The 55784-nt window shown below is 74.3% G+C and carries 50 protein-coding genes, 4 tRNA genes and 1 pseudogene (1 of these 55 running past the window's edge); 24 read left to right on the forward strand and 31 right to left on the reverse strand.

The features are described from left to right. On the reverse strand, window positions 1-2585 hold a 2585-nt coding region (locus tag ACFVVL_RS32270; protein ID WP_387681545.1), incomplete at its 3' end, for a PAS domain-containing protein. Between the two features lie 179 nt (window positions 2586-2764). On the opposite strand from ACFVVL_RS32270, the gene ACFVVL_RS32275 reads away from it, so the two are divergent. From ACFVVL_RS32275 to ACFVVL_RS32300, 6 genes are all read left to right on the forward strand, one after another. Continuing rightward, window positions 2765-2858 (forward strand) — tRNA-Ser (locus tag ACFVVL_RS32275). A gap of 204 nt (window positions 2859-3062) precedes the next feature. Continuing rightward, a tRNA-Arg gene (locus ACFVVL_RS32280) sits at window positions 3063-3138 on the forward strand. 31 nt (window positions 3139-3169) lie between these two features. Next, window positions 3170-3245: transfer RNA gene (locus ACFVVL_RS32285), tRNA-Arg, on the forward strand. A gap of 452 nt (window positions 3246-3697) precedes the next feature. After that, window positions 3698-6262 (forward strand): Ig-like domain-containing protein, encoded by a 2565-nt coding sequence (locus ACFVVL_RS32290; RefSeq protein WP_387681548.1) that lies wholly within the window; start codon window positions 3698-3700, stop codon window positions 6260-6262. Window positions 6263-6449: 187 nt separating this feature from the next. Further along, window positions 6450-7742 carry an SPFH domain-containing protein gene (locus ACFVVL_RS32295; protein WP_380297015.1) on the forward strand — a complete coding sequence of 431 codons (1293 nt, stop codon included), beginning with the start codon at window positions 6450-6452 and terminating at the stop codon, window positions 7740-7742. Further along, entirely contained in the window at window positions 7739-8728 is a 990-nt protein-coding gene (locus ACFVVL_RS32300) for a C40 family peptidase (RefSeq protein ID WP_387681552.1), read from the forward strand. Before ACFVVL_RS32295 ends, ACFVVL_RS32300 begins: the two co-directional genes overlap by 4 nt. Window positions 8729-8795: 67 nt before the next feature. Here ACFVVL_RS32300 and ACFVVL_RS32305 read toward each other — a convergent pair whose 3' ends face one another. Continuing rightward, window positions 8796-9758, reverse strand: coding sequence for an aldo/keto reductase (locus ACFVVL_RS32305; RefSeq protein ID WP_387681555.1), 963 nt, complete (start codon window positions 9756-9758; stop codon window positions 8796-8798). Between the two features lie 127 nt (window positions 9759-9885). Between ACFVVL_RS32305 and ACFVVL_RS32310 the strand changes: the two genes are divergently transcribed. Continuing rightward, window positions 9886-10086 carry a hypothetical protein gene (locus ACFVVL_RS32310; RefSeq protein ID WP_380297020.1) on the forward strand — a complete coding sequence of 67 codons (201 nt, stop codon included), beginning with the start codon at window positions 9886-9888 and terminating at the stop codon, window positions 10084-10086. A gap of 57 nt (window positions 10087-10143) precedes the next feature. On the opposite strand, the gene ACFVVL_RS32315 is transcribed toward ACFVVL_RS32310, so the two are convergent. The 8 genes and pseudogenes from ACFVVL_RS32315 to ACFVVL_RS32350 all read right to left on the reverse strand — a co-directional run bounded on the left by ACFVVL_RS32315 (window position 10144) and on the right by ACFVVL_RS32350 (window position 20555). Then, window positions 10144-11247, reverse strand: coding sequence for an endo alpha-1,4 polygalactosaminidase (locus ACFVVL_RS32315; protein WP_387681559.1), 1104 nt, complete (start codon window positions 11245-11247; stop codon window positions 10144-10146). Window positions 11248-11332: 85 nt separating this feature from the next. Beyond that, entirely contained in the window at window positions 11333-12037 is a 705-nt protein-coding gene (locus ACFVVL_RS32320) for a spherulation-specific family 4 protein (protein ID WP_380297024.1), read from the reverse strand. Further along, window positions 12034-12939 carry an NAD-dependent epimerase/dehydratase family protein gene (locus ACFVVL_RS32325; protein WP_387681563.1) on the reverse strand — a complete coding sequence of 302 codons (906 nt, stop codon included), beginning with the start codon at window positions 12937-12939 and terminating at the stop codon, window positions 12034-12036. The genes ACFVVL_RS32320 and ACFVVL_RS32325 overlap by 4 nt, the downstream gene beginning before the upstream one ends. A 176-nt stretch (window positions 12940-13115) precedes the next feature. After that, window positions 13116-13817: pseudogene (locus ACFVVL_RS32330) on the reverse strand (sugar phosphate nucleotidyltransferase); the annotation flags it as partial. Window positions 13818-13888: 71 nt separating this feature from the next. Next, the gene (locus tag ACFVVL_RS32335) at window positions 13889-14881 is read right to left on the reverse strand and encodes an SDR family NAD(P)-dependent oxidoreductase (RefSeq protein ID WP_387681566.1); all 993 of its coding nucleotides are present in this window, start codon (window positions 14879-14881) and stop codon (window positions 13889-13891) included. Window positions 14882-15049: 168 nt separating this feature from the next. After that, on the reverse strand, window positions 15050-16564 hold the full coding sequence (locus tag ACFVVL_RS32340; RefSeq protein WP_387681569.1) for a hypothetical protein: 1515 nt from the start codon (window positions 16562-16564) through the stop codon (window positions 15050-15052). Beyond that, on the reverse strand, window positions 16561-18069 hold the full coding sequence (gene pelF, locus ACFVVL_RS32345) for a GT4 family glycosyltransferase PelF (RefSeq protein ID WP_380297032.1): 1509 nt from the start codon (window positions 18067-18069) through the stop codon (window positions 16561-16563). Before pelF ends, ACFVVL_RS32340 begins: the two co-directional genes overlap by 4 nt. Before the next feature lie 101 nt (window positions 18070-18170). After that, complete coding sequence (locus ACFVVL_RS32350) at window positions 18171-20555, reverse strand: hypothetical protein (RefSeq protein WP_387681572.1); 2385 nt, start codon at window positions 20553-20555, stop codon at window positions 18171-18173. Between the two features lie 411 nt (window positions 20556-20966). Here ACFVVL_RS32350 and ACFVVL_RS32355 point away from each other — a divergent pair, with 411 nt between their 5' ends. Next, window positions 20967-21803 (forward strand): tyrosine-protein phosphatase, encoded by an 837-nt coding sequence (locus ACFVVL_RS32355; RefSeq protein ID WP_380291056.1) that lies wholly within the window; start codon window positions 20967-20969, stop codon window positions 21801-21803. Window positions 21804-21853: 50 nt separating this feature from the next. Here ACFVVL_RS32355 and ACFVVL_RS32360 read toward each other — a convergent pair whose 3' ends face one another. From ACFVVL_RS32360 to ACFVVL_RS32395, 8 genes are all read right to left on the reverse strand, one after another. After that, entirely contained in the window at window positions 21854-22708 is an 855-nt protein-coding gene (locus ACFVVL_RS32360; RefSeq protein ID WP_380291058.1) for an RNA polymerase sigma factor SigF, read from the reverse strand. A 176-nt stretch (window positions 22709-22884) separates the two neighbouring features. After that, window positions 22885-23754 (reverse strand): RNA polymerase sigma factor SigF, encoded by an 870-nt coding sequence (locus tag ACFVVL_RS32365; protein WP_380291060.1) that lies wholly within the window; start codon window positions 23752-23754, stop codon window positions 22885-22887. Window positions 23755-24077: 323 nt separating this feature from the next. After that, entirely contained in the window at window positions 24078-24371 is a 294-nt protein-coding gene (locus ACFVVL_RS32370; protein ID WP_053645680.1) for a Dabb family protein, read from the reverse strand. 61 nt (window positions 24372-24432) lie between these two features. Next, the gene (locus tag ACFVVL_RS32375; RefSeq protein WP_320437731.1) at window positions 24433-24573 is read right to left on the reverse strand and encodes a hypothetical protein; all 141 of its coding nucleotides are present in this window, start codon (window positions 24571-24573) and stop codon (window positions 24433-24435) included. 484 nt (window positions 24574-25057) lie between these two features. Then, window positions 25058-25147 (reverse strand) — tRNA-Ser (locus tag ACFVVL_RS32380). Window positions 25148-25237: 90 nt separating this feature from the next. Then, window positions 25238-25747, reverse strand: coding sequence for a tRNA adenosine(34) deaminase TadA (tadA, locus tag ACFVVL_RS32385; protein WP_387681577.1), 510 nt, complete (start codon window positions 25745-25747; stop codon window positions 25238-25240). A 57-nt stretch (window positions 25748-25804) separates the two neighbouring features. Then, on the reverse strand, window positions 25805-26305 hold the full coding sequence (locus tag ACFVVL_RS32390; protein ID WP_387681580.1) for a hypothetical protein: 501 nt from the start codon (window positions 26303-26305) through the stop codon (window positions 25805-25807). A gap of 290 nt (window positions 26306-26595) precedes the next feature. Further along, window positions 26596-26832 (reverse strand): hypothetical protein, encoded by a 237-nt coding sequence (locus ACFVVL_RS32395; RefSeq protein ID WP_387681583.1) that lies wholly within the window; start codon window positions 26830-26832, stop codon window positions 26596-26598. A gap of 175 nt (window positions 26833-27007) precedes the next feature. Between ACFVVL_RS32395 and upp the strand changes: the two genes are divergently transcribed. After that, on the forward strand, window positions 27008-27643 hold the full coding sequence (gene upp / locus ACFVVL_RS32400) for a uracil phosphoribosyltransferase (protein ID WP_355360658.1): 636 nt from the start codon (window positions 27008-27010) through the stop codon (window positions 27641-27643). Between the two features lie 118 nt (window positions 27644-27761). Here upp and ACFVVL_RS32405 read toward each other — a convergent pair whose 3' ends face one another. Together ACFVVL_RS32405 and ACFVVL_RS32410 are read right to left on the reverse strand one after the other, a co-directional pair. Further along, window positions 27762-28433 carry a LytR C-terminal domain-containing protein gene (locus tag ACFVVL_RS32405; RefSeq protein ID WP_380291068.1) on the reverse strand — a complete coding sequence of 224 codons (672 nt, stop codon included), beginning with the start codon at window positions 28431-28433 and terminating at the stop codon, window positions 27762-27764. A 276-nt stretch (window positions 28434-28709) separates the two neighbouring features. Further along, window positions 28710-29006, reverse strand: coding sequence for a type II toxin-antitoxin system VapB family antitoxin (locus ACFVVL_RS32410; RefSeq protein ID WP_030061387.1), 297 nt, complete (start codon window positions 29004-29006; stop codon window positions 28710-28712). A gap of 140 nt (window positions 29007-29146) precedes the next feature. Here ACFVVL_RS32410 and ACFVVL_RS32415 point away from each other — a divergent pair, with 140 nt between their 5' ends. Then, window positions 29147-30751, forward strand: coding sequence for a helicase HerA-like domain-containing protein (locus ACFVVL_RS32415; RefSeq protein ID WP_387681587.1), 1605 nt, complete (start codon window positions 29147-29149; stop codon window positions 30749-30751). 21 nt (window positions 30752-30772) lie between these two features. Here the strand turns inward: ACFVVL_RS32415 and ACFVVL_RS32420 are convergent, their stop codons facing one another. Together ACFVVL_RS32420 and ACFVVL_RS32425 are read right to left on the reverse strand one after the other, a co-directional pair. Next, on the reverse strand, window positions 30773-31771 hold the full coding sequence (locus tag ACFVVL_RS32420) for a hypothetical protein (protein WP_387681590.1): 999 nt from the start codon (window positions 31769-31771) through the stop codon (window positions 30773-30775). A 197-nt stretch (window positions 31772-31968) separates the two neighbouring features. Beyond that, on the reverse strand, window positions 31969-32652 hold the full coding sequence (locus ACFVVL_RS32425; protein ID WP_380291074.1) for a rhomboid family intramembrane serine protease: 684 nt from the start codon (window positions 32650-32652) through the stop codon (window positions 31969-31971). Window positions 32653-32778: 126 nt separating this feature from the next. On the opposite strand from ACFVVL_RS32425, the gene ACFVVL_RS32430 reads away from it, so the two are divergent. Next, window positions 32779-33297 carry a YbhB/YbcL family Raf kinase inhibitor-like protein gene (locus tag ACFVVL_RS32430; RefSeq protein ID WP_380291076.1) on the forward strand — a complete coding sequence of 173 codons (519 nt, stop codon included), beginning with the start codon at window positions 32779-32781 and terminating at the stop codon, window positions 33295-33297. A 97-nt stretch (window positions 33298-33394) separates the two neighbouring features. Here ACFVVL_RS32430 and ACFVVL_RS32435 read toward each other — a convergent pair whose 3' ends face one another. Further along, the gene (locus tag ACFVVL_RS32435; protein WP_380291078.1) at window positions 33395-34375 is read right to left on the reverse strand and encodes a helix-turn-helix transcriptional regulator; all 981 of its coding nucleotides are present in this window, start codon (window positions 34373-34375) and stop codon (window positions 33395-33397) included. A gap of 159 nt (window positions 34376-34534) precedes the next feature. Between ACFVVL_RS32435 and ACFVVL_RS32440 the strand changes: the two genes are divergently transcribed. Further along, the gene (locus ACFVVL_RS32440; protein WP_387681632.1) at window positions 34535-35956 is read left to right on the forward strand and encodes an MFS transporter; all 1422 of its coding nucleotides are present in this window, start codon (window positions 34535-34537) and stop codon (window positions 35954-35956) included. A gap of 133 nt (window positions 35957-36089) precedes the next feature. Here the strand turns inward: ACFVVL_RS32440 and ACFVVL_RS32445 are convergent, their stop codons facing one another. The 3 genes from ACFVVL_RS32445 to cyaB form a co-directional block, all read right to left on the reverse strand. After that, on the reverse strand, window positions 36090-36362 hold the full coding sequence (locus ACFVVL_RS32445; RefSeq protein ID WP_380291080.1) for a DUF2087 domain-containing protein: 273 nt from the start codon (window positions 36360-36362) through the stop codon (window positions 36090-36092). Between the two features lie 65 nt (window positions 36363-36427). After that, a complete protein-coding gene (locus ACFVVL_RS32450; protein ID WP_387681595.1) occupies window positions 36428-37048 on the reverse strand; it encodes an HhH-GPD-type base excision DNA repair protein in 621 nt (206 codons plus the stop codon). Between the two features lie 146 nt (window positions 37049-37194). Next, window positions 37195-37749 carry a class IV adenylate cyclase gene (gene cyaB / locus ACFVVL_RS32455; protein ID WP_380291084.1) on the reverse strand — a complete coding sequence of 185 codons (555 nt, stop codon included), beginning with the start codon at window positions 37747-37749 and terminating at the stop codon, window positions 37195-37197. A 266-nt stretch (window positions 37750-38015) separates the two neighbouring features. Here cyaB and ACFVVL_RS32460 point away from each other — a divergent pair, with 266 nt between their 5' ends. The 3 genes from ACFVVL_RS32460 (at window position 38016) to ACFVVL_RS32470 (ending at window position 41988) form a co-directional block, all read left to right on the forward strand. Then, complete coding sequence (locus tag ACFVVL_RS32460; RefSeq protein ID WP_387681598.1) at window positions 38016-40535, forward strand: germacradienol/geosmin synthase; 2520 nt, start codon at window positions 38016-38018, stop codon at window positions 40533-40535. Between the two features lie 143 nt (window positions 40536-40678). After that, on the forward strand, window positions 40679-41482 hold the full coding sequence (locus ACFVVL_RS32465; RefSeq protein ID WP_387681601.1) for a VOC family protein: 804 nt from the start codon (window positions 40679-40681) through the stop codon (window positions 41480-41482). Further along, entirely contained in the window at window positions 41479-41988 is a 510-nt protein-coding gene (locus tag ACFVVL_RS32470) for a DinB family protein (protein WP_380291090.1), read from the forward strand. The genes ACFVVL_RS32465 and ACFVVL_RS32470 overlap by 4 nt, the downstream gene beginning before the upstream one ends. 72 nt (window positions 41989-42060) lie before the next feature. Here the strand turns inward: ACFVVL_RS32470 and ACFVVL_RS32475 are convergent, their stop codons facing one another. After that, entirely contained in the window at window positions 42061-42768 is a 708-nt protein-coding gene (locus tag ACFVVL_RS32475; protein ID WP_380291092.1) for an ArsR/SmtB family transcription factor, read from the reverse strand. A 959-nt stretch (window positions 42769-43727) separates the two neighbouring features. On the opposite strand from ACFVVL_RS32475, the gene ACFVVL_RS32480 reads away from it, so the two are divergent. Both ACFVVL_RS32480 and ACFVVL_RS32485 read left to right on the forward strand, forming a co-directional pair. Next, window positions 43728-44165, forward strand: a complete 438-nt coding sequence (locus tag ACFVVL_RS32480; protein ID WP_380291146.1) for a hypothetical protein — start codon at window positions 43728-43730, stop codon at window positions 44163-44165. Next, window positions 44162-45034, forward strand: a complete 873-nt coding sequence (locus ACFVVL_RS32485) for an isocitrate lyase/phosphoenolpyruvate mutase family protein (protein WP_387681605.1) — start codon at window positions 44162-44164, stop codon at window positions 45032-45034. The genes ACFVVL_RS32480 and ACFVVL_RS32485 overlap by 4 nt, the downstream gene beginning before the upstream one ends. Window positions 45035-45084: 50 nt before the next feature. Here the strand turns inward: ACFVVL_RS32485 and ACFVVL_RS32490 are convergent, their stop codons facing one another. Beyond that, window positions 45085-45570, reverse strand: coding sequence for an Lrp/AsnC family transcriptional regulator (locus ACFVVL_RS32490; RefSeq protein WP_380291096.1), 486 nt, complete (start codon window positions 45568-45570; stop codon window positions 45085-45087). A gap of 212 nt (window positions 45571-45782) precedes the next feature. On the opposite strand from ACFVVL_RS32490, the gene ACFVVL_RS32495 reads away from it, so the two are divergent. The 3 genes from ACFVVL_RS32495 to ACFVVL_RS32505 all read left to right on the forward strand — a co-directional run bounded on the left by ACFVVL_RS32495 (window position 45783) and on the right by ACFVVL_RS32505 (window position 48425). Continuing rightward, window positions 45783-47363 (forward strand): histidine decarboxylase, encoded by a 1581-nt coding sequence (locus ACFVVL_RS32495; protein ID WP_387681608.1) that lies wholly within the window; start codon window positions 45783-45785, stop codon window positions 47361-47363. A gap of 249 nt (window positions 47364-47612) precedes the next feature. Continuing rightward, the gene (locus ACFVVL_RS32500; protein ID WP_380291100.1) at window positions 47613-47981 is read left to right on the forward strand and encodes an RNHCP domain-containing protein; all 369 of its coding nucleotides are present in this window, start codon (window positions 47613-47615) and stop codon (window positions 47979-47981) included. Between the two features lie 27 nt (window positions 47982-48008). Next, on the forward strand, window positions 48009-48425 hold the full coding sequence (locus ACFVVL_RS32505; RefSeq protein ID WP_380291102.1) for an RNHCP domain-containing protein: 417 nt from the start codon (window positions 48009-48011) through the stop codon (window positions 48423-48425). On the opposite strand, the gene ACFVVL_RS32510 is transcribed toward ACFVVL_RS32505, so the two are convergent. Then, window positions 48415-49125 (reverse strand): response regulator, encoded by a 711-nt coding sequence (locus tag ACFVVL_RS32510; protein ID WP_387681612.1) that lies wholly within the window; start codon window positions 49123-49125, stop codon window positions 48415-48417. The genes ACFVVL_RS32505 and ACFVVL_RS32510 overlap by 11 nt on opposite strands. After that, the gene (locus ACFVVL_RS32515; protein WP_387681615.1) at window positions 49122-50465 is read right to left on the reverse strand and encodes a sensor histidine kinase; all 1344 of its coding nucleotides are present in this window, start codon (window positions 50463-50465) and stop codon (window positions 49122-49124) included. The genes ACFVVL_RS32510 and ACFVVL_RS32515 overlap by 4 nt, the downstream gene beginning before the upstream one ends. A 264-nt stretch (window positions 50466-50729) precedes the next feature. Between ACFVVL_RS32515 and ACFVVL_RS32520 the strand changes: the two genes are divergently transcribed. Continuing rightward, window positions 50730-52919, forward strand: a complete 2190-nt coding sequence (locus ACFVVL_RS32520; protein ID WP_387681618.1) for an MMPL family transporter — start codon at window positions 50730-50732, stop codon at window positions 52917-52919. Between the two features lie 83 nt (window positions 52920-53002). Here the strand turns inward: ACFVVL_RS32520 and ACFVVL_RS32525 are convergent, their stop codons facing one another. Next, window positions 53003-54208 carry a hypothetical protein gene (locus ACFVVL_RS32525; RefSeq protein WP_387681621.1) on the reverse strand — a complete coding sequence of 402 codons (1206 nt, stop codon included), beginning with the start codon at window positions 54206-54208 and terminating at the stop codon, window positions 53003-53005. A gap of 283 nt (window positions 54209-54491) precedes the next feature. Here ACFVVL_RS32525 and ACFVVL_RS32530 point away from each other — a divergent pair, with 283 nt between their 5' ends. The 3 genes in view from ACFVVL_RS32530 to ACFVVL_RS32540 are tightly spaced (at most 46 nt apart) and all read left to right on the forward strand, a layout consistent with a single transcriptional unit that may run on beyond the window. Beyond that, window positions 54492-54926, forward strand: a complete 435-nt coding sequence (locus tag ACFVVL_RS32530) for a VOC family protein (RefSeq protein ID WP_380291112.1) — start codon at window positions 54492-54494, stop codon at window positions 54924-54926. After that, on the forward strand, window positions 54913-55389 hold the full coding sequence (locus ACFVVL_RS32535; protein ID WP_380291114.1) for a helix-turn-helix transcriptional regulator: 477 nt from the start codon (window positions 54913-54915) through the stop codon (window positions 55387-55389). Before ACFVVL_RS32530 ends, ACFVVL_RS32535 begins: the two co-directional genes overlap by 14 nt. Before the next feature lie 46 nt (window positions 55390-55435). Next, window positions 55436-55784, forward strand: partial view of a VOC family protein gene (locus tag ACFVVL_RS32540; protein ID WP_380291116.1) — the 5' portion only. It continues 65 nt past the right edge of the window; the window shows 349 of its 414 coding nt (coding positions 1-349); the start codon lies at window positions 55436-55438; the stop codon falls past the right edge of the window.

The following is a 55784-nucleotide window of genomic DNA, read 5'->3' on the forward strand; positions in this document are numbered from 1 at the left end:
CCGCCCTCGGGCGCGGACGGGCCGCCGGTCTCGCCGCCCGGGCCGGGCGGGACGGCCAGCCGGCGCCGCCGGCCGGTCGGCGTGGGTGCGGCGGACTCGGGCGGAGCGGGCGCCGGACCGGCCGGCAGCGCGTGCTCCAGCCCCGGGTAGACGGGGGTCTCGGGGACGCCGGGCAGGGCGAACCCGCCGGAGGAGTCCTCGGCACCGGGCAGCGCGCGACGGCGCCGCGACGGCCGGTGCTCGGCGTCGCCGCCGTCCTGGCCGGCCGGTCCCTCCGGGGCGGAGTCGCCGCTGCCGGGGCCGAGCGCGATCGGGCCGCGCGCGCCGCCGGCGGACCGGGCCTCGCCGGTGCCGGCGGCCCCGCCGTTCCGCTCGCCACGGCGCTCGTCCGGGCGCCCGCCGTCGACCGGCACGGCGTAGGCGGTGCCGGAGCGGCCGTCGTCCTTGCCCCAGGGGTCGTTCTGCGGGCCGCTCGGGCCGCCCAGGCCCTGGCGCCCGTACGCGGGGTCGTTGCCGGTGCCGTTCCACTGCTCGGGGACGGCCCGTTCGATCCGGGCGGGGGCGTTGGGCCACTGGTCGGCGGGGACGTCCGGGGCGGTGCCGCCCGCGGGGGCGGGCGCCGCGGTGTCGCGGCCCGGCTGCTCGGGGGCGGCGGGCGGCAGCTCGACGGCCGGCCGGCCACGGCGTCCGCGCCGCTGTTCGGCGGCTGGGGCCTCGCCCGGCGCACCGCCGGCCGCCGGCGGGTCGGCCGGGGCCTCGGGGCCGCGGGCGTCGGCGGAACCCTGGGGCGCGCCCTCGGGGGAGTCCTCCGCCGCGGGGCCGGCGGGTCCGCCCGGGGCGGAGCCCTCGGCGGCCGGCTCCCCGTCCTCGGCGGCGCTCGGCAGCTGCGGGATGCCCGGCAGGTCGGGCAGGACGGCGCTGTCGCTCTCCTTCGGCCGGTCCGACCGGCCCTCGGCTGCGGCGCGCTCGGCGGCGGCCTTGGCGGCGACCGGGTCCAGCGGCAGTTCGACGACGTAGGTGGTGCCGGCCCGGCCCGGCAGCTCGTGCGGCTGGAGCACCCCGCCGTGGCGCTCGACCACCGCCCGGGCTATCGGCAGGTGGACGGGGCTGCCGCCGCGTCCGGGGCCGCGGATCTCCACCCGGGCGACCTCGCCGCGCTGGGCGGCGGCGAGCACCACGGCCGGCACGTCGCCGCCGGCCGGCGGCAGGGCGGGCGTGCCGGGGGCGGCGAGTCCGGGGGAGGGCAGCTCGGGGGCGGCGTCGTCCAGCGCGAGGCCGATGCCGCTGACGTCGGCGACCAGGTGGGCCAGCGCCTGGGCGAGCCGCTGCTCGTCGGCGATCACCTCGACGGCGGCGGCGTGCACGGAGAACCGCACCCGGCCGGCGCCGACCAGCTCGCCCGCGTGCTCGACGGCCCGGCGGACCACCTTGTCCAGGGCGACGGGCACCCGCTCGGCGGCCTTCCGCCCGTCCTTGCCGTCCGTGCCCTTGCCGTCCGCACCCTTGGCGTCGGTGCCGGCCCCGGCGCTCTCGCCGGCCTCGCACCGCTGGTGGGCCAGCACGCCCTCGATCAGCTTGCCGTACCGGCGGCACTCGTCGGCCAGCCGGCGCAGGGTCCAGTTGGCCTCCGGCCACAGCTGCCCGGCCGGGTCGGCGGCGAGCGCGTCGATCCGCCGGTGAAGCGCGGTCAGCGCGCCGCCCAGCTCGCTCTCCAGGACGGCGGTGAGGTGCTCGTTGCGGGCGACCAGCGCCAGCTCGCGGCTGCGGTCGGTGAAGGTCATCACGGCGCCGACCAGCTGGTCGCCGTCCCGGACGGGAGCGGTGGTGAGGTCGACGGTGACCGGCCGGCCGTCCTTGCGCCACAGCACGGTGCCGCGCACCCGGTGCTTGCGCCCGGAGGTCAGGGTGTCCAGCAGCGCGGACTCCTCCAGCGTCAGCGGGGTGCCGTCGGCCCGGGAGTGCTGGATCAGCGGGTGGAGCTCCCGGCCGCCCAGCTCGCTGGCCCGGTACTCCAGGATGTGCGCGGCGGCCGGGTTGACCAGCACGCAGCGGCCTTCGAGGTCGACGCCGAGCACGCCCTCGGCGGCGGCCCGCAGGATCATCTCGGTCTGCTTGTGCTGGCGGCGCAGCTCCGCCTCGACGCCGAGCCGGCCGGTCAGGTCGCGGACCAGCAGCAGGAGCAGGTCGGAGGAGCGGGAGCCCTCGCGGTAGGGGTCGTAGGGCGCGGGGGGCGCGTAGCCCGAGCCGGCGGCGGACCCGTCGTCGTCGAAGTCGTTGCCGGAGACCTCGACCGGGAAGGTGGTGCCGTCGGTGCGCCGGGCGGTCATCCGCACCGGGCGGTCGAGGGCGTCGTCCTCACGGGCGGCGGGCCGCATCGAACCGGGGATCCGACTGGGGTCGAACTCCGGGAGCAGGTCGAGGACGCCCATGCCGACCAGCGAGGTGCCGGGTGCCTGCAGCGCCTGGACGGCCGCGTTGTTGGCATCGACGACGGTGCCGTTGCTGTTCACCAGCAGCAGCGCGTCGGGCAGGGCGTCGAGTATGGCGGCGAGGCGAGCAGCGCCTCGGATCGGCCTGCTGCTCACGTCGACAGGTCTCCTCGGCTCAGGGCAGCTCTCTCCGGAGAGGGCAGTATCTCATTCTTCTTTGCGGCGGGGACGACCCGCCTAGTAACGTGGTCGGCGGTTGGTGCCGGGCCCCCGGGTTGTGGCATCATCACAGGCACAGGGAACGAGTCCGCGCACGCGGGCTTGCTCCGTGTGGAGGAGGCTTCGCCTAGTCCGGTCTATGGCGCCGCACTGCTAATGCGGTTTCGGGGTTATTCCTGATCGAGGGTTCAAATCCCTCAGCCTCCGCCAGCCGGGAGCCCCGCCGACGATCTCGTCGGCGGGGCTCTTCGCATGTCCGGGGAGGTCCGGGGGGTGCGGAGGCGCCCGGGGCGGGCCCGGGCGGCGGCCGGCCAGGGGGCGTCCGGGGTGCCCGGATCAATCGATTTCGTCCCGCGCCGCAGGTCATGTAATGTTGTCCCCGCACCGCCCCGGTGGAAACGTTCACCAGGGCGAGCGCTCATAGCTCAACGGATAGAGCACTTGACTACGGATCAAGAGGTTGCAGGTTCGAATCCTGCTGAGCGCACCAAACCCCGCAAGACCGGGTCCGCCCGGCACTTGCGCTCATAGCTCAACGGATAGAGCACTTGACTACGGATCAAGAGGTTGCAGGTTCGAATCCTGCTGAGCGCACCATCGAGGAACCCCCGGCCATCGGCCGGGGGTTCCTGCGTTTCCGGACCGCCGCCCGCCGCCCGCCGCCCGGGCCCCGGGGCCCGGTCCGGCCCGGCCCGGTCGATCCGGGGGACGGGTCCGGGCGTCGCCCGTGCAGGGCGCCGGGGTGGCGATCGGGCCGGTGGTTCGAACAGAGCTCACCGGTGAATGGTCGGATCCCGGACGTCGGTGCGCCGTCGGGTCGCCGGGATTCCTCGCGATACCCCGCGATACCCCGCCTAATGGATGAAATGCAGTCCTTTCGGGTACATCCCGTCCTGCCGGTCGGAGGGCCGCCAATCGGGTGTCACGCGGCCGATGGTGCAAGTGTCGCGGTATGACCGGCCCAGGATCGTGATTCCGTTTTGTCTGATCTTGTGTTCTGCCTGCCCGGCCGTCCAGGCCGCCCGGCAGCCGATGCGAAGGAGAGCCGGATGAAGCGACCGTTCCCGGCTGCGGCCCGGACCGCCGCCGTCCTGGCGGCCGGGCTGCTGATCGGCTGGAACCCGCCGCCCTCGGCCGCCCGGCAGCTTCCCGGGGAGGCCGTCATCGGCGGTTCCGGGGTACCGGCCGGCCGCTCCGGAACCGGCCGTTCTGTCGTTCCGTCCTCGGACGCCCCGCGGTCCGGGGGTTTCGCGGCGGATTTCCGGAGTGCCGGGGAAAGCCCGCGGTCGGGCGGTTCCCGGCGGGCCGTCGGAACGCTCCGGACGGAATTCCCCCGGGCGCTGCGCAATCCCACTCCGGAGACCGCCGCAATCGCCGCCGTCGGCGTCTCCGCAATCGCCGCCGGGAACGACCCGGCCGCCCCGGCCGAAGGTGCCGGCAGCGCACCGAAGGGCTACGGCACCGCCTCCCACCGGCTCTCCGACCTCTTCCTGGGCGGTGATGCCACCGCCGGTGCCCCGGGCGGCGGCCCGGTCCCCGGCTATCCCGAGGAGGCGGCGGTCGGCCACGACTACCGGCTCACCGTGCCCGTCGCGGTCGGCGGCGCGCCCGCCACCGTGGCCGGCTGGATCGACTTCGACCGCAACGGCCGCTTCGACCCGGCCGAGCGGGTGCAGGCCGAGGTCGCCGCCGGCGGGCGCAGCGCCACCCTGGAATGGACCGTCCCCGCCGGGGCCTCCTCCGGCGAGACCTGGGCCCGGCTGCGGATCGGCCGCGACCCCGCCCAGGTGGTGTCGGCCGAGGGCCACGCCGATTCCGGGCAGGTCCTGGACCGGCGGATCCGGCTGACCGTCGGGGCCGCCCGCCCGGAGATCTCCCGGCCGGCCGACGGCGCCACCCTCACCGAGACCCGCCCCCTGGTCTCCGGCGGCCGGGCGACGGCCGGCGCCACCGTCGAGGTCCGTGAGGGCGACACCGTGCTCTGCCGCTCCCGGGCGGCCCGGGGCGGCGACTGGTCCTGCCGCCCGGACGCGGCGCTGGCCGAGGGCCCGCACACCCTCACCCCCGTGCCGGCCGGCGACGGCGGGGCGGCGCGCGCCGGTGAACCGGTGCGGATCACCGTGCGGACCGCGGCGCCGGGCACACCCGTGCTGACCCTGCCCGCCTCCACCAACGACCCGGGCATCCGGCTGACCGGCACCGGCGAGCCGGGCGGCATCGTCGTCGTCACCGACCTGCCGCCCGGCGGGCAGCAGACCGACCTGTGCAGCACCTCCGTCCGGGCCGACGGCAGCTGGTCCTGCCTGCCGGTGGAGAGCCTGGGGGAGGGGCGGCACCGGATCACCCCGGCCGCCGCCGACCTCGCGGGGAACCGGACCGCCGGACAGCCGGCCGAGCTGGTGGTCGACACCGCGCCGCCGGACCGTCCGGTGCTCACCGCGCCGGCCGCCGGGGAGACCGTGCGCACCGCCCGGCCCCGGCTGGCGGGCAGGGCCGAACCCGGCGCGCGGGTGCTCGTCACGGCGGGGCCGCGCGGCGGCCGGGAGAGCGCGCGGATCGTCGCCTGCGGCACGACGGCGGCCGTCGACGGCAGCTGGACGTGCACGGCCAACCGGGATCTGACGGGCGGGGAGCAGTGGCTGGTCGTCTCGGTGACCGACCCGGCGGGGAACGGGACGGCGGCGGAGCCGGTGGCCGTCCGGGTCGAGGTGCCGGTGGGCACGGCGGTTCCGGCGCCGGTGCCGACGCCGGTGCCGACGCGCGACCCTGTGCCCTCCGCGTCCGCCGCCGCGACGCCGTCGTCGCCGGTCACGCCCTCCTCCGGGGCGGCGACGGCCGCGGCGACGCCCGCGGCCACGGCCACGCGGGTGCCGACGGCGGCCGCCACGACGGCCCCGGCCGCGGCCACGGCGACGGCCCCGGTGGTCGGCGCTCCGGCGGCGCCGAGGCCCTCGGCCCCCGCCCCGGTTCGCCCGGCCCCGTCCGTTCCCGTCCCGCCCGTCCCGTCCGTTCCGGCGGCCCCGTCCCCGTCCGTGCTGGTGCCGGCCCCCGCCCCGGCCGGGCTGCTGCCGGTCGCCGTGCCCAAGGCCGCTCCGGTGGTGACCGGGCCGACGACGGCACGTCCGACCCCGACCCCGACCCCGACCCCGACCCCGACCCCGACCTCGAACCCGGCCTCGCCCCCGGCGCCGACCCGGAGCGCGTCCCCGCCCCCCTCGGCCTCGACGCCCCCGAGTCCGGGACCGCGCCCCACCCCGACCCCGGCCCCGACCGCCACGTCCTCCGCCACCCCGGCCCCCGTCACCCCGCCCCCGGCCGGGCCGGCCGTCGCCCCTGACCGGGCCCAGGCCGACCGGGCACCGGCCGCGCCGCCGCCGGGCGGCCCGCGCCAGGCGGCCCGCACCGCAGCCGCCGCGGCCCCCGCAGGCACCGCCGAGACCGTCCGGTCCGCCGACCGGGCCGACGCGGAGGAGCCGTCCTCGCCGGCGGCCGCCGGCCGGCACCGGTCGGACGGCTGGCGCGGCGTCCTCGCCGGGGTCCTGCTCCTGCTCACCGGCGTCGGACTGATCACCCGCCGGGTGGTCACCCGGGGATCCGGCCCCCGGCGGCGCTGAACCGCCCCCACCTGTCCGCTCATGTGCCTGCGCGTCAGGCAGGGCTTCGGATGATTCGTCAGTAAATGTCGACACGCACTGGTTCAAATGTCGCATTTGATGACGTATGAACTTAGCCTGGGCTCTGGCACTGCCCGTCAGATCCGGGCCGCCCGTTGCGCGACACACTGAACCTGAGGATCCGTGCATGGACGTCACCCGCGATTCTTCGCAGCGACCCGACCACCTGCCCAAGGCGTTCCCCCCGGCGCTGCCGGAACGTTCCGCCACGGGCTCCAGCCCGCTGGCCAGGGCGACGAGGACGCCCGGGCCCGCCCGGCCGGCCGACGCCGGCCCGGCCACCACCCCCATCGCGGTGGTCCCGGGTCCCGCCGTCGGCACGCCCGCCGACCTTCGCGATCCGCTGGAGACGACCGACCCGCCGGCGCCGGTAACCGCGATGCTCCCGGTGGCGGAGGAGCCGGAGAGCACCCCGGCCGGGGTGGCCACCGCCGCCACCTCGCGCCGGCCCCCGCGCGCCGACCAGGCGTTGCGCGAGCGGCCCGCCGCCTCCCTGCCCGGCTGGGTCGCCCTGCTCGGGCTGCTGATCGGCACGGCCGCCGTCCTGCTGGTGCTGGTGCGCGACGGCGTCGTCCCGTACTGGGACGCCCTGCCCGACCTGCGCACCGACGCCGCCCGGGCCAGCGGCGAGGCCGAGGTGACCGCCCGTTCGGTGGCCGCCGTGGCCGTCGCCGGGCTGCTCGTCGTCGTCTCGCTCGCGGGCCTGCTGGCCAACGCGGGCGGCGAGACCAGGGTGCTCACCCGCTGGGGCCGCTACCGGGGCACCGTCCGCCGCACCGGCCTGGTCTGGGTCAATCCGCTGCTGCGCCGCCGCCGGGTGGACGTCCGGCTGCGGCACTGGCGCAGCGAGCCGGTCAAGGTGGTCGACCGCACCGGGACGCCGATCGTCGTCCGGCTGCTGATCGTCTGGCGGGTCAAGGACACCGCCCGCGCCATGCTGGCGATCGAGGACCACGAGAGCTACCTGCGCGAGCAGGTCCAGGCGGTGCTCACCCGGACCGCCTCCACGCTGCCGTGCGACAGCAACGCGGCGCCTGGACCCGCGCTGCGCGACGGCCAGTGGTTCGCCGACGAGCTGACCCGGGCGCTGGCCGCCGAGGTCGCGCCGGCCGGCCTGGAGGTCTACTCGGCGCAGCCGCTGGCCCTGGACTACGCGCCGGAGGTGGCCGAGTCGATGCGCCGCCGCCGGCTGGCCGACCTGGACGCGGGCCTGCGCACGGTGCTGGTGGACGACGCGGTGGAGGCGGCGGCGCTCGCCGTGCGCCGGCTGGAGCGCGCGACCGCGCACGAGCTGGACGAGGCCGCCCGGAGCGCGCTGATGGAACAGTTGCTGGTCGCCTTCGTCGCCCCGGCCGGAGTGGCCGCCTCGGTACCGTCCCCGGCCAACCGGGCCGGGCGGAAGGAAGGACGACCGGCATGAGGATAGCCACCGGCACGGACGCCGCCGCCGCGGCGTGCGCGGACGCGGACGACGCGGCGCTGATCGGTTTCGAGGAGAGCCTCGGCAGCATCCCGGCGATCACCGGGTGTGCCTGCCCGAACTGCGTGGCCCGGCCGCGCACCGCCCGCGCGGCGGAGCCGTCCGGCGGCGGCCGAATACACCGGGCGGTGCGAAATACCTGCCTGGCCACCACCGTGCTGGCCGGCGCCGGGGTGGTCGGACTGACCGCCGGCGCCGGGGCCGCGCACGCCGCGCCGGGCAAGCAGGGCTGGGACGGCTCCAAGTACTGGTTCAAGAACGCCCAGGGCGAGTGGCGCTACACCAGCCACTACGGCGTCTACACCAAGGCGGTGGGCGGCGGCTCCGGTTCCTCCACCGGGCAGTCGGCCGTCTCCAACGGCTCGGTCTCCAACGGCTCGGCCTCCGACGGGATGAAGCAGGGCTGGGACGGCTCGAAGTACTGGTTCAAGAACAGCGCCGGCGAGTGGCGGTACACCAGCCACTACGACGTCTACCTGAGCCGCACCGGCCAGTCCGGCGGCGGCGGGGCGTCCTCGTCGGCCGGCTCCGCCCGCCCCGCCCCGGACCCGGCACCGTCCACCGGCCGTCTGGAGTCGGCGATCGAGTACGCGCTCGCGCAGCAGGGCAAGCCGTACGTCTGGGGCGGCAACGGCCCCTCCGGCTACGACTGCTCGGGGCTGGTGCAGCAGGCCTACCGGCGGGCGGGCATCGAGCTGCCCCGGGTGGCCGACGACCAGTACGCGGCGACCACCCCGATCACCGCGGGTCAGCTGCGCCGCGGCGACCTGCTCTTCTGGTCGGACAGCGGCCGCGCCTCGGGCATCCACCACGTGGGGATCTACCTGGGCGGCAACAAGTTCGTCGAGGCCCCCCGGCCGGGCAAGACGGTCCGGGTCTCCACGATCAGCAGCGGCTTCTACCCGACCCACTTCGGCCGGCCCTAGCCGCAGGACGCGCGAGGGGCGTGCCGTCCGGGGTGCGGGCGGCACGCCCCTTCCGGGCGGCCGGGGGTCAGGCGGAGGCCTGGTCCAGCAGGGCGGTCTGCGTCGGGGTGAGCTCCAGTGCGGCGGCGGCCAGCAGCGGCGGGAGCTGGGCGACGGTGCGGGCGCTGGCGATCGGGGCGACGACCGTCGGCCGGGCGGTGAGCCAGGCCAGGGCGACGGTGGCGGGCTCGACGCCGTGCTCGGCGGCCACGGTGTCGAGCGCCTCCAGCACCTTGGGGCCGCGCGGGTCGTCCAGGTAGCGGCCGGCGCCCTCGGCGCGGGCGCTGGCCACCTCGGTGCCCAGGCGGTACTTGCCGGTGAGGAAGCCGGAGGCCAGCGCGTAGTACGGCACGGTGGCGAGGCCGTGTTCGGCGACCACGTCGGCCAGCGGGCCCTCGAAGGTGCCGCGCGAGACCAGGTTGTAGTGCGGCTGGACGGCGCTGTACGCCGTCAGGCCCTCGCGTGCGGCGAAGGCGAGCGCCTCGGCGAGCCGGTCGGCGCCGATGTTGGAGGCGGCGACGGCGCGCACCTTGCCCTCGCGCACCAGCGCGTCCAGGGCGGTGACGAACTCCTCCACCGGGGTGTCGTCGTCCTGGTGGGTGTAGTAGAGGTCGATGTGGTCGACGCCGAGGCGGCGCAGCGAGCCCTCGGCGGAGGCCTTGATGGTGGCCGCGCCCAGCCCGCGGGCCTCGGGGTGCAGGCCGACCTTGGTGGCGACGACGACGGAGTCGCGGTTGCCGCGGCTGCGCAGCCACTTCCCGATGATGGTCTCGGACTCGCCGCCGGTATTGCCCGGCACCCAGCAGGAGTAGACGTCGGCGGTGTCGACGAAGTTGCCGCCGGCGGCGGCGTAGGCGTCGAGGACGGCGAAGGACTCGGCCTCGTCGGCGGTCCAGCCGAAGACGTTGCCGCCGAGGGAGAGCGGGAACACCGAGAGCTCGGAGTCGCCGAGCTGCACGTAACGGGGGGCGTCGCTGGGGGATTCGGTCATGGTCCGAGTCAACCCGATGGGCCGGGCCGGCATTCCGTGAACGAGGCGGACTTCACATGCCCGTCGCACATCCGTAGCGCGGAGACCGGGTGTCGGGGTGGTCCGCGGATTCGTTAGAGTCCCTGCCATGGCTGACAACGAGTACGACCCCGCCGGCAGCACCCAGATGTTCCGGGCCTTCGTCGAGGAGACCCCGGCACCGCAGGCGCCGGGCTCCGTCAACACCTACGGCAACAGCGGCGGCGGCAGCCGCACGGGCGTGATCGCGCTGATCGCCGTCGTCGCGCTCGCCGTGCTGGGCGCCGTCGTATGGCTGGCCGTCAAGTAGTCCGGCCGGGGGAATGCCTGGCGGCCCGGCAGCCGTCGGGGGCCGGGCCCTGCCTCCTCAGCAGGGCTTCCGCCAGGCGTCCAGTTCGAGCTTCTTCTGCATCGAGCTGAAGCCCAGGGCTTTGGTGCGGGTGCAGAACTTCTCGGTGCCCAGCTTGTACTCGACGTGGAACACCGCCTTGCCCGCCTGGATGAAGGGGGAGAGGCGGCCGCACTCGTCGTACTGCGCGCACTCCTCGTTCACGGCGAAGTCGAAGTCGCCCAGCAGCGCCGGGACCTGCTCCAGGTCGTTCTTCAGGCCGATCGCCAGACCGCGTTCGTGGGCGAGCGCGGCGAGCATGCGGTTGTAGCGGAGCTGGTCGTCCGGGGTCAGCGGGAAGCCGCTGTTCTGGTTGTAGGCCTCGATGGTGTCGGGTTCGACGGCGTCGAAGCCCTTCTGCTTGCACATGTCGAAGCGGGCCGCCATCAGCGGCTTCAGCTGGTCGATCCGGCGGATGTCGAACCACTTCTCGCCCTTCCAGCCGTTGCCCGAGCCCTGGAGGGCCTGGGCGAAGGCGGCGGAGTCGGGGCGGAAGTCCTCCCAGGAACCGGCGTTGATGTAGCAGATCACCTTGCGGCCCTTGGCGTGCAGGGCGGCGACCACGGAGGCGTCGGTCTCGAAGCCGTCGATGTCGTAGACGGGGACGTCGACGGACTGGTCGACGCCGCCGCCGAGTTGCCACTGCCAGGCGAGTCCGGGGGTGGGCTGCCAGCGGGCGCCGGTGGCGCCTGGTGTACCGGGGGTGCCGGGAGTGCCCGGAGTGCCGGGCGTACCGGGGGCGTCGGGCGTTCCCGGGGTGGCCGGGACGGCCGGAGCGGTGGGGGTGGCGGGGGCCGTGGTCGACGGCCGGCCGGGCGCGGTCGGCGAGCCCGGGGCCGTCGGAGAGGCCGGGGCGTCCGGGGTGACCGGCGTGCCCGGCGTGCCGGGGGCGTCAGGGGTGCCGGGGGTGGCCGGCGTGCCCGGGACGGGGGCGGCGGTGGCCGCCGGGGGCGGGGCCGCGGTGGCGTCGGCCGAGGTGTCGTCCTCGTCCTCCGAGCCGGAGCTGCTGCACGCCGTGGCCAGCAGCGCGGTGGCGGTGGCCAGGGCGAGGGCGGCCCACACGGGCCGGGTACGGCGGGTCATGGGGCACGGACTCCGGATCGGATCGGATCGGACGGGTACGCGGAAGGTCGTTCGCAGGGCGTTCGGCAGGCGGTCGGACGGGAGGTCAGACGGGCCCGGCCAGCGGCCGGTTGCCGGTCAGCCGGTGCGGCAGGGTGCTCCAGGGGTTCTCCCCGGCGCCCGGCACCGCGCAGCCGACCCCGGCCCGCCGGGCGGCGATCAACGCGGCCGCCTCACCGGCCCGTTCGGCGGGGACGTCGTAGACGAGGTGGCAGAACCGGGCGGCGGCGTGCCGTCCGGTCCACAGCGGCAGGGCCAGCGCCTGGTAGGCCTCCCAGTCGCCCTCGAAGGTGACCAGCAGGTCGGCCAGGCCGACCTCGGCGTACCCGGGGTCCGGGTGGTCGCCGTGGCCGAACACCACGGTGGCGCAGCCGGCGGCCCGGGCCGCGGTGGCCAGGCGCCGGTAGTGCGGCAGCGCGCCGGGCGCGGCCGACACCTGGTCGAGGTAGACGCCGGAGATGCCGTGGCGCTGACGGTACGTCAGGATGTCGTTCACCACGGCGGCGTGCGGCCGCCGCCCGTAGTCGGTGTCGGCGTAGCCGAGCAGCGGGAGCCCGGCCGCGCGGAGCTGCTCGGCGGCCTCGGCGAAGACGTGGTCGGGCTCGCCCGGCCCGTCGGCGAGGTTGAGCACGACGGCGGCGATGAGCCCCGGGTCGGCGGCGGCGACCGCCTGCCAGGCCGCCGGGTCCACCGCGGGGTGGACGTAGAGCGGCACCAGCAGGCGGCCGTCGGGGTGCGGGCCCCCGGTCATGCGGTGACCAGCGGTTCGGTGGAGGACCAGAGGTCGCGCAGCGTCTCCTCGAACCCGGTCTCCGGGCGCCAGCCGAGCGCCCGGGCGGCGGCCGACACGTCGGCCTGCTGCCAGGAGACGGCCGCGGAGCGCTCGGAGCCGGCGCCGCTCTCGTCGATCCGGCCGGTGAAGGCGGCCGCCGCGACCAGGCCGTCGGCGATCGCCCGGACCGGCCGGGCCTGCCCGGAGGCGAGGTTGAGCACCCGGGGCAGCGGGCCCCGCGCGGTGACGGCGAGCGCCACCGCGCGGGCGACGTCCCGGGCGTCGACGAAGTCGCGGTGGGCCGAGAGGTCCCCGACCCGCACCACCGCGTCGGCGCCCCCGGGCGCGGCCCGGCGCAGCTCGGCGGCGAGCCGGCCGGGCAGCGAGCCGGCCGGGGCACCGGGGCCGACCGGGTTGAACACCCGCAGCACCACGGCGTCCAGCGGCGAGCCGGCCACCGCGAGGGAGCCGGCCAGCTTGGTGGCGCCGTAGACGCCGACCGGGCGGGCGTCGGCGTCCTCGGCGAGCGAGCTGCCGGGGGCGCAGACGCCGTACTCGCCGGCCGAGCCGATGTGCACCAGCCGGGCCGTCGGGACGCCCCGGCCGAGCGCCGCGCAGAGCACGGCCGGGCCGCGGGCGTTGACCTCGGCGAGGGTGACGGCGCTGCCCGAGACGGCGCCGGCGACGTTGACCACCGCGTCCGGGGCGAGCGCGGCCAGCTCCTCGCCGAGCGGGCCCGCCTGGGCGGTGGCCAGGTCGAGCCGCAGGTCGTGGTCGGGCCGCCGCCCGGCGGTCAGCACGGTGGCACCGGGCAGGGCCCGCAGGGCGGTCGCGGCGTGCCGGCCGAGGAAGCCGTCGGCGCCGAGCAGGAGGATCCTCACGCGGCCCGCCCGTCGTTCTCCGGACCGGCCGGGACCGTGGCCGCTGCGGGCGCCGGCTGCCCGTCGGCGGCCTCGGGGGCGGTACGGGCCGCGGGGATCGGCAGTGCCTGGCCGTTCGGCACGGCGTACAGGCCCTCGCCGGGGGCGGCGGGCGCGGGGCCGGCCGGCTCGTCCGGGAGCAGCAGCGAGCGGTTGAGCCCGAACTCGGCGTTGGCCCGGTCGTAGTCGTCCGGGCGGCCGATGTCCAGCCAGTAGCCGTCGAACTCGTAGGCGGCCGGCGGTGTCCCGGCGTCCAGCAGGTCGAGCACCAGCTCGTCGAAGCCGAGCGGCAGGCCCGGGGTGTAGCGGGCGAGCGCGGCGCGGGAGACGCCGTAGACGCCCATCGAGACCCGGTAGTCGATGCTCGGCTTCTCCTGGAAGCCGGTGATGGACCCGGCCTCGGTGGTCAGCACGCCGAAGTCGATCTTCACCTGGCGGGCGTAGGTCGCGATGGTGAGCGGGGCGGCGGCCGCCTCGTGGTGCCGGAGCACCCCGGCGAAGTCCAGGTCGGTGAGGACGTCGCCGTTCATCACCAGGAAGTTCTCCGGCAGCCGGTCCTGCATGGTGAGCAGCGGGCCGAGGGTGCCGAGCGGGCTGTCCTCGACGGCGTAGCCGACCCGCAGCCCCCACTGGGAGCCGTTGCCGACGTAGGCGCGGATGATGTGGCCGAGGTGGCCGATGGCCAGGGTGACGGTCTGGAAGCCCGCGGCGGCGAGCTGGCGCATCACGATCTCCAGGATCGCGTGCTGGTCGCCGATCGGGACGAGAGGCTTGGGAAGCGCGGTGGTGTACGGGCGCAGGCGTACGCCCTTGCCGCCGGCCAGAATCACTGCGTGCATGGTGGTTCCCCCACGGAAGTCGTTCGACAAGGGGCCTTCGGGTGCCGGGAGCGGACGAAGGCGGAGCCGGATCAGACGTTGTAGATGTCGGTCTTGTAGCGGGCCAGGTTGGCCGGGTCGCGGAAGAACGCGATGGTCTGCTCCAGGCCCTCCTCCAGCGAGTGCGCCGGGGCCCAGCCGGTGGCGGTGCGCAGCCGGGTGGCGTCCGCGACCAGGCGCATGACCTCGGAGTTGGCCGGGCGGATGCGCTGCTCGTCCTCCCGGACGGTGACGTCGACGCCCATCAGCTTGCCGACCAGGGTGACCAGGTCGCCGACCGAGATCTCGCCGCCGGTGCCGGCGTTGAAGGTCCGGCCGACCACGGTCTGCGCGGGGGCGGTGCCGACCGTGCGGAAGGCCAGCGCGGTGTCCTTGACGAACATGAAGTCGCGGGTCGGGCGCAGGTCGCCGAGGGTGATCGTGGTCTCGCCGGCGGCGAGCTGGGCGATCACGGTCGGGATGACGGCGCGCATCGACTGGCGCGGGCCGAAGGTGTTGAACGGGCGCAGGGTGACGACCGGGGTCCCGAAGCTGGCGTGGTAGCTGTCGGCCAGCCGGTCCCCGCCGGCCTTGGAGGCGGCGTACGGGGACTGGGTGTTGATCGGGTGGTCCTCGGTGATCGGCACGGTCTGCGCGGTGCCGTAGGTCTCGCTGGTCGAGGTGTGCACCAGGCGGGGGATCTCCAGGTGGCGCACGGCCTCCAGGACGTTCAGGGTGCCGGTGACGTTGGTGTCCACGTAGGAGTGCGGGGCCCGGTAGGAGTACGGGATCGCGATCAGGGCGGCGAGGTGGTAGACCGCCTCGGTGCCCTTGACCAGCCCGTTGACCGAGCCGGGGTCGCGGACGTCGCCGAGGATGATCTCGACGGAGTCCAGCACCTCCTCCGGGAGGGTCTCCAGCCAGCCGAACGACGAGAACGAGTTGTACTGGACCATCGCGCGGACCTGGTGGCCGTCGGCCACCAGGGTCTCGACGAGGTGGGAGCCGATGAAGCCCTCGGCTCCGGTGACGGCGACGCTGCTCATGGTGAATCGCTTCCTGTGTCTTCTGGGACTCGGTGTACGGGCCCCGGCCGGGTGGTGCGGCGCTGTGGTGCCGGCCGGGCCGGTACGGGTGGTGCGGTTCCGTCGGTGCTGGTTCCGTGCCGCGCTGTTCAGCTGTTCAGCTGTTCAGCTGTCTCGGCGGCGCGGGTGTCAGCGGTGCTTGGTGGTGCGGCCGAGGACGGGCCCGGCGGTGGCGGTGAGGACGGCGGCCGCGGCCCCGCAGCCGGCCAGCTGCAGGAGGGTCGGGTCCGCACCGGTCAGCAGTCCGGCGCACTCGGCGCCCGCGGCTGCCAGACAGATGAGGGCGGTGCTCCAGCTGAGCCCGAAGGCGTTCAGCAGCAGCGCCAGCCAGAGCGAGCCGCCGAGCAGCAGCAGCGCGCCGAGCTCCGGGACGCCCAGCGCGGGGGCGCCGGGCCAGAGCACGGTGGCGGCGGCGTCGAGGGCGGCCACGGTGGTGAGGTAGATGAACAGGCAGCCGAGCAGCACGCCGCCGGTGCGGCGGGCGAACTCGACCGGGGTGTGGCTGGTGCGCAGCGCGGCCACCGCCATCGCCCGGTAGCGGAAGAGCAGCCACTCGGCGAGGCCGAGGCTCAGCGTCAGGGCGATCATGGCCGGCCCGGTCGGGCTGGCCGAGGCGCCCTCGGCGCTGCCGGTGCGCACCGCGTGGTGGACGGTGACGCCCAGTCCGGCGATCAGGGTCAGGGTGCCGACCGCGAGCCCGAACAGCAGGTGCGGGATCTCCTTGTACAGCGGCAGCCGCAGCGGGACGGGCTCCGCCTCGGCGCTGCGGCAGCGCAGCAGTTCCCGGGCGGCGAGCCCGACGGCCAGACCGAGCGAGGCCAGCAGCACCGCGGTGCGGACCGCCTGCGGCACGTCGACGGCGAGCACCACGCCCGCGCCGACCGAGGACGGTGCCAGCGCCAGCAGCAGGAACTTCTCCCGGCCGAGCACCAGCAGCACGGTGGCCGCCGCCAGGTAGGCGGACTGCCCGGCGGCGAAGCAGAGCGCGCCCAGCGGCCCGCCGACCACGTACCCGGCGGTGGCCGCGGTCAGCGCGCCGAGCGGTGCGCCGGTCGCCAGGCAGGTCGCGGCCGACCGGCGCCGGCCGCGGCCGAGCCAGGCGTACGCGCGGTGGGCCAGGGCCTGGTTCCACGACCAGCTGACCAGGGTCGCGACGGACAGCGCGAGCATGCCCGAGGGCAGGCCGAAGCGCATCCGGTCGGCGGCGAACAGGTTGGCGCCCAGCAGGTAGCCGAGGCCGGGCAGGGCGAAGACCAGGCCGCGCACGACGCACCGCCAGGGGTCGGCCCGCCAGGGGTTGGCGAACTCGGCGCTCGGCCCGGGGTAGCGGCGCTCGACGCGTTCGAACAGCTCCTCGGCGACGGTGAACGCGTCGGGCCGGCCGTACAGCAGGCCCGCCTGTTCGTCGGAGAGGCCGTCGGACTCCAGGAAGGCCGCGATCTCGTAGGGGTGGACGGCGTCGGCGCAGATGTCCCGCAGCCGCTCGGCGAGCTCGTCCAGCGGGTCGGGGGAGAGGTCGAGCTGGTCCGTCTCCGGTCCGGACCGCTGCGCGGGCAGGGCCGGGCGGCGCCGCTTCAGCGGCAGGACCCGCAGCTGGACGGTCTCGTCGGCCTCGTTCGGAACGAGGCGCAGGGGGCCACTCATGCCGTCACCTCGCTGCGCTCCTGCTCGGCGGCCGGTTGCTCCCAGGCGCGGTCCGGCGGTCCGTCGGTGACGGCGACCACGCCCTCGGGCAGCCAGCGGGAGGTGCCCAGCAGCTCGGTGTAGATGCCGCGGAAGCCGTCGATGTTCTGGCGGAGCGTGAACTGCTCGATCACCCGCAGCCGGGCCTGCTCGCCCAGCCGGGCCCGGCGCTCCGGGTCGCGCAGCAGCTCGACCGCCGCCGCGGCCATCGGCTCGGGCTCGCGCGGCGGGACCACCAGGCCGGTGTCGCCGACCGCCTCGCGCACGCCGCCGACGTCGGTCGAGACGGTGGCGCGCCCGCAGGACATCGCCTCGATCAGGGTGAACGGGAAGCCCTCGCTGATCGAGGAGAGCATCACCACGTTCCCGGCCGCGTAGGCGTCGGTGATGTCCGCGACCCGGCCCTCGAAGACCACCGCGTCGGCCGTGCCGAGCTCGGCGGCCAGCGCCTCGCACCTCTCCCGGTAGGCCTCGCCGCCCTTGGGGGTGCCGCCGAACAGCCGCAGCCGGGCATCGGGTATCTCGCGCCGCACGATCGCGAACGCGCGGATCAGCGTCTCCAGGTCCTTGATCGGGTCGACCCGGCCGGCCCAGCTGAGCGTCGGGGTCTCCGGCTCCGGCCCGGCGGGCGGGAACGCCGCCGGGTCGACGCCGTTGTAGACAGTGCGGATGTGCGTGGAGGGGGTGCCGCCGCGCTCCTCCCATCGCCGGTTGTACCGGTTGCCGGGGGTGACCAGCGCGGCCCGCCGGTAGCTCTCCTCGGCGAGCATCCGGTAGAAGCCGAGCAGCAGCGCCTTGACCGGCCAGCGGTAGGGGCCGGTGCGGTAGCCGAGGTAGCGCTCGCGCAGGTAGATGCCGTGCTCGGTGAGGAGAAACGGTACGCCGAACTGCTGGGCGGATATCAGCCCCGGGAGCGTGGCCAGCCCGCCGCTCGCGGCGTGCGCCACGCCGTCGCGCGGCGGCTCGACCGCGAGCGGGCGCAGCGCGTGCTCCAGCAGGTCGGTGGCGTTCAGCGCGTCGTGCATGGTCGGCCGGGAGACGGCCGTGGAGAGGTAGTCCCTGGTCCAGACGTGCTGGAGGGTGCGCAGGGCGCGCTCGCTGCGCAGCGCCGGGCTGAGCAGCCCGCGCCGGGCGAGGTCGGCGAAGCCGTAGAGCTCGGTGCCGAAGTGCGTGGTGTAGACCGGGTCCAGGAGGGAGTGCAGGAACCGTTCGTAGGCGTTGAGGAAGCGGCGCATCTCCTTGCCGCGCGGTGCCTTCGCCTCCGAGGCCGGGCCCCAGAGCGGGGCGGTGGTCACCGACCGCACGTTGGCCGGCAGCTCCCACGCCAGTGGTTCGTGGCCGGTGCCCGTGACGGCGATGATGTCGAAGTCGACGTCGGGCATGCCTTGCACGAGCTGGTCGCACCAGACACTGACCCCGCCGTGCTGGTGCGGGTACGTCCCCTCGGTGAGCAGGGTGACGCGCATCTCTGGTCCCCCCTCCTGTTCTTGCCTCAAGCTCCCGGCCGGGCAGGCCGGGTGGTGCCGGTGGCGGCCGCGGTACCGCGGCCGCCACCGGGTTCACCTGTCTAGCGGTGGCCGGCGGACGGGCCGGCGGTCTTCTTGGCGGGCTCGGCCTTCCCCCCGGAGGCCTTGCCGTGCTGCTGCGGGACGCCGCCGTGACCGGCCGCCTTCCCGCCGGTGCCGCTCGTCGTACCAGCAGTGGTACCAGCAGCGACATCCTTGCCCGCCACCGGGGCCCCGCTGCCGGGGACCAGGGTCGGCGCTTCGGTGCGGTCGGTGTCGCCCGGGCCGGCCGGGACGGCGTCCGCGGTGCCCTGCGGGACGACCTTGGTGTCGGCCGGCGCCGGGGCCGGGACGGACTTGGCCGCGAGGCTCGGGCTGGTGCCGGCCGGCGCGGCCGGGGTGCCCGTCGCGGGCAGCGTCAGCTGGACGCCGCTCTGCAGCTGGCCGGGCTTGACCCAGCCGGAGAGCGAGCCCGCGTAGGCGGTGCCGAAGGCGGCGGTGCCGATGGCGAGCTGCTGGACGGTGCCGGTCGGCATGGTGGCCTGGACCTGGACGCCGGCCGGGGCGTTCACCCGGACGGTGTCGCCGACGCGGTAGGCGGTGACCTGGCCGGAGGCGAGGGCCGCGTTCCAGGCTGCCCGCCGCTGGAACTCCTGACCGATCTCCTTCTGCGGGAGGTTCACGACCGGGGCGTTGTCGGCGTGCAGCGACCGGTAGGTGGAGAGGATCTTCTCCAGCACCGGGTAGACGATCCGGTCCTCGGACAGGTTCGACTGGTGGATGAAGTGCGGCCGCGGGTCGTTGCTCAGCACGTGGCCGAGGTCGATCCGGGCCTCCAGCGGCACGATGTACGACTGGTAGCCGGTGTTGACGTCCAGCGGGGCCGGCAGGCAGGTGGAGTTGGCCGACTCGCAGGCGCCGCTGCCGCCGTTGGCCGCGCTGGTGTAGATCCAGTTGTACTCGTCGGTCTCCTCCTGCGCCGTGGCGGCGTTGTAGAAGACGTTCATCGGGTACCGCGGCACGGTCAGCGCGTTGCCGACGGCCCGCTGGGCGGGCTCGCGGGAGGCGTCGCTGGCGGTCCACTTGACGCCGTTGGCGGCCAGCGAGGGCGCCAGGTACGGGTTGTCGCTGGTCTCCTGGGGCGCGGTCAGCAGGCCGGAGTGCTCGCCGGTGACCAGTTCGGTCCGGTCCAGCTGCAGGCCCCGGGCGGCGGCCCAGTCCAGGTTGTTCTTGATCTGGGAGGTGATGGTGGCCTGGTCGACCCAGACGGTGCTGCCCGAGGTGGTCTTGGTGCACTTCCACGGCACCACCGAGACGTCCTGGAGGCAGCCCAGGTACGGGTGGGTGTAGGTGTGGTTGATCCACCGGTAGCTGGTCTGGTCGGCGATCATCCGGTCGACCACCGGGTCGGTGGTGGTCTCGTGGTCGGCCTTCCAGTCCTCGCTGCCGCCGCCGTTGAACACCATGTCCATGGTGAAGCCGTGGTCGAGCTGCCACTGCTTGGCGTACTGCGCGTCGGCGACCGTCATCCGGATCGGGTTGGCGGTCTCCGGGGTCCCGGGCGGGCAGGTGACGTCGCCGGGGGTGCACTTGAGCACCGTGTCCCAGCGGTCGTCGGCGAGGAAGACGTCGTCGACGTGGGCCGCGAAGTAGTTGCGGTCGTAGCCCAGGTGGACGCCCTGGGTGATCCAGTCGACTATGCCGCGGGCCAGCAGGCGGTACTGCTGCTGGTACTGGTTGTAGACGAAGGTGACGACCAGTTCCTTGCGGCCGGCGTGCTCGTACTCGCCGACCAGCGAGCCCTTGGCGGTGCTGCCCGGGATGGGCACCTCGACCAGCGGGGTGAAGCTGGAACCGGCGGGCAGGGTGGCCAGCGGGGTGGCGAGGTAGCCGTAGCTCTCCGAGACGGCCGGGTCGTTGTCCTCGAACGGGACGCTGCCCTTGAGGTAGCCGAACGGTCCGCTCAGGCCGGCCGTGGTGATCTGCCCCTGGAAGCCGTCCAGGGTACCCATGTACCCGGGGTTGACCGCCCAGTTCAGGCCGACGTCGGGACGGGCGTAGGTGTACGCGTCGACCTGGCGGACGCCGAACGCGGCCTCGTACGCGGCGATCGCGGTCATCTCGGCGGAACCGGCCGCGAACGGGTTGTCGTTCGGCAGCACGATGCCCTGGTACTTGCCGCGCGGCTGGCCGTTCAGCGTGTCGCTGAGGAAGGCCGCGTCGATCACCGGGCGGTTGGCGTCGTTGAGGTCGACCAGCTTGTACGGCGTGCCCTGGCTCTTGAGCTCGGCGGCGATCGCGGCCGTGGCCGGCCCGCCGTCGCTGATCACCAGGACCGTGAGGTCGATCCGGGGCGTGGTGGTGGCGTGCGCGAAGGACGTCTGCAGACCTCCGGCCAGCAGAACGGCGGCCGCGCAGGCGGCGACTCTCCGGGTCGCTCGACCCATGTTGACTTTCCTCCCCTGGGCAGGGCGATCCGCTGCCGGTGTCCACCTGCCCTGTAGCTGTTCACGGGCACCAGGCTGCCCGGCGCCCATCCTGGTGGAAGTTCCTTGGCAGGAGGGACCGAATGGGCAGGAGTGCAGCGAATCTGTTACCAACGTTCATGGTCGGGCCATGAGGGCGCTGATTGTGGCCGAAACCGCAGCGGCTGCGCAAATAATGAATTAAAAATGAAAACCGGGAACCCAGCGTTACCGCTGCTCACCCATCGTGTGATCCGGGGGGCGGCAGGACCCTACACTGACGCCGAAGCCCGGGACACTCTTGCACATCCGGCCGTTTCGGTGGGCAGGTTCATGCAATATCGCTCAGGGTTGTGCAACGTCACCGTCCGAATATCCAATGGAGGCCGCCGAGTGACCGAGCAGCAGATCGAAACCGCCGCAATTCAGGCGGCCCGCAGCCTGGGCCTGCTCGGCGCCGTGAACGCCCGGGACCTGGGCGGCTACCGGACCGCCGAGGGCCTGGTGCTCCGGGCCGGCGTCGCCCTGCGCAGCGACGGCCTCAGCCGGCTGACCGACGAGGACCTCGGCCGGCTGGCCGGGCTGGGGCTGCGGCGGATCGTCGACCTGCGCAGTCCGGACGAGGTCCGCGAGGCGGGTGCGGACCGGATCGCCGACGGCATGTCGGTGCATCAGCTGCCGGTCTTCGCGGCGGACTTCGACATCTACGCCACGCTGCGCGAGGCGCTGGCCGACCGCGATCCGCGCAAGCAGCGCGCCCTGCTCGGCGGCGGCCGCGCCGACGCCATGATGACCGGCCTCTACCGGTGGTTCGTCACCGACCGGATCGCGCGCGAACGGTTCGCCGACGTGCTTCGTCTACTGGCGGATCCGGCCGGCGCGCCGCTGCTGTTCCACTGCTCGGCCGGGAAGGACCGCACCGGCTGGACGGCGGCCGTGCTGCTGACCGCGCTCGGGGTGGACCGGGAGACGGTGGTGACGGACTACCTGCTCACCAACGAGCGTTCCGCCGTCGTCGTGGAGGCGGTCCTGGAGGGCTTCCGGACCCGCGGTCTGATGCACGAGCCCGAGCTGCTGCTGCCGGTCTTCCGGGCCGAACGCCACTACCTGGACGCGGCCTTCGAGGAGGTCGAGGCCGGCTGGCCGGACTTCGGGGCGTTCTGGGCCGACGGCCTCGGGCTGGACGAGGCCGTGCTGGCGGGACTGCGGACCAACCTGCTGGCACCCTGAGGCGGCGGCGGGGCCCGCCGGGCCCCGCCGCGGTGCCCGTGCCCCGGCGGTCACGCCTCGGCGGTCAGGCCCTCGCGCAGCTGGGTGAGCGTCCGGGTCAGCAGCCGCGAGACGTGCATCTGCGAGATGCCGATCTCCTCGCCGATCTGGGACTGGGTCAGGTTGCCGAAGAACCGCAGCATGATGATCCGGCGCTCGCGCGGCGGCAGCTTGGCCAGCAGCGGCTTCAGCGACTCCCGGTACTCCACGCCCTCCAGCGCGAGGTCCTCGTAGCCGAGCCGCTCGGCCAGCGGGCCCTCGCCGTCCTCCTCGCTCGGGCTGGAGTCCAGCGAGCTGGCGGTGTACGCGTTGCCGACCGCCAGGCCCTCCACCACGTCCTCCTCGCTGACGCCGAGGCAGGCGGCCAGCTCGGCCACGGTGGGGGAGCGGTCGAGGCGCTGGGAGAGCTCGTCGCCCGCCTTGGTGAGCGCCAGCCGCAGCTCCTGGAGCCGCCGGGGCACCCGCACCGACCAGCTGGTGTCCCGGAAGAAGCGCTTGATCTCGCCGACCACCGTCGGCATCGCGAAGGTCGGGAACTCGACCCCGCGCTCCGGGTCGAACCGGTCGATCGCCTTGATCAGGCCGATCGTGCCGACCTGGACGATGTCCTCCATCGGCTCGTTGCGGCTGCGGAAGCGCGCCGAGGCGTAGCGCACCAGCGGCAGGTTGAGCTCGATCAGGGTGTCGCGCACGTAGGTGTGCTCGGCGCTGCCCGGTTCCAGGGCGCCCAGCCGTCCGAAGAGGGAGCGGGAGAGCGTGCGGGTGTCGAGCCCCGCGTCCGGCGCGGCCGCGGCGCGCTGGAGCGGGATCCCCGCGGCGCCGGCCGGTGCAGCGTGGATCTCCGCAGTGCCCACATCTGAGGACATGCACCCACCCCCTCGTGACTGACGGTCCAACGGGCGCCGTCCCCGGAACGTTCCCGCGCCCGCGTCGGACCCCCTCCAACCCTGCATACCGGCTCACGGTCCCCGGCAAACCCGAGCGTCGCAAGATGTCACGCGGCGGTGACGTGCCGCTATCGCGCCGTCACGACGCAGCGCGGTCAGTCCTCCCAGGAGTTCCCGGTCCGCAGCCGGGTGAGGATCCGCGACAGCAGCCGCGAGACGTGCATCTGGGACATCCCCAGCTCGGTGCTGATCTGCGACTGCGTCAGATTGGCGAAGAACCGCAGCATGACGATCCGGCGCTCCCGCTCGGGCAGCTGCACCAACAGGTGGCGGACCATGTCCCGGTGCTCGACCTCGGCCAGCGCGGAGTCCTCGTAGCCGAGCCGGTCGAGCAGCGCCAGCCCGCCCTCGTGCTCCTGGGCGGCCTCCAGCGAGGCCGCGTTGTACGCCCGCCCGGCGTCCAGGCAGGCCCGGACGTCCTCCTCGGGGATGCGCAGGCTGGCGGCGATCTCCGGCACCTTGGGGGCCCGGCCGTGCGCCACGGTCAGCTCCTCCATGGCGCCGCTGACCTGCACCCAGAGCTCCTGGAGCCGGCGCGGGACGTGCATGGTGCGGACGTTGTCGCGGAAGTAGCGCTTGATCTCGCCGAGGATGGTCGGCAGCGCGTAGGTGGGGAACTGCACCCCCCGCTCGGGGTCGAACCGGTCGATGGCGTTGATCAGGCCGATGGTGCCGACCTGGACGACGTCCTCCATCGGCTCGCTGCGGCTGCGGAAGCGGGTGGCGGCGTAGCGGACGAGGGGGATGTTGATCTCGATCAGCGCGGCCCGGACCCGCTCGCGCTCGGGGGTGTCCGGGGGCAGCTCGGCGAGCCGCTCGAAGAGCACCCGGGTGAGGGTGCGGACGTCGACGGCGGGGCGGCCGCCGGGACCGCGCAGGCCGTCCGGGCGGAGCTCGCCGGCCGGGCTGATCACGGCGGCCAGCACCTCGTCGTCCGGTGCGCTCCCTGGTGTCCGCACGGACACGTCACCCCTCCCAAAGTCGACAACGGTGGGACCTGCGGACCGGGTGTCGCGTCTGGTTCAGCACCTCGCCATGTCCGGCAAAACCGGTCATAGCATCACAAGGCGGGCACGCGTCGGGCAAGTACCGCGTGGAGGTGTGTTGGTGCGCCGTCCGGCCCCGCCGGTCACGGCGGCGGTGCGGGGGCGGTGCGGGAGGCGGTGCGGGGGGCGGGTTCGTCCCGGGACGGAGCGGGGCGCCCCGCCCGGATGCCGGGCGGGGCGCCGCGGGCCGTCCGGGGGACGCGTCGGCCGGGCCGGGCGCGTCGGGGGGCGGCCCGCCGGGCTCAGACCTCGATGTCGGCGATCACCCAGGTGGCGAACTCGCGCCACTGCGCGGCCGCGGCCTGGTGGGCCGGGTGGGTGAGGTACGCCTGGAGGGCCTCGCGGTCCTCGACCAGGCTGTTGATGGCGTAGTCGTGGGCGATGTCGCGGTCGGTGGTGTTCCAGCCGCACTCCCACTCGCGCAGCTCGGGGACGACCGGGCCGAGCTCGGCGAAGGCCTTGGCGCCGGCGAGCGCGCGCTCGTCGTCCTTGCTGACGCCTTCGTTGAGCTTGAACAGGACCAGGTGGCGGATCACGGTGCCGCTCCTCGCGGACGGGGTCGGGTGGTCGGGCCCACCGTAGCCGGTGGGGTCCGGGCTACTTCACCAGGCCGGTCATGAAGGTGCCGACCGCCTTGGCGGCGTTCGAGATGCCTTCGAACCCCAACTGGACCAGCTCGGCCGCACGGGCGGGCGAGGTGATGATCGTGTAGAGCACGAAGATGAGCAGCAGGACCATTCCGATCTTCTTCGCCTGCGCCATCCGGTGGCCTTCCTCCCTGCCGTGGGCCGTCGTCGCCCGGTCCCCGAGCGGCCCGGTGCAACGGGCAGCTTATCCACCCGGACGGCCTATCAAGTGTGCGACGCGTTCACCTGCCGGGACGAAGGTCCCCGCGAGTGGGGCCTTTCTCCGGGTGCCCGGTCCGGCGGAGCGCGGCAGGATGGTTGATGTACCGAGGATCTGGCAGGAATCCCCGGTACGTGGATCCGGAGCTCCCCGCTGTGGGACCGGGCGCCGCGGCTTCCCCCCGACGCGGCCCCGGTTGTGGGACTCCGCCGGGGGAGCGGTCAGTCCCCCCGAACCGCTCCCCCTCTTCCAGGCTCCGTACTCGACAGGCGTTGGTGGTCATCGGCCGACGGGTACGGAGCCCTTTCCGCGCCCGAGGGTGCGCGGGAACGCCGAAGGGCCCGTCCGGTTCACCGGACGGGCCCTTCGGCCTTGCTGGCGGTAGCGGTGGGATTCGAACCCACGGTGGAGTTGCCCCCACACACGCTTTCGAGGCGTGCTCCTTTGGCCGCTCGGACACGCTACCGAGGGGAACTCTACCGGACGGGTGGCGCGGGAACGAAATCCTTGTCCCGCCGGGGTCCTGCCGGGGTCCCTCGGGGGTCCTGCCGGGGGTTCAGCGGTGGGTGTCGAAGAAGGCGCGGAGCTGTTCCCCGCACTCGTCGGCGAGGACGCCCCCGATCACCTCGGGCCGGTGGTTGAGCCGGCGGTCGCGCATCACGTCGAAGAGCGAGCCGGCCGCGCCGGCCTTCTCGTCGAGGGCGCCGTAGACCACCCGGTCGATCCGGGAGAGCACGATCGCGCCCGCGCACATGGTGCAGGGCTCCAGCGTGACGACCAGCGTGCACCCGCTCAGCCGCCACTCGCCGAGCTTCTCCGCCGCCGCGCGGACGGCGACCACCTCGGCGTGCGCGGTCGGGTCGCCGACGGCCTCGCGCTCGTTGTGGCCGCGGCCGAGGACCTCGCCGTCCGGGCCGAGGACGAGCGCCCCGACCGGGACGTCACCGGTGGCCGGCGCCAGGGCGGCCTCGGCGATGGCGAGGCGCATCGGCGCCGCCCAGCGGTCGCGGACCGGGTCGGGGCGGACGGGGGCGGGCAGCGGCGAGATCGGGCGGACGGACTGCATGGCATCCAGTGTCGGGCATGACGGGGGTCCGGCCGTCCGGAGGACGGACACGGGGCGTTACCGGACGGCCTCCAGGACCTCGCCGCAGCCGAGCGCCTCGGCGATCTCCTCCAGGGCGTCGCCGGGCACCGCGCCCTCGCCGCTGAGGGCGATCAGCTCGTCGGCGGCGAGGCCGAACTCGGTCAGCAGGTGGGCGTCGCCGAGCGGGCCGACCGGGACGCCGCCCTGGCCCTCGCCGTCCTCGTCGTCCTCCTGCTCCTCGGCCTCCGCGTCGTCCTCCAGCTCGGCGACCAGGTTGTCGAGGTCGCCGAACTCGCTCTCGCCGGCCTGGTCGACCAGCTCGTCGGTGAGGACGGAGCCGTAGGAGCTGCGGGCGGCGGCGGCGCCGTCCGACACGAAGATCCGCGGGTCCTCCTCGCCGTCCACCCGGACGATGGCGAACCAGGCGTCCTCCTGTTCGATGAAGACCAGGACGCTGTCGTCGTCCTGGGCCGCCTCGCGGGCCAGGTCGGCCAGGTCGGCGAGGGTTTCGACGTCGTCGAGCTCCGTCTCGCTCACATCCCACCCGTCCTCGGTGCGAGCAAGCACTGCAGCGAAGTACGCCACCAGGGACACTCCCAAGTCTCGGTCTAGGCTGTCGGCGCTCGCGGGCGGCGCGGAACTGGCCGCCCCCGCGCCAGAGGCGGTCCGCTGTTCGGACCGTCCCATCGGAATCGTGACAGAAAGCACGGCTCTGCGGGGGGTGTTCTGCAGCGCGTCTTTGCAGGTCGTGTCGGAAGGGTTGGCCGCCGGACGGTGTAACGGGGGCCGCGCGGCAGAGGGTCTGTGGAGAAGCCGTGGAGGGGCCGTCAGATGCGGAAGGTTCGCATCCGCATCGCTTCGCGCATCCGGCGTTCCTTGGTCCGGCGGGGCTGCACCCGCTCGCGGAGTTCGCGGGCCTCGGTGAGCTCGCGCAGGAAGACGGCGCGGCGCCTGCGGCGCTCCGCCTCGGTCTCCGGCCGGTCCGGGGGCGGACCGGAGCGCCCGCCCGACGGGGCCGGGGCCCCGGCCGCCGAGCCGTCCCCGGGGTTCGGGTTGCTCGTCATAGGACCTGACTTTCCCAGATCGGCCGGGTTGATACCACAGGAGGACGACCCGTCCGGACATTCTCGCCACGTCACGGCGCGTCACGACGGGAACCGGCACCCGCCCGGGTCGGACCGCGGCCCGGCCTGGCACGGCGTGTCGTACGGGCGTCCGGACCCGGGCTAACCTCGATGCATGCGGATCCACGTCGTCGACCACCCCCTGGTCGCCCACAAGCTCTCCACCCTGCGCGACGAGCGCACCGACTCGCCGACCTTCCGTCGCCTGACCGACGAGCTGGTGACCCTCCTCGCGTACGAGGCCACCCGGGACGTCCGCACCGACGAGGTGGAGATCACCACCCCGGTGGCCGTGACCACCGGCACCCGGCTGTCCTACCCGCGCCCGCTGGTGGTGCCGATCCTGCGGGCCGGCCTCGGCATGCTGGACGGCATGACCCGGCTGCTGCCGACCGCCGAGGTCGGCTTCCTGGGCATGGTGCGCAACGAGGAGACCCTGGAGGCCTCCACCTACGCCACCCGGATGCCCGACGACCTCTCCGGCCGCCAGGTCTACGTGCTCGACCCGATGCTGGCCACCGGCGGCACGCTGGTCGCGGCGATCCGGATGCTGATCGAGCGCGGCGCCACCGACGTCACCGCCGTGGTGCTGCTGGCCTCGCCCGAGGGCGTCGCGGTGATGGAGCGCGAGCTGGCCGGCCTGCCGGTGACCGTGGTCACCGCGGCCGTCGACGAGCGGCTGAACGAGAACGGCTACATCGTCCCGGGCCTCGGCGACGCGGGCGACCGGCTGTACGGCACGGCGGGCTGAGCGGTCCTTCCGGACCCGGTTCGCCCGGACCCGGTTCGCCCGGACCCGGCCCGTGCGGACGACGAGAAGCCCCCCGGCGCGCTGCCGGGGGGCTTCGTCGTGCGGGTGCGGGGGAGGGTCAGCAACTGCCGGTGCTGCTCGGGGCCGGGACCGGCGTGGTGGCCAGGGCCAGCGCGGCGGCGGCCTGGGTCTCGTCGAGCAGCGCGTTGTAGCTGTCGCCGATGACGAAGTCCACGGTGGTGTCGGTGCGGGCGTCGGCGGTGCTGGTCGCGCCCGCGATCACCGAGCCGACCAGGGTGGACGCCCCGGCGCCGGCCGGGCCGGCGATCACCTGGGCGGTGCCGGGCACCTTCTTGTCCAGCTCGGCCGGGGCGTTGCCGACCTTGCCGATGGTGAAGCCGCGCTTCTTCAGCTCCTCGGCGGTGCGGGCGGCGAGGCCGGCCTTGGCGGTGGCGTTGTAGACGTTCACGGTGACCGCCGCCGGCTGCGGCACGGCCTTCGGGTCGATCGGCGCGGTGGCGGAGCCCGGGGCGGTCGGCGTCGCCTCCGGGGCCGGGGCGGCCAGCGGCTTGCCCGACGGGGTGGCACAGGCCTCGGCGGCGGCGTTCTTGCCCTTGCCGCTGAAGATGTCCCAGAGCTGGACGCCGCCGAGCCCGATCAGCGCCAGCGCGAGCACCGCGGCGATCAGCGCGATCACCTTGCGGCTCTTCTTCGGCGGGCGGCCCAGCCGCGGATAGGAGTTGCCGGTGATCCGGTACTGCTTCCCCTTCAGGCCTTGGGGAGTCAACATGCTCACGGTTTGTCTCCCCCTCGTGCCGGGGCGGGGATCGGGTGACGGTGGGCCGGGCGCGGTGCCGCGCGAAGCGGTGTCACGCGAACGCGGTCGCGGCCGTAGTCAGCAGATTAGTGCCGTACAGCGGTGAAGGTACTAAACGATCATCATCGGGAGTACGCCGGTACCCGAATGGCGGCACCGCGACCGCACCCGGGTACGAACGGACCGCCCCCCGGAAGGAGCCGGGGAGCGGTCCGAACGCGTGCGGGGCCGGCCGGGCGGCCCCCGGGTTCATTCCATTTCGAGGACACGGGCGTGCAGCACCTGGCGCTGCTGGAGCGCGGCGCGGACCGCCCGGTGCAGTCCGTCCTCCAGGTACAGGTCACCGTGCCACTTCACGACGTGCGCGAAGAGGTCCCCGTAGAAGGTGGAGTCCTCCGCCAGGAGGGTTTCCAGATCCAGTTGTCCCTTGGTGGTCACCAGCTGGTCGAGTCGCACCGGGCGCGGGGCGACGTCCGCCCACTGGCGGGTGCTGGTACGGCCGTGATCCGGGTACGGCCGCCCATTGCCGATGCGCTTGAAGATCACACGGAAAGCCTACCGTTTGGGCGGCGGGTGGCGCAGCAGCCGCGGCGCCGCCACGCGCACGGGTACGGGCTGCGGGCGGGGGATTGCGGCTGTTTCATGGGAAATGTCGTGTAGGTCCCGCGCGGTTGGAGGGTCGTCCGATGTCCGCTGCTGTTCCGTCCGCCGTCCGGGAGATCGCCGACGGGTACGCCTTCACCGGCCCCGCGCTCGATCTCGGCGCGGTGCTGCTGGACGGCACCGCGTACGCCGGCGCCCCGGTGCGGGTGCCGCTCGGGGTGCTCAACCGGCACGGGCTGGTGGCCGGGGCCACCGGCACCGGCAAGACCAAGACCCTCCAGCTGATCGCCGAACAGCTCTCCGCCCAGGGCGTGCCGGTGTTCCTCGCCGACATCAAGGGCGACGTCTCCGGGGTGGCCGCCCCCGGCGAGCCGGGCGGGCGGACCGCGGCCCGGGCCGCCGAGGTCGGCCAGGACTGGCAGGCCCGCGGCTGCCCCGCCGAGTTCTACGCGCTCGGCGGCCTGGGCACCGGCATCCCGCTGCGGGCGACGGTGACCAGCTTCGGGCCGCTGCTGCTCTCCAAGGTGCTGGACCTGAACGAGACCCAGGAGTCCTCGCTCGGCCTGGTCTTCCACTACGCCGACCGGCAGGGCCTGGAGCTGTACGACCTCAAGGACCTCACGGCGGTCATCACCTTCCTCACCTCCCCCGAGGGGAAGGCGGAGCTGAAGGGCATCGGCGGGCTCTCCGCCGCCACCGCCGGGGTGATCCTGCGCTCGCTCACCCTGCTGGAGAACGAGGGCGCCGGGGCGTTCTTCGGCGAGCCGGAGTTCGACACCGCGGAGCTGCTGCGACGGGCGGAGGACGGCCGGGGCGTGGTCTCGGTGCTGGAGCTGCCCGCCGTGCAGGACCGGCCGCGGCTCTTCTCGACCTTCCTGATGTGGCTGCTCGCCGACCTCTACCAGGAGCTGCCCGAGGTCGGGGACCTCGACCGGCCGAAGCTGGTCTTCTTCTTCGACGAGGCCCACCTGCTGTTCAAGGGCGCCTCCAAGGCCTTCCTGGAGGCGATCACCCAGACCGTGCGGCTGATCCGCTCCAAGGGGGTGGGGATCTTCTTCGTCACCCAGACGCCGAAGGACGTGCCGGGGGACGTGCTGGCGCAGCTGGGCAACCGGGTGCAGCACGCGCTGCGGGCCTTCACCCCGGACGACGCCAAGGCGCTCAAGGCGACCGTCTCGACCTTCCCGAAGTCGCCCGCGTACGACCTGGGGGAGGTGCTGACCTCGCTGGGGACGGGCGAGGCGGTGGTCACGGTGCTGTCCGAGAAGGGCGCGCCGACGCCGGTCGCGGCGACCAGGCTGCGGGCGCCGCAGTCGCTGATGGGGCCGCTCGACCCGGCGGAGCTGCGGGCGGCGGTGGACGGGTCGGCGCTGACGGGGAAGTACCGGGACGCGGTCGACCGGGAGTCGGCGTACGAGAAGCTGGCGGCGCGGGCGGCCCGGCCGGAGGCGGAGCCGGTGCCGGTGCCCGCGGAGGAGCGGGAGCCGCAGGAGCGGCGCGAGCCGGTGGAACGGCGGGAGCCGGCCGAACGGCGGGAGCCCGGGGCCCGGCGGGAGAAGGCGGACGCCGGGCTGCTCGGGTCGCTGCTGGCCAACCCGGCGCTGAAGTCCTTCGCCCGCTCCGCCGGGACGCAGCTCGGGAGGGAGATCTCCCGGAGCCTGTTCGGGACGTCCCGGCGGCGCAGATGAGGGGTGGTCGCCAGCCCTGACTCAGATGCTGTCGCCGAGCCAGACCCGGCCGGCCGAGATCGGGCGCTCGGCGACGGTGCGCGGCACCGTGGTGTTCAGGCTCCAGCGGTAGCCGGCGAACAGCTTGGTGTCGGCGTCCGCGTAGAACACCATGTGGCCGTAGCCGACGCCGTCGTGCTCCTTCCAGGTGGAGGAGCCGGCGGTGCCCGGGACCTCCTCGATCCGGGTGTCCGGGAACGCCCGGTAGAGGTCGGTGGCGGTGCCGCCGAGCGCCGGGTTGCCGTGCGGGTCGCTGGTGCAGTCGACGACCTCGAAGACGTAGGGGACGACCGGGCGGCCGATCTTGGCGTCCACCGCCGGTTCGGACCAGGTGCCCTTGCGCTCGCGGATCATGACGATGTGTCCGGTGTACGGCTTGGTGTTGTCCTCGCCCGGGTAGTAGTCGAGGGCCACCAGGTCGCCGGGGCGCAGGTTCACCGGCTTGGTGACGCGGGTGAAGTGCGGGAGCGAGGCCGTGTCGAGGAAGGCCTGCTGGTACTTCTCCGCGGTCGGGTAGGGGTTGGGATTGGCCGGGTCCTTGATGAAGTACTGCTGGAAGTACTCCCGGGTCGCCCAGCCGTAGCTGTAGTCGCCCCAGGGCATCGGGGTGCCGGCCGGCACGGTGGGCGCGGTCCCGTAGGCGCGCTGGAGCGCCAGGGTCAGGAACGAGGAGCACTGGGAGAGGTTGGAGAACTCCTCCGGGTGGCCGGCGGCGCCCCAGCGGACACTGGTCGGGACGTCGTCGAACACGCCGGCCCGCTTGTAGCGGTTGGCGAGGTGGTCCCAGGGGCGCAGCCGCAGGTGGTCGACCAGGGCCTCGGCCTCGATCTGGTGCGGCAGCTTGAGGGCGTACGGGGCGGGTGCCGGGACGGTGGCGGCGGACGCCTCGCCGGCGCCGGCGACGGTCGCCAGGGCGGCGGCACCGGCGGTGCCGGCGGCTCCGGCGAGCAGGCCGCGGCGGGTGATCCGTGGTGTGGACATTGGAGTGCTCCCCCTCGTCGGATGATCACGACTGAGGGGGAGCTTAGGGTCCGCATGTTGGCATGGTCAGGATCATTTCGCGCAGCTGATCGATCGAATCCGGCCAATCGGCGATCGGGTCCGATCGGGTCCGATCAGGTCCGGCCGGGCGGCGGCGGGGGCGGGGCGGTCTCCACCGGCCGGGGCCGGCGTGGTGGTCAGATGCCCAGGTCGTCGAGTTCCTTGAGCAGCGCGGTGCCCGGGCTCGCCGGGTCCGCCGCGCTCTTCGGGGCGTTCCGCGCGGTCCGGCCGCCCCCGTCACGCCGGTCGCCGCGGTCGCGCAGCAGCCAGGCGCCGGCCAGGCCGCCGATCAGCCCGCCCAGGTGGCCCAGCCAGCTGACGCCCTGCGCGCTCGGCAGCACGCCCAGCAGCAGGTAGGAGTACAGCGCGGCGACGATCACGCCGATCACCGTGTCCACCAGGTTGCGGTCGAAGATCCCGCGCAGCACCACGTAGCCGAAGTAGCCGTAGACCACCCCGCTGGCCCCCGCGGTGACGACGTCGGGCCGTTCGAAGAACCAGACCGTCAGCCCGCTGGACACCACGATCAGGGCCGTCGCCAGCAGGAACCGCTTCATCCCCCGGTACGCGGCCAGGAAGCCGAAGGCGAACAGCGGCCAGGAGTTGGCCTCGATGTGGTCCCAACCGAAGTGCAGCAGCGGCATGGTGAGCATGTCGGGCAGCTCGTCCAGCTGCCCGGAGTTCATCCCGTACTCGTAGGAGAGCCGGTAGTCGTCGAGCCAGTTCGCCACCTGGACACCCCAGATGACGGCCAGTGCGCCGAGCATCGTGATCAGCGCGGCACGGGAGTCTCGGAGAACACGGGCGAATCGCGGGGACATAACCCGACTGTAGGGCCGGGCAAGCCGGTTGGTCACCCCACTAAGGTGAATCCTGTGCATCCTGTCCGACGGCCCGCACCCGGGCCCGGGCAGCCCCGTTCCCCCCGTGCCGAGAGGTGACCCTCGATGAGTGTGCGTCCGCCGCTGCCGTACGAGTTCCTGCCGCAGGTGCCGTCCTTCCCGCTGACCAGCGAGGACATCACCGACGGCGGGACGCTGGCCGAGGAGTTCCGCTACGGCGGGGACAACGTCTCGCCGCAGCTGGCCTGGTCGGGGCTGCCCGAGGGCACCCGCTCGATCGTCGTCACCTGCTACGACCCGGACGCCCCGACCGGCTCCGGGTGGTGGCACTGGCTCGCCCTCAACCTGCCCGCCGACACCACCGGCCTGCCGCGCGGCGCCGGCGCCTCCGACGCCGACCTGCCGGGCGAGCGCTCCTTCCACGGCCGCAACGACTTCCCGAGCAACAAGTACGACGGCGCCGCCCCGCCGCCCGGCCCGGCCCACCGTTACGCCTTCGCCGTCCACGCCCTCGACGTGGACGCCCTGGACGTCACCGCCGACACCCCGCCGGCCCAGGTCGGCTTCAACATCACCTTCCACACCCTGGCGCGTGCCGTGATCACCGCCGAGTACGGCGTCTGACGCGCGTGCGGGCCGCTCCGGCCGCCGCCGGGACCGTCCGGGTCCGGCGGCCGTCGGGCCCCGGCGGGCGCGGCGGCCCGGCTGGCCCGGGCCGCTGTCAGCCGGCGCGCCCGGCCGGGTCCGCGGCGCGGGTGGCGCGGGCGGCGAGGTCACGGAGGCGGGTGCGCATCTCCGGCGGTGAGTGGACCTCGAAGTCGCAGCCGAGCATCAGCAGCCGCACGGCCAGCCAGTCGGGGGCGTCGGTGTGCGAGCGGAAGCGGCAGGTGTGCTCGTCGAGCGGCTCGACCTCGTCGGCGTCGCCGTGGCCGCCCAGCCGGTGGCGGACCTCGTCGGCGGGCAGGTGGAGGGTGGCGTCCAGGGTCGGGGTGGGGGACTGCCGCCGGAGCTTGCCCGCCACGTACGCGGCGGCGTCCTCGGCGGGGAGCGGGCGCGGGGTGAAGCGGGCACCGGTGGCGAAGGGCTCGCCGATCCGGTCCACCCGGAACAGCCGCCAGTCGTCCCGGTCGAGGTCGAAGCCGACCAGGTACCAGCGGCGGCCGGCCGAGACCAGGCGCTCCGGTTCGACCTGGCGCCGGGTCTGGGCGCCGTCGCCGGCCCGGTAGGCGAAGCGCAGCCGCTCGCGGTTGGTGACCGCGTTGGCCAGCACGGTGAGGTCCTCCGGGTCGACGGTCGGGCCGTCCCCGGTGAGCAGCGGGAGGGTGGCCCGGTCCAGGGTGGCGACCCGGTGGCGGAGCCGGGCGGGCAGCACCTGGAGCAGTTTGCCGAGGGCGCGCACCGAGGCCTCCTCGATGCCGACGACGGCGTGCCCGGCCGCCGCCCGCAGGCCGACCGCGATGGCCACGGCCTCCTCGTCGTCGAGCAGCAGCGGCGGCATCGCGGTGCCCGCGACCAGCCGGTAGCCGCCGACCGGCCCCATGGTGGCCTCGACCGGGTAGCCGAGGTCGCGCAGCCGGTCGATGTCGCGGCGGATGGTGCGCGGGCTGACCCGGAGCCGCTCGGCGAGCTCGCTGCCGGGCCACTCGCGCGGGGTCTGGAGGAGGGAGAGCAGGCTGAGGAGTCGTGCCGGGGTGTCGGTCATGGGATCCAGGGTGCCGGAAGTCGCGGTCAGGACCTGACCTAGTCACCCTCTAACTTCGTCGACGTGCTGACGAGGAACGGCGACGAGGAGCGTGTGGTGGGCGAGGGCGTGCTGGGCAGGGTTTCGGACCGGCGGAGGTGGATCGCGCTGGCGATCGTGATGACGGCCTCCTTCATGGACCTGGTGGACGTCACGATCGTGAACATCGCGATCCCGAGCATCCAGGAGTCCACGGGTGCGTCGTTCTCCGCCGTGCAGTGGGTGACCGGCGGCTATGCGCTGGCCTTCGCGATCGGTCTGATCACCGGTGGCCGGTTGGGTGACATCTACGGCCGGAAGCGGCTGTTCCTGATCGGAATAGCGGGCTTCACGCTCGCTTCGGCGCTGTGCGGCTTCGCGAGCGGCTCCGAGATGCTGGTCGCGATGCGGATCCTCCAGGGCGGGACGGCGGCGCTGATGGTGCCGCAGGTGCTGTCGATCGTGCACGCGACCTTCCCGGCGGAGGAGCGCGGCAAGGTGTTCGGCCTGTTCGGCGCGGTGGTCGGGCTCGGCGCGGTCAGCGGTCCGCTGATCGGCGCACTGCTCACGGAGTGGGACGTGTTCGGCCTCGGCTGGCGCCCGATCTTCCTGATCAACCTGCCGGTCGGCATCGCCGGCCTGCTGCTCGGCCGGGTCTTCATCAACGAGTCGAAGGCCGAGCGCGCCCTGAAGCTCGACCTGCCCGGCGTGGTGCTGGCCAGTGCCGCGCTGCTGATGCTGATCTACCCGCTGACCCACGGCCGGGAGGCCGGCTGGCCGCTCTGGGGCCACCTGGTGATGGTCGGCAGCCTGCCGGTGTTCGCGCTGTTCGTCGCCTACGAGCGGGTGAAGACGCGGCGGGACGGCTCGCCGCTGGTGGAGCTCTCGCTGTTCCGGGTGAAGTCCTTCGCGGCGGGCATCGGCGTCCAGCTGACCTTCGGCGTGGTCACCGGCATCTTCTTCCTGGTCTGGACCCTCTACATGCAGCTGGGCCTCGGCTGGAGCCCGCTGAAGGCCGGCGCGACCGGCATCCCGTTCTCGCTCGCCTGCTCGACGGCGGCCGGCGTCTCCGTGCAGCAGCTCGTCCCCCGGTTCGGGCGCAAGGTGCTCCAGGCGGGCGCACTGGTGATGGCGCTCGGCGTGCTCGTCTACATCGGCGAGGCGCACCGGTACGGCACCGGCATCGCGCCCTGGCAGATGGCGCTGCCCCTGGTGGTGATGGGCGCCGGGATGGGCCTGATCGTCGCGCCGATCACGGACGCGGTGCTGGCGGAGGTGCCGCGGGAGCACGCCGGTTCGGCGTCCGGGCTGATCAACACGGTGAACCAGGTGGGCCTGGCGCTCGGCCTGGGCCTGGTGTCGGTGGCCTTCTTCGGCGCGGTGCCGGACGGGACGGTGGCCGGCGAGCCGTTCACCGTCGCGTTCCAGCACGCGATGTGGTGGGTGCTCGGGGTGCTGGTGGTGGTGTTCCTGCTGATGTTCGCGCTGCCCGGGCGGCGGAAGGCCGGCGGGGCCGCTCCCGCCGCCGCCGGGAAGACCGAGCGGGAGCCGGTCCTGGTGTAGGCGTCCCGGCACCCGGCGGCGTCGGGCCCCGGTCGCGCGGCATGCGCGACCGGGGCCTTCGCGTGCACCCGGGGAGGGCCGTGACCCGCACGCCGGCGGGCTCCCCCGGCGGCGGCCGCGGTGCGTCCGTCCGTCAGGCCGCGGTGCGCCGGTAGCTGCTGCCGTCCTTGGCGCGGGTGAGGCGGTGGCCCTCGACGAGGTGGCGGCGAAGGGCCGGGAAGTCGTCGTGGACCGTCCGCAGGGCGTCGTTGACCTCGCGCTCGGAGTAGGCGCGGTCCGGCTCGAAGAGCGTCCGGGCGAGGTGGTCGAGCAGCTGCTCGCGTCGGGCGGTGCGGCGCGGCACGGCGATCAGTCGTCCGTCGGGGGCGAAGAGCGCGGACACGGCGGGGGCGGCGGCATCGGTCATGGGCCGAGCGTCGCTCGTACGGGGACGTCCGGGCAACGGGTTTTCCCGGGGCCCGGCGGTGCCCTTCAGACCCGGGCCTTGGCCTTCGCCTGCGCCTCCTTCGCCGCCTTCTCCTCCTTGGCGACGCGCTTCACCTCCTGCTTGGTGACGCGCACCTGCTCCAGCGACTCGGGCCCGGTGATGTCCGCGACCGAGCGGAACGACCCCTCCTCGCCGTACACCCCCGCCGCCTCCCGCCAGCCCTCCGGCCGCACGCCGTACTGCTTGCCGAGCAGCGCGAGGAAGATCTGCGACTTCTGCTTCCCGAACCCCGGAAGGGCGTTGAGCCGGCTGAGCAGCTCGCGCCCGGTCGCGACCTCCTTCCAGAGCGCGCCCGCGTCGCCGTCGTACTGCGCCACCAGGAACTGGCAGAGCTGCTGCACCCGCTTCGCCATCGCCGCCGGATACCGGTGCACGGCCGGTTTCTCGCACAACAGCGCGACGAACTCCTCGGGGTTGTACGTGGCGATCTCGTGCGCGTCGAGGTCCTCGTGCCCCAGCCGCCGGGCGATCGTGAGCGGCCCGGTGAACGCCCACTCCATCGGCACCTGCTGGTCCAGCAGCATCCCCACGAGCGCGGCGAGCGGGCTCCGCCCGAGCAGCTCGTCGGCCTCGGGCTGCTGGGCGAGCCGCACGGTGACGTTCATGGGACGACCTCCTCGGAGCGTGGACTCGGGTCGCGCCCAGTCTGCTGGACGGGCGAGGAGGGGGTCGCGTCAACACGCCATGACCTGGTGATTCCTTGAAACCAGGGGGTGGTTCGTCGTCGGAGGGTGCGAGGGCCGGGCGCCGCCTACTCCAGACCGAGCGTCATGTGCGGGTAGCCGAGGTGGATCCGGCCGCCGAGCTCGACCCCGAGCGCCGCGATGAACGCCTCCAGCCGGGCGGTGGCCTGCTCGACGCCGTCGGCGTCGCCCTTGAACTCGAACTCGACGAACTCGCCCAGGCCCGCCACGCTGTCGAAGGCGACGGCGATCCCGTCGACGTGCCACTCCTCACGCGTCTTGTCGACGACGGTCAGCTCCGCGAAGTCGAGCGAACCCAGCAGCCGCCGCACGGCCTCGGCATCGCCGACGCTGCTCTCGTACTCGTCGCAGTGCGTCTTGACCGGCGACGCGACCGGATGGAACCGCTTGAAGTTGACCGACGCCACCCCCTCCTCCACCCGCACCCGCAGCCACTCCGACACGACGTCGTTGTCGAGGAAGTCCCGGTGCGGCGCGTTGTAGTACGTGTCCACCTGCCGCGCCGGACTCCCGGGCACGGCACCGAGGTTGGTGAGGACGTCCTTCAACTCCTGCACGGGGCTGAGGAGTCGGAACTTCTGCTCGACCTCGATGTACTTCACGGCGGCTGATCCCCTTGTCGGTCGTCGAACGTCGGAAAGCGTCGGTGCCGTTCGCGGACCCTACCAACACGTCGGCGGGGGCAGGGCGAGGATGGGTGGGGTGGGGCCGATCAGTCGCACGGGTGAGCTAATCGGGAGGGGGGAGTTGGGCAGGTGTTCGAGGGAACCGGGCGATCTCATATGACTGTTCCGGTTCTCCGGCTGAGATCGTTGAAGTCGGGTAAAGCTGAGTCGGCCTCGTCGACGCGTCCAGAAAGGCTCGCCCGGTGTCCCAGCCGTTCGAACTGCCGTCCTTCTACGTGCCGCACCCGGCGCGGCTCAATCCGCATCTCGACGAGGCGCGGGAGCATTCCGCCGGGTGGGCCCGGGAGATGGGCATGCTGGAGGGGTCGGGGGTCTGGACCAGGGCGGACCTGGACGCCCACGACTACGGGCTGCTCTGCGCGTACACCCATCCGGACGCGTCCGCGGAGGCGTTGTCGCTGGTCACCGACTGGTACGTCTGGGTGTTCTTCTTCGACGACCACTTCCTGGAGGTCTTCAAGCGGAGCAATGACCGGGAGGGCGGGAAGGCGTACCTGGACCGGTTGCCGCTGTTCATGCCGGCCGATCCGGGGGCGGAGGTGCCCGAGCCGGTCAACCCGGTCGAGGCCGGGCTCGCCGATCTGTGGCGGCGCACCGTGCCGTCGATGGGGGAGGACTGGCGGGTCCGGTTCGCGGAGAGCACCCGGAACCTGCTCAACGAGTCGCTCTGGGAGCTGGCCAACATCAACGCGGGGCGGATCGCCAACCCCGTGGAGTACATCGAGATGCGCCGCAAGGTGGGCGGGGCGCCGTGGTCGGCCGGGCTGATCGAGTACGCGGCGGGGGCGGAGGTGCCGGCGGAGGTGTCGGGGGCGCGGCCGCTGCGGGTGCTGATGGACGCCTTCTCGGACGGCGTCCACCTGCGCAACGACCTCTTCTCGTACCAGCGCGAGGTCGAGGACGAGGGTGAACTCAGCAACGGCGTCCTGGTGCTGGAGACGTTCCTGGAGTGCACGACCCAGGAGGCGGCGGACGCCGTCAACGACCTGCTGACCTCGCGCCTCCAGCAGTTCGAGAACACCGTCCTCACCGAACTGCCGCAGCTGTTCGCGGACACCGCGCTGGACCCGGAGGGCTGCGCCCGGGTGCTGGCCTACGTCAAGGGCCTCCAGGACTGGCAGGCCGGCGGCCACGAGTGGCACCTGCGCTCCAGCCGCTACATGAACGACGGCGGGGCGGCGGCGGACCCGGCGGGTCCGGCCGGTTCGGCGGGGGCCGCCACCTGGTGGGACCCGTTCGCGATCGGCGGGGTGGGGACCTCGGCGCTGGACGTGCTGAAGCCGGGCGGGGCGCTGGACGATCTCGCCGGTGAGCTGGGCTCGTTGAGCCGGTCGGGACCGGTGACGAAGGCCTGGGCGCCGACGGTCGGGGAGTCGCCGCTGGCCGGGCTCCTGGAGGCGCTGAAGGGTGGCACGGCGGGTACGGGCGCGTCGCTGGAGTCGCCCGGGACGGGCCCGGTCGGCGGTTCGCGCGGGGACGTCGACCCCGGGGTGCGGCGGGCGCGCTCGCACGCGCACGTGCCGTTCCAGGCCGTCGGCCCGTCGCGGCTGCCGGAGTTCCGGCTGCCGTTCACCGTCGACCCGAGCCCCTACCTGGAGTCCTCGCGGCTGCACACGCTCGCCTGGGCGGACCGGATCGGCCTGCTGGGGATCCGGCCGGGGGACCCCACCGCGGGTCTGTGGACCGCCGAGAGCATGGCCGACTACGACCTCGCGCTCTGCGCGGCCGGGATCCACCCGGACGCCTCCGTCGACCAACTCGACCTCACCACCGACTGGTTGGCCTGGGGAACGTACGCGGACGACTACTTCCCGGTGGCGTTCGGCCGGAGCGGCGACCTGGCCGGCGCCAAGGCGGCGCACGCCCGGTTCCTCCTGCTCATGCCGGTCGACGGCGAGCCGGCCGCGGAGCCGCTCACCGCGCTGGAGCGCGGGCTGGCGGACCTCTGGGAGCGGACCGCCGGGCCGATGGCCGCCGACGCGCGCGGGAAGCTCCGCGAGGCCGTCGAGAAGATGACGCTGAGCTGGATCTGGGAGCTCAACAACCAGGTGCAGAACCGGATCCCGGACCCGGTCGACTACCTGGAGATGCGCCGCTCCACCTTCGGTTCCGACCTCACCATGAGCCTGTCCCGGCTGGCCCACGGGAACGTGGTGCCGCCGGAGGTCTACGCCAGCGGGCCGATGCGCTCGCTGGAGAACGCGGTCGCCGACTACGCCTGCCTGATGAACGACCTGTTCTCCTACCAGAAGGAGATCGAGTTCGAGGGCGAGGTGCACAACGCCGCGCTGGTGGTGCAGAACTTCTTCACCTGCGACTACCCGGCGGCGGTGCGGATCGTCGACGACCTCATGCACGCGCGGCTCGACCAGTTCCGGCACGTGGTGGCCGAGGAGTTCCCGGTGCTGTTCGAGGACTTCGCGCTGGACGGGCCGGCCCGGGCGGTGCTCGCCGGGTACGTCAAGGAGCTGGAGAACTGGCTCGCCGGGATCCTGGCCTGGCACCGGGGCTGCCGGCGGTACCGGGAGGAGGACCTGCTGCGGCACTTCGGGCGGGAGGCGGCCGAGGCGCCGGGGACCCTCGCGCAGGAGGCGGTCGAGCCGGGCGGCGGGGCGGTCGGTGCCCTGCTTCTGCGGCCGACCGGGCTGGGGACCTCGGCGGCCACGCCGGCGGGCGCGCTCGGCCGGGCGGCGGTCGGGTAGCCGTCGGGTAGCGGGGGCGACGGATGTGCGGCGGTCCGCCGGGGGTTCCGGCCCCGACGGGCCGCCGCCTTTGCGCGCGCGGACGGGTGGGGGACTGACTAGGGTGACGAATCGGGACAAACGTCACACGAGAGGGCTTCGTCATGGCTGCGCTACCCGAGGGAACGCCCTGCTGGGCCGACGCGATGTTCGCCGATCCGGAGGGCGCCAAGGCGTTCTACGCCGACGTGCTCGGCTGGACCTTCGGCGAGTCCTCCAGCGAGTACGGCAACTACACGCAGGCCTACTCCGACGGCAAGGCGGTCGCCGCGATCGTCCCGCCGATGCCGGACCAGGGCGGCGAGGTGACCTCCGCCTGGTGCCTCTACCTCGCCTCGCCCGACGCCGCCACCACCGCCGAGAGGATCCGCGGCCACGGCGGCGAGGTGCTGATGGGCCCGATGACGGTCGGCGAGTTCGGCTCGATGGTGATCGCCAAGGACCCGGCGGGCGTCGTCTTCGGCGTCTGGCAGGCCGGGACCCACGAGGGCTTCGAGAAGCAGGGCGCGCCGGGCGCGTACACCTGGGCCGAGGTGATCACCCGCGACGGGGCCGCCGCGGACGGCTTCTTCCCCGCCGTCTTCCCGTACACGGTGAAGCGGATGGAGTCCGAGCAGGTCGACTACAAGATCTACGACGTCCGGGAGCAGCCGGTGCTGGGCCGGATGCAGGCGGGCCCCGACGACCTGCCGCCCCAGGCGCCGAACTACCTCAGCGTGTACTTCGCGGTGGACGACTGCGACGCGACCGTCGCCAGGATCACCGAGCGCGGCGGGAAGCTGCACTTCGGCCCGATGGACAGCCCGTTCGGCCGGTTCGCGGCCGTCGGCGACCCGCAGGGGGCCGCGTTCGGCGTGATCGACCTCGGGAGGACGTCGGGGGACATGCCGGTGACGGTGCCGGAGTGACCTCCGGCGGCACCGCCCTCCACGGCGAGCGGGCGGACCTGCTGCGGGCGCTGGACAGGCACCGGGGCTTCCTGCGGTACACCGTCCGCGACCTCACCGACGAGCAGGCCGCCCGGCGCACCACGGTCAGCGAGCTGTGCCTCGGCGGGCTGATCAAGCACGTCAGCGGGACGGAGGCGCGCTGGATGCGGTTCGCCGTCGACGGCGCGGCGGCGATGGAGGCCGAGCCGGTCGACTGGGCCGGGCAGTTCCGGATGACCGGGGACGAGACCCTGGCCGGGCTGCTCGCCGCCTACGAGCGGGTGGCCGCCGAGACGGACGCGTTGGTGGCGGGCCTGCCGGACCTCGACCTGGCGCACGCGCTGCCGGTGGCGCCGTGGTTCGAGCCGGGGGCCGCCTGGTCGGTGCGGCGGGTGCTGCTGCACGTCATCGCGGAGACGGCGCAGCACGCGGGCCACGCCGACATCATCCGGGAGGCGCTGGACGGCGCGAAGACGATGGGCTGAGCGGGCGGGGGAGTCCCAGGGGGCTCGGCGGCTCGGTGGTTCGGCGGCTCGGCGGCTCGGCGGCTCGGTGGCTCAGAGCGCGACGCCGAGCAGCTCGCGCAGCGCGCTCTCGCCGTCCGGGGTCACCCGCAGGGCGCGGCCGGAGCCGATCCGTTCGACCCAGGCGCGGTCCAGCGCCGTCCGGCAGAGCGCCGCCCCGAACGCGCCGCCCAGGTGGCTGCGCCGCTCCGTCCAGTCCAGGCAGGTGCGGACCACCGGGCGGCCGCCGGAGCGTCCGGCCCGGGGCGGCAGCTCCACCCCCAGCTCGGCCAGCCAGGACCGGCCGCGCCCGGTGAGCGCCGGACCGTCCTCGTCCGCCACCAGGCCGCGGGCGAGCACGGCGTCGCGGACGGCCACGCCGAGGCGCCCGGCCAGGTGGTCGTAGCAGGTGCGGGCCCGGGCCTCGGCGCTGGTGCGGGTGGCCTCGCGCAGCGAACCGGGGGCGGCGGGCGACGGCGGCCGGTCCGCCGGCCCGGCGGGGACCGGGAAGGACGCGAGGTCCTCGATCAGGGTGGCGACCTCAGGGCCGGCCAGCCGGACGTACCGGTGACGGCCCTGGCGCTCCTCGGCCAGCAGGCCGCCGGCGATCAGCCGGGACAGGTGCTCGCTCGCCGTGGACGGCGCCACGCGGGCGTGTCGGGCCAGCTCACCGGCGGTCCAGGCGCGGCCGTCGAGCAGGGCCATGCAGAACGCGGCGCGGGTCGGGTCGGCGAGCAGACCGGCGAGGTGGGCGAGGGTCATGCCTCCATGGTGCCGCGGACACGGTTCGGCGGGGGCCGAAACGTTCCGGTCCTAGCGTGGGGCGCATGGCCGATCCCACCGCTTCCACCCCCACCGTCGACGTCTCCTTCGCCCGGTACGAGGACGTCACCGCCGCGCTCGCCGATCCGGCGCTGGTGCCGCCGCCCGCCGAGTCCGGGCCGGTCGGCGGCCTGGCCTGGCTGCGGGCCGCGGTGGCCCGGTTCAGCGCGGGCGAGCGGCACGCCGTCCGGCGGGCGTACGTCGAGGCGGACCTCGCCGGGCTGGACCCGGACGCGCTGCGGTCGGCGGCGGCGGCCGGGTTCGAGGCGGACGTGCGGCTGCGGACGGTCCGGGTGCTCGCGCAGGCGCTCGGGCTGGCGGAGCCGGAGGCGGTGGCCCGGGCGGTCGGGGTGGTGGCGCGGTCGTACTTCGTGGAGCGGCCCGAGGACCCGGAGGCCGATGCGGCGGTGGCCTGGCTGCTGCCGCGCATGGGGGCGGCGCGGACGGGGCAGGGGGCGCGCACGGGCACGGAAGCCGGGGACGCGGCGCGGGCCGCCCACCGGATCGGGCTGCTCGTCCAGGCCTGCGACGCCACCGCCACCCTGGTGGAGCACGCGCGGGCGGCCGGCGCGGGGGCCGGGGATCCGGTCGCCGCCGCGCTGCGCCACGACCCGCCGGTGCGCACGATGCGCCGCCTCGCCGTCCGGCCGACCGAGGTGGGCGGGGTGCCCGTCCCGGCCGGGGCGCAGGTGCTGCTCGACGTCGCGGCCGCCCAGGCGGACCGTCCCGACCTGCCGCCGCTGACCTTCGGCGCCCCGCCGAGGCTCTGCCCGGGCCGGACGCACGCGCTCGCCATCGCGGCGGGCATCCTGCACGGTGCCTCCGCCGGGCCGGCGGGGGAGGGGGCCGGGGCCGCTCCGGCCACCGACGACCGGGACCCCGTCGGGCTGGTGCCCGCCATGGTCGAGCACGTCCTCGCGCTCGCCGCGACGTGGACCGGCTGGGACGGCCGCCCGGCCACCGCCGACGGCCGCACCTACACCCCGCACAAGGCGATTCGCCGGGTCACCGACCATCTCCTCGACCACCTGGCGGAGTTGGAGGCCCGGCTGGCCGGCGAGCCGACCCGGCCCGACCACTGGCACGCCTCCGCGACCACCACCCCCGCCGACCTCGCGCCGTTCACCGCGGCCGACCTGGACGAGGCCCGCAGCCGGCTCACCCGGCTGGCCCGGATCTGGGCCGTCCGGCTCGGCGCGCTCACCCCCGAGCAACTCGACCACTCGCCGGGAACGGGCTGGTCGTTCCGTCAACTCGCCTTCCACGCCGCCGAGTCCGCGTACTACGCGAACGCCGTCGGCGATCTCCGTCCGCACGAGAGGACCACCGCCCGATGAGCACCGCCCCGCACGAGCACTCCTCGTACGAGCACTCCCCGCGCGAGCACCGGCCGCACGAGTACCGTCCGCTCGACACCCCGTTCGCCGCCCTGCACCGCCGGCCGGGCGAGCCGCTGCTGCTGCCCAACGCCTGGGACCACGCCTCCGCCGCCGTCCTCGCCGAGCAGGGCTTCGACGCCATCGGCACCACCAGCCTCGGTGTCGCGGCGGCGGCCGGACTGCCCGACGGCGCGGCGGCGACCCGCGACGAGACGCTCCGGCTGGCCGGCCGCCTCGGCCGCTCCGGGCGGTACCTGCTCTCGGTCGACGTGGAGAACGGCTTCAGCGACGACCCGGGCGAAGTCGCCGCGTTCGCCGTCGAGTTGGCGGAGGCCGGAGTCGTCGGCATCAACCTGGAGGACGGCCGTCCGGACGGCACGCTCACCCCGGCCGCCGTGCACGCCGCCAAGATCGCCGCGATCAAGGCCGCCGCTCCGGCCCTGTTCGTCAACGCCCGCACCGACACCCACTGGCTCTCCCTGCCCGACCCCGTGCAGGAGACCGACCGCCGCCTCGCGGCCTACCAACTGGCGGGCGCCGACGGCCTGTTCGTCCCCGGCCTCACCGACCGGGGGGCGATCGAGCGGCTCTGCGGCTCCCTCGCCCTCCCGCTGAACATCCTCTACACCCCGACCGGTCCCACCCTCCCCGAACTCGCGGCCCTGGGCGTCGCCCGGGTCAGCCTCGGCTCCTACCTCTACCGCACCGCCCTCGCCGCGGCCGTCTCCACCGCGCTCGCCGTCCGCGCCGGCGCGCCGGGCCCCGCCGGACCGGTGGACACCCCCGCCTACGCCACCGTCCAGGCCCTGTACGCCGACGGGCGGTAGGCGGGCAGGCCCCGGGCGGCAGGCGCCCGGGAGCGGGGCCCGGGCCGCCGTCACCCGGTCAGGTAGCGGCGGCCCGGGATCTGCTCGAAGATCAGGTTGGTCCGGGTCTGCGCCACCGCGGGGTGGGTGGTGAGGTGGTCCACGACGAAGTCGCGCAGCTCCTCCGGGCCGGCCACGCCGACGTGCAGCAGGTAGTCGTCGGACCCGGCCATGTGGAACACCGCCAGAACGCCCGGCAGGTCGGGGGCGGTGCTCCGGAAGCTCTCGATCCGCTCGCGGGTGTGCGCCCGGAGCCGGACCGAGATCATCGCCTGCAGGGGCAGCCCGATGGCAGCGGGGTCTATCTCCGTCCGGAAGGCGCGGACGATGCCGCGCTCGCGCAGCGCGCGCACCCGCGCCAGACAGGTCGACGGGGCGATGCCCACGGCCTCGGCGAGCGCGTTGTTGGGCGTGCGGGCGTTCTCGGCGAGGACGCGCAGGATCGCGCGGTCGGTGTCGTCGATGGGCGCCCGGTGGGCCTGCGGAAAATTCGGCACGCCGCTCAGCGTCCCGGACCGCGCCGCAGATCCGCAAGGCAGGCGCGGCCGATTCCGAATCTTCTGCGGAAGGCTTTCGCCGGGGCAGCGGAAAGTTCCATCCTGGCGGGCGAGCGGCCACGGCCGTCCGCCGCCGTCGGTCCCCGCCCGCCGTCGGCCCCCGTCTGCCGTCAGCCCCCGCCTGTCCCCAGCGAACCCGGAGCGCCGCACCCATGAGCCCCACCACCGCCCCCGCCGCCGCCCCGGTCCACATCGACGCGGCGCCGGAGAACGGGGACTTCGCGATACCCGCCGAGGGGCTCACCGACGGCGAGCGGCTGCGCGCCCTCGACCGGATGGACGGGTACCTGACGCGCAAGCGCCGGCACCTGGTCGGCTACCAGGCCACCCAGGAGCTCGCGGGCAGCGCCCTCGACCTCGCCCGCTTCATGCTCAGCAACATCAACAACCTCGGCGACCCGTTCCAGAGCGGCGGCTACAAGCCGAACACCAAGGTCGTCGAGCGCGCCGTGCTCGACTACTACGCGCGCCTCTGGCACGCCGGGCGCCCGTACGACCCGGCCGACCCCGAGTCGTACTGGGGCTACATGCTGTCCATGGGCTCGACCGAGGGCAACATGTACGCCCTCTGGAACGCCCGCGACTACCTGAGCCGCCCCGGCGCGCCCCGCCCGGTGGCGTTCTACTCGGAGGACACCCACTACTCCTTCGCCAAGGCCGTCCGGGTGCTGGGCGTCGACACCTTCCACGCGGTCGGCACGGCGGACTACCCGGACGAGTGCCCGCTCGGCGGCGACTGGCCCGCCGAGGTGCCCTCGCTGCCCGGCCCGTCCGGCACCTCCTGGGACGGGCCCGGCGCCGTCGACGTGGACGCGCTGGCGGTGCTGGTGGAGTTCTTCGCGGCGAAGGGCCACCCGGTCTTCGTCAACTTCAACCTCGGAAGCACGTTCAAGGGCGCCCACGACGACGTCCGCGGCGCGTGCGAGCGGCTGCTGCCGGTCTTCGAGCGGCACGGCCTGCTGCCGGGCGCGGACGCCCGCGACGGCGGGCGCCGGCGCTTCTGGATCCACGTCGACGGCGCGCTCGGCGCCGGGTACGCGCCGTTCCTGCGGATGGCCGCCGAGGACCCGGCGGCGTACGGCTGGGCACCGGAACCCGGCGCCGGCGCACCGGAGTTCGACTTCGGCCTCACCCTGCCGAGCCGGACCGCCGGCGAGGTCGACATGGTCGCGTCGATCGCGATGAGCGGCCACAAGTGGGCCGGGGTGCCGTGGCCGTGCGGCGTCTTCATGACGAAGACCAAGTACCAGCTCGAACCGCCGACCCAGCCCGAGTACATCGGCGCCCCGGACAGCACCTTCGCCGGCTCCCGCAACGGCTTCTCGCCGCTGGTGCTCTGGGACCACCTCTCCCGGCACTCCTACCGGGACCAGGTCGACCGGATCCGCCGGTCCCAGGAGCTGGCCGCCCACCTGGAGCGCCGGCTCCACGAGCTGGAGGCGGAGACCGGCGCGCAGCTCTGGCCGGCCCGCACCCCCGGCGCGATCACCGTACGGTTCCGCAAGCCCAGCGCCGACCTGGTCGCCAAGTGGTCGCTGTCCTGCGAGAACGTCCTGACCACGCCCGGGGACCCGGCGAGCCTGCGCGGCTACGCGCACGTCTTCCTGATGCCCTCGGTGGACCGCGCGAAGCTGGACGCCCTGCTCGCCGACCTCGCCCGGGACCCGGTCGTCCTCTCCGCCCCTGCCTCCGCCCCCGTCCCCGCCCCTGCCTCCGCCCCTGCCTCCGCCTGACCGGCGCGCCGCGGGGCGGGTGGGGCGGGTGGGGCCGGCCGGGGATTATTCGGTGGCACGGGCGTCGGAGGCGTTGTTACGCTCGCCGCTCCGCCTGCCCGCCACTGCTACGGCCCCGTGCCTCCGAGAGGGTGTCTTGATGTCCCGGACCGCGCCGAGTGCGCCTCGCCACACCGCCTGACGAACGTCGTCGAGGCCGCTCGGCCTGCTCTTGCTGTCATCGTTGACCTCCAGCAAGGAGCACCCCGGGTGTCCAGCACCACCAACCCACGCAACACCCTGCAGACCGCCACCTTCGCCTGCGCCTGGTGCGGCCTGACCGTGTCCACGTTCGCCGGTGACGGCGCGCGGAGGAACCACTGCCCGTCCTGCCTGCACTCGCAGCACGTCCTCGACCACGTCGAGGGCGGTCCGAGCGCGTGCCACGGGCGGATGTCGCCGATCGCCATCGCCGTGCTGCGCACCGGCGACTGGATGGTCGTCCACCGCTGCGTGCGCTGCGACGAGTTGACGTCCAACCCGGTCTGCCGGGACGACAATCAGCTCATCCTGATGCGCATCGCCGTCCGGCCGCTGGCCCAGCCGCCGTTCCCGCTCGAAGCGTTCGGCTCCCTCTGAACCGCCGCGGAAGAGGGAGGAACGACCGTGCCACGACATCGGAACACCGGTGAAGGCCGTCGCCGGCAACGCCCCAAGGACGTCCTGCACGCCGGGGGCGGGCACCGGGCGAACGACTTCCGGTGCGTCGGCTGCCGGCTGGACGTCCCGGTGGACGCCCCCGGCACCGTCCACCGCAATCACTGCCCCAACTGCCTGGCCAGCCTCCACGTCGACCGCCGCGTCCCCGGTGACCGCGCCGCCGACTGCCGGGGCCGGATGGAGCCGCTGGGCATGTCCGCCCGCCCGGACGGCGAGTGGATGATCGTCCACCAGTGCCTGTCCTGCGGGGAGCTGAGCACCAACCGGATCGCCGGCGACGACAACCCGTTGCCGCTGCTCCGGCTCGCGCTCCGGCCGTTGCGGGACGCGGACTTCGCCCGTCGCACGCTGTTCAGCCTGTGACCCCGCCGGCCTGGTCACCGCCCCCCGCACGGGCGGTGACCAGGCCGGACTCGTAGGCCGCGATGACCGCCTGCGCGCGGTCGCGCACGTCGAGCTTGCCGAACAGGCTGGTGATGTGGTTCTTCACCGTGGACTGGCTGATGTCCATGGCCCGGGCGATGCCGGGGTTGTCGAGGCCGGTGGCCATCAGCCGCCACACCTCCACCTCGCGCGGCGTGAGCTCCCCCGTGGCGACGGCGGGCGGCGACGGGGCACCGAGCGGAGCCCGGACGTAGGTGGAGATCAGCCGGGTGAGCAGCCGCGGGGCGACCACCGCCTCCCCGGTGTGGACGGTGCGGATCGCCGCCCCCAGGTCCTCCGGCGAGACGTCCTTGGGCAGGAACCCGTGCGCGCCGGCCCGCAGCGCGGCCACCACGTACTCGTCCATGTCGAAGGTGCTGAGCGCCAGGACCCGGCACTCCGGCAGGGTGCGGGCCAGTTCCTCGGTCGCGGCGACCCCGTCCAGGACGGGCATCCGGATGTCCATCACCACGACGTCGGGGCGCAGCCGGTGGGCGAGCGCGACGGCCTGCTCCCCGTCCTCGGCCTCGCCGACCACGTCGAAGGCCGGGTCCGGCGAGAGGATCAGCGACAGACCGCGCCGCACCAGCGGCTGGTCGTCCACGATGAGGACCCGGATCCCGGGCCCGGCGGCCGTCACCGGGGCACCGCCGCTCCGTGCTGGACCGCCGCCTCGGACGTCTCCTCCGCCGCCAGCGGCAGTTCGGCCAGCACGGTGAAGCCGCCCTCCGGCCGGGGCCCGGCCTCCAGGGTGCCGCCGTGCAGGGCGACCCGCTCGCGCATGCCAACCAGGCCGTAGCCGCCCCGGCCCGGACCGGGTTCGGGGCCCCGGGGCGGCGCGCCCCCGCCGTCGTCGCGCACCTCGACGGTGATCCCGTCCGCGCGGTACGCCAGCAGGACGCGGGCGCGGGCCGGCCCCGCGTACTTGCGGGCGTTGGTGAGGCCCTCCTGGACGATCCGGAACACCGTCAGCCCGAGCGTCGGCGGCAGCGGCCGCGGGGAGCCGTGCACCTCGAAGTCGGTCGGCAGCCCCGCGCGGCGGGACTCCTCGACCAGCCGGCCGAGGTCGTCCGCTCCGGGCTGGGGCGAGGCCGGGACGGCGTCCGGCACGTCGTCGGCCCGCAGGACGTTCAGCAGCTGGCGCATCTCGCGCAGCGCGAGGCGCCCGGAGGACTCCAGGGTGACCAGGGCGTCCCGGACCACCTCCGGGTTGCCGAGGTTGGCGCGGGCGCCGCCGGCCATCAGCTGCATGGTGGTGATGTGGTGGGCCACGATGTCGTGCAACTCCCGGGCGATGCGGCGGCGTTCCTCGGCCACGGCGCGGTCGGCCAGCAGCTTGCGGTTGGCGTCCACCTCGCGCTGCCAGCGGGCGACGGCGAGGCCGGCGCCGGCCACCAGGGCGGAGGAGGAGACGCCGGCGATGAGCCCCTCCCAGGTGGGCGGGCGGAAGCCGCTCTGGGCCAGCATCGTCGTCACCGCCGTCGCTGCGGCGGCGCCGGTGGCGAGCGGCCAGGGGCGGTAGCGGGCGGCCGCGTACAGCGCGACCGTCAGGACGGCGCCGAAGCGGGTGCCCATCGGGGTCGTCAGGTCGATCACGGCCTGGAGCGGCAGGACGACGGCGAGCGCCAGCAGCGGGTGGTGGCGTCGGGCGAGCAGGGGCACGCCCGACAGCGCGAGGAGCACGAAGCTCGGCACGCCCACGGCGGGGGCGTCCGACACCTGGCTGACGAGCAGGTGGGCGAGCAGGTCCAGGGTGCTGGTGACGACGGCCATCAGCGCGTCGGCCTGGGTCCACGGCAGGCCGTCGGCGCGCTTCCGCGGCTTCTCCGGCTTCCGCAGGTTCTCCGGTTCCCGCAGCTTCCGCAGCTTCCGCGGCTTCTCCGGCTTCCGCGGCGTCTCCGGGTCCTCGGCTGCCCGGGGGCCCCGTGGGTGCCGCGGCACCTCGTCCACGGCTGTCCCGTGGCGCTGACGCCCGTCCATCCCGTCCCTCGCCCTCCCGGCCGACCAGCGCTGATGGTCCCATTCTGGCATCCGGCCACCCGGCCCCGGATGCTCCCTCCGGCCGAGGGCGGGCGGCCGGACCAGGAGCACGGTCCCGGTTCCGGGCCGGTGGGGGACCAGGAGCCCCGGTGCGGATCGTCCGCTGCCCGGACGCCCGGCACCCCCCTCACCTGATGGTCTGGGAACAGGCCGGGAACCCCCGGCGACAAGGCCGACGTTCGCGTCCATCAGCCGGAGGGCACCGTGATCCGCGCACTGACCGGATTCTCCACCAGGAACGCGTGGAAGGTCATCGTCCTATGGGCGGTGCTGGGGCTCGGGCTGAGCGCGCTGGGCCCGCTGCTGCTCAACCGGGTCACGCAGTCCCAGACCGGCGACTTCCTGCCGAAGAGCTACGACTCGGCCGCCGCCCTGCGGATCGCCGAGGAGCAGTTCGGGGTGAAGCCCGACGCCACCACGATCACCGTGCTCGTCGCCCGGAGCGACGGCAAGGCGCTCACCGAGGGCGACCAGCGGCGGATCGAGGCCGAGGCGGCGGAACTCGGCAAGCGCCGGGTCGTCATGCCCAGGTCGGAGGACGAGCCGGCCTTCCTCAAGCCCGACCGCTCGCAGACCCCCCGGGTGGCCCCGGCGATGACGGCGCCCGACCGGAGCTTCGAACTGCTCTCCGTCGAACTGACCGGCAACGCCGTGGACGAGGGCGTCCAGGAGGTCTACCGGACCTTCCGGGACTCCGCCCGCGCGAAGTTCGCCGACGTCGGGATGCGCACCGGGTTCACCGGCGGCCTGGCCGAGGCCGCCGACAGCGCCGACGACAACCGGACCGCCGCGCTCATCGGCAGCAGCCTGGTCGTCGTGCTGATCGTCCTGCTCAACGTGCTGGTGTTCCGCAGCGTGCTCGCGGCCGTGCTGCCGCTGCTCGCGGTCGCCATGATCGGCGGCGTCGCCGGCGGAGCGGTGGCCGGGGCGGCGGCGCTCACCGGACTGCGGCTGGACTCCTCCACCCCGAGCCTGATCTCCGTGGTCCTGCTCGGCATCGGCGTCGACTACCTGCTGTTCCTGCTCTTCCGGTTCCGCGAGCACCTGCGCTCCCGGCCCGACCAGCCCGCCCGCGAGGCGGCCGCCGAGGTCTCCGCCCGGGTGGGCACCGCGATCACCTCCGCCGCGCTGACCATCGTCGCCGCCTTCGCCACCCTGGGCGTGGCGACCTTCGGACAGTTCCGCTCGCTCGGCCCGGCGATCGCCGTCGCCGTCCTGATCATGCTGCTGGGCAGCCTCACCCTGATGCCGGCCCTGCTCGCCGCCTGCGGCCGCAGGATGTTCTGGCCCTCCCGCAGCCTGGAGCGCGAACCGGGCGTCGGCACGGCCGCCCGCTACGGCGCCTTCGTCGCCCGTCGCCCGGTGGTCCTGCTGCTCGCCTCCGTCGCGCTGCTCGGCGCCCTCGCCGCCGGGATGACCGGGATCCGGATGGACTACGGCCAGGGCGGCGGCTCCGGGACGGCGGCCTCGGCCACCGCCGCGGAGATCTCCCGGGCCCTGCCGGCGGGTGTGTCCGACCCGACCACCGTCTACGTCACCGCGCAGGACGGCGGCACCCTGGACCCCGCCCGGCTCGGCGGCCTCTCCCAGGCCCTCGCGAAGGTCGAGGGCGTCGGCCAGGTGGGCGGCACCGTCCTGAACGAGGACCGCCGCGCCGCCCGGATCGACCTCTTCCTCACCGCCGACCCGCAGAGCGCCCGTGCCCGCGAGCTGGCCTCCGGCCCGGTCCGCGCCGCCGTGGCCGCCCACACCCCCGCCGGGACCAGCGCCCACGTCGGCGGCACGGCGGCGGTCTTCGCCGACGTCTCCGCCGCCGTCGACCACGACCTGACGATCGTCTTCCCGGTCGCCGCCGCCCTGATCGCCCTGATCCTGCTGCTCCTGCTGCGCAGCGTGCTCGCCCCGGTGGTGCTGATGCTCGCCGTCGGGCTCGGCTTCGCCGCCACCCTGGGCGCCGCCACCCTGCTGTTCCAGCACGTGCTGGACGAGCCCGGCGTCAACTTCACCCTCCCGCTGGTGCTGTTCCTGTTCGTGGTGGCCCTGGGCACCGACTACAACATCCTCATCACCGACCGGATCCGCGAGGAGATGCACCGCCCCGGCCCGGCCCGCTCCGCGGTGGCCCGCGCCGTCCGCCACACCGCACCCGCCGTCGCCACCGCGGGCCTGGTCCTGGCCGGCTCCTTCGCGACCCTCGCCACCACCCCCGGCAGCGCCCAGATCGCCTTCGCCCTGACGCTCGGCATCCTCCTGTCCGCCGTCGTCCTCTCCCTCGGCCTGGTCCCCGCCCTGGCGGCGCTCCTCGGCCGCTCCCTCTGGTGGCCGCTCCGCCCCACCCCGGCCCCCGCCCCCCTTCCCGCTCCCACCCCCACCTACTACGCCCCCACCCCCTGACCGGGCGCCCGCCTGCCCCGGGCGCCCTCGGAGGCCCGGCCCCCACCCCGGGGGGCCGGGCCTCCGGCCTGTGCCGCCGGTGCTCAGCCGCCGCCGTAGGTGGCCTGGGTGACGGCGAAGACGTTGCGGCCGCCCGTGGTCTCCTGCAGCGACCACAGCAGGTCGGGGTCGGTGGCGTCCTCCCAGTAGGAGAGGCTCTCGCCGCCGCCGACCCAGGCGAAGGTGGACGGGCCCGCGGCCGGGGTCCAGTAGTAGAGCTTCTTCTGCCCGGAGGAGTTGAACCACCACCGGCCGTTGTGGGACGCCGTGCCGTTGAGGTTGTACCAGGGCAGTTGGAGCGCCTGGCCGGCGGTCGTCGTCGCGGCGAACGTCGTCGTTCCGGGGGCGAAGGGGAAGCGGACGGCCCTCGGCGGGCGGTTGGGGTAGCCGGTGCAGCCGGACTGGCAGGTGTACTCCGCCATCACGATCGACTTGCTGACCCGGTCGAGGGAGATCGACGACCACACCAGGTTGGTGCCGGAGGTCGTCCGCGAGGTGACGGTGCCGGTCTGGGGCAGCACGTAGGCGTAGTTGTGCGCGTAGTAGGAGCCGTCGGGCTGGCGGCCGATCTGGTCCGCGGTGCCGCCGGAGTCGGTGTTGAGGATCTTGCGCAGGTCGAAGACGCGCATGCCGCGCCCGGTGTCGGCGACGTAGAGGTGGTCGCCGTACCAGGAGACACCGCCGGCGTGGATCGGGATGTCCTTGAAGTCCGGCGCCGCCGCCGTGCCGGTCGGCTCCACCAGGAGGATCTTGCGGTAGGTGTTGGGGTAGGTGGCGTCCCAGTCGACCAGGGTGATCCGGCTGCGCTGCTGGGCGCCGTCGCAGCCGTCCTTGGTGTACCAGCTCACCAGCACGAGCTGGTGGCCGTCGTAGTTGCCGCCGTCCGCCGTCCCCACGGCGTCCCGGCTCGTCGTGATGCCCTGCGGATAGCTCTGGCAGTCGGAGTTGTCGCCGTCGTCGAACCGGAACCCGGTGGACAGGCCGGCGACGGAGAACGACGCGGGGAGCGCCTGCCGGGCGTGGTTGGCGTTCTCCATCACCGTGTGCACGGCCGAGGTCCCCAGCGCCGTGACGAGGGCCGAGTCGAGCGCGTCGAACTGGTGGTAGTCCGCCGTGAGCGTGTACTCGGACGCGGGCAGGGCGGTCGGCGCCGGGGCGGCCGCGGCCGGCGGCGCACCGACGAGCGCGCCGGTGACCAGCAGGCAGGCGGAGAGTACCGCGCGTGCCGCTGTTCTGACATGACCGATCATCAAGGGGCCTCTCCACGCGAACGGATCGAGCAGCCGCTCACGCTAGGGCCGTTTTGAGCATGTCCGCAACATCTTGTGGAGGGCCGGCCACCGGATTCCCGGTGTCCGCTCCATGGCGAGCCGGTGCGCCCGGCGGATCACGTCCCGGCGGCCCAGTGGTCCCGGCGGCCCAGTGGTCCGGGTGGTCCCGGTGGTCCGTCGCGCCGTCGCGCCGTCGAGCCGTCGAGCCGTCGAGCAGGATTCGAGAAGCGCGGCCCGGGGAGCCGCGTCTAGCCTGCGAGGCATGGAGATCACCATTCACACGACCGTCCTCCCGCACGACGACCCGGACGCGTCGCTCGCCTTCTACCGTGACGTCCTCGGCTTCGAGGTCCGCAGCGACGTGGGGCAGGGCCGGATGCGGTGGATCACGGTCGGCCCGGCCGGGCAGCCCGGCACGTCGATCCTTCTGGCGCCGCCCGCCGCCGATCCCGGCATCACCGAGGACGAGCGGCGCATGATCACCGAGATGATGGCCAAGGGCACGTACGGCTGGATCCTGCTGGCCACCCCGGACCTCGACGGCACGTTCGAGAAGGTGCAGGCCGGTGACACCGAGGTCGTCCAGGAGCCGACCGAGCAGCCGTACGGCGTCCGCGACTGCGCCTTCCGCGACCCCGCGGGCAACCTGGTCCGCATCCAGGAGGTCCGGGGGGCGGGCGCTCGTGTGTCCGCCTGAATGGCGGCGCGCACGGATCCAGGCCCAGCGCCTGGACGATCTCGCGCGGCTGCGCCGGGTCCGCGACCGGATCGACCGGGAGTACGCGCAGCCGCTGAACGTGGAGGCGCTCGCCCGCGAGGTGCACATGTCCGCCGGGCACCTGAGCCGGCAGTTCCGTGCGGCGTACGGCGACTCGCCCTACGCGTACCTGATGACGCGTCGCATCGAGCGGGCGACGGCGCTGCTGCGGCGGGGCGACCTCAGCGTCACCGAGGTCTGCTTCTCCGTCGGCTGCGCGTCGCTGGGCACGTTCACCACTCGCTTCACGGAGCTGGTCGGCATGTCCCCCGGGGCCTTCCGGCGCCGGGCGGCCGAGGCCGCGGCGCTCACGGTGGAGGGGATGCCGGCGTGTGTCGCGAAGCAGGTCACGAGACCGGTCAGGAATCGAGAAGTCCCGGACACCGGTCGGCCCCTAGCGTGATGGTCATCCACCCCACACGTCCCACAGATGCAGACGGAGAGACGACATGAAGGCGCACGTGAGTTCGATCCTGCTGGGTGTCCGCGACATGGAGGCCGCCAAGCGATTCTACACCGAGGGGCTCGGCTGGACGATCCGGAACGACTACGGCATCTCGGTCTTCTTCGCGTCGGACGGCGCCTCGCCCGTCGGCTTCTACGGCCGCGAGGGCCTTGCCGACCTGGTGGGCACGAGCGCGGAGGGCAGCGGCTTCAGCGGACTGGTCCTCACCTACGTCGTCCGCAGCGAGGCGCGCGTCGACGAGGTGATGGCGGAGGCCGCGAAGGCGGGCGCCACGATCCTCAAGCCCGCCGGCGCCCTGCCGTGGGGCGGGTACGGCGGCACCTTCGCCGACC

This window comes from Kitasatospora sp. NPDC058115, assembly GCF_042884635.1.
Classification (GTDB): domain Bacteria; phylum Actinomycetota; class Actinomycetes; order Streptomycetales; family Streptomycetaceae; genus Kitasatospora.

Coding starts and splice junctions, on each gene's coding strand:
- ACFVVL_RS32290 (WP_387681548.1), top strand. CDS start 3,698: ATGAAGCGACCGTTCCCGGCTGCGGCCCGGACCGCCGCCGTCCTGGCG.
- ACFVVL_RS32295 (WP_380297015.1), top strand. CDS start 6,450: ATGGACGTCACCCGCGATTCTTCGCAGCGACCCGACCACCTGCCCAAG.
- ACFVVL_RS32300 (WP_387681552.1), top strand. CDS start 7,739: ATGAGGATAGCCACCGGCACGGACGCCGCCGCCGCGGCGTGCGCGGAC.
- ACFVVL_RS32305 (WP_387681555.1), bottom strand. CDS start 9,758: ATGACCGAATCCCCCAGCGACGCCCCCCGTTACGTGCAGCTCGGCGAC.
- ACFVVL_RS32310 (WP_380297020.1), top strand. CDS start 9,886: ATGGCTGACAACGAGTACGACCCCGCCGGCAGCACCCAGATGTTCCGG.
- ACFVVL_RS32315 (WP_387681559.1), bottom strand. CDS start 11,247: ATGACCCGCCGTACCCGGCCCGTGTGGGCCGCCCTCGCCCTGGCCACC.
- ACFVVL_RS32320 (WP_380297024.1), bottom strand. CDS start 12,037: ATGACCGGGGGCCCGCACCCCGACGGCCGCCTGCTGGTGCCGCTCTAC.
- ACFVVL_RS32335 (WP_387681566.1), bottom strand. CDS start 14,881: ATGAGCAGCGTCGCCGTCACCGGAGCCGAGGGCTTCATCGGCTCCCAC.
- ACFVVL_RS32340 (WP_387681569.1), bottom strand. CDS start 16,564: ATGAGTGGCCCCCTGCGCCTCGTTCCGAACGAGGCCGACGAGACCGTC.
- pelF (WP_380297032.1), bottom strand. CDS start 18,069: ATGCGCGTCACCCTGCTCACCGAGGGGACGTACCCGCACCAGCACGGC.
- ACFVVL_RS32350 (WP_387681572.1), bottom strand. CDS start 20,555: ATGGGTCGAGCGACCCGGAGAGTCGCCGCCTGCGCGGCCGCCGTTCTG.
- ACFVVL_RS32360 (WP_380291058.1), bottom strand. CDS start 22,708: ATGTCCTCAGATGTGGGCACTGCGGAGATCCACGCTGCACCGGCCGGC.
- ACFVVL_RS32375 (WP_320437731.1), bottom strand. CDS start 24,573: ATGGTCCTGCTGCTCATCTTCGTGCTCTACACGATCATCACCTCGCCC.
- tadA (WP_387681577.1), bottom strand. CDS start 25,747: ATGCAGTCCGTCCGCCCGATCTCGCCGCTGCCCGCCCCCGTCCGCCCC.
- ACFVVL_RS32395 (WP_387681583.1), bottom strand. CDS start 26,832: ATGACGAGCAACCCGAACCCCGGGGACGGCTCGGCGGCCGGGGCCCCG.
- upp (WP_355360658.1), top strand. CDS start 27,008: ATGCGGATCCACGTCGTCGACCACCCCCTGGTCGCCCACAAGCTCTCC.
- ACFVVL_RS32405 (WP_380291068.1), bottom strand. CDS start 28,433: ATGTTGACTCCCCAAGGCCTGAAGGGGAAGCAGTACCGGATCACCGGC.
- ACFVVL_RS32415 (WP_387681587.1), top strand. CDS start 29,147: ATGTCCGCTGCTGTTCCGTCCGCCGTCCGGGAGATCGCCGACGGGTAC.
- ACFVVL_RS32420 (WP_387681590.1), bottom strand. CDS start 31,771: ATGTCCACACCACGGATCACCCGCCGCGGCCTGCTCGCCGGAGCCGCC.
- ACFVVL_RS32425 (WP_380291074.1), bottom strand. CDS start 32,652: ATGTCCCCGCGATTCGCCCGTGTTCTCCGAGACTCCCGTGCCGCGCTG.
- ACFVVL_RS32430 (WP_380291076.1), top strand. CDS start 32,779: ATGAGTGTGCGTCCGCCGCTGCCGTACGAGTTCCTGCCGCAGGTGCCG.
- ACFVVL_RS32435 (WP_380291078.1), bottom strand. CDS start 34,375: ATGACCGACACCCCGGCACGACTCCTCAGCCTGCTCTCCCTCCTCCAG.
- ACFVVL_RS32440 (WP_387681632.1), top strand. CDS start 34,535: ATGACGGCCTCCTTCATGGACCTGGTGGACGTCACGATCGTGAACATC.
- ACFVVL_RS32445 (WP_380291080.1), bottom strand. CDS start 36,362: ATGACCGATGCCGCCGCCCCCGCCGTGTCCGCGCTCTTCGCCCCCGAC.
- ACFVVL_RS32450 (WP_387681595.1), bottom strand. CDS start 37,048: ATGAACGTCACCGTGCGGCTCGCCCAGCAGCCCGAGGCCGACGAGCTG.
- ACFVVL_RS32465 (WP_387681601.1), top strand. CDS start 40,679: ATGGCTGCGCTACCCGAGGGAACGCCCTGCTGGGCCGACGCGATGTTC.
- ACFVVL_RS32475 (WP_380291092.1), bottom strand. CDS start 42,768: ATGACCCTCGCCCACCTCGCCGGTCTGCTCGCCGACCCGACCCGCGCC.
- ACFVVL_RS32480 (WP_380291146.1), top strand. CDS start 43,728: ATGGTCGAGCACGTCCTCGCGCTCGCCGCGACGTGGACCGGCTGGGAC.
- ACFVVL_RS32485 (WP_387681605.1), top strand. CDS start 44,162: ATGAGCACCGCCCCGCACGAGCACTCCTCGTACGAGCACTCCCCGCGC.
- ACFVVL_RS32495 (WP_387681608.1), top strand. CDS start 45,783: ATGAGCCCCACCACCGCCCCCGCCGCCGCCCCGGTCCACATCGACGCG.
- ACFVVL_RS32515 (WP_387681615.1), bottom strand. CDS start 50,465: ATGGACGGGCGTCAGCGCCACGGGACAGCCGTGGACGAGGTGCCGCGG.
- ACFVVL_RS32525 (WP_387681621.1), bottom strand. CDS start 54,208: ATGATCGGTCATGTCAGAACAGCGGCACGCGCGGTACTCTCCGCCTGC.
- ACFVVL_RS32530 (WP_380291112.1), top strand. CDS start 54,492: ATGGAGATCACCATTCACACGACCGTCCTCCCGCACGACGACCCGGAC.